Below are 54,132 nucleotides of genomic sequence, written 5' to 3'. Positions count from 1 at the left end.
CAACCCGGTGCGACTGGTCGCCGGCGGCGGGCCGCTGCTGCAGGGCTCGACGATGATGGAACGGCGCGCGCATTTCCTCGCCGAATATGACTGGATCCGCACCGGCCTGATGTTCGAGCCGCGGGGCCATGACGTGATGTCCGGCTCGATCCTCTATCCGCCGACACGCGAGGATTGCGACATCGCCATCCTGTTCATCGAGACGTCCGGTTGCCTGCCCATGTGCGGCCACGGCACCATCGGCACGGTGACGATGGCCATCGAGCACGGCTTGATCAAGCCGAAGACGCCGGGTGTGCTCAGGCTCGACACGCCGGCCGGCCTGGTCATCGCCGAATACAAGCAGGTTGGCGAGTATGTCGAGGAGGTGCGCATCACCAATGTGTCGTCCTTCCTCCATGCCGAAGGGCTGACAGTCGAATGTCCAGGGCTGGGTGAAATAACCGTCGATGTCGCCTATGGCGGCAATTTCTATGCCATCGTCGAACCACAGGCGAACTATCGCGACATGGCCGACTATTCCGCCGGCGACTTCATCGCCTGGAGTCCGGTGGTGCGGCAGCGGCTCAACGAGAAGTATTCCTTCGTGCATCCGGAGAACCCCGGCATCGCCGGGTTGTCGCACATGCTGTGGACCGGCAAGCCGACGGTCGAGGGCGCCGATGCCCGCAATGCCGTTTTCTACGGCGACAAGGCGATCGATCGCTCGCCCTGCGGCACCGGCACATCGGCGCGCATGGCGCAGCTTCATGCCAAGGGCAAGCTCAAGGCCGGCGATGCCTTCGTCCATGAATCGATCATCGGCTCGCTGTTCAAGGGCAAGGTCGAAAAAGAGGTCACCGTGGCTGGCAAGCCGGCGATCATCCCCTCGATCGGCGGCTGGGCGCGCATGACCGGACTGAACACCATCTTCATCGACGACCGCGACCCGTTCGCGCATGGTTTCGTGGTCAAGTAGGAGAATCCTGACCTTGCGGAAAGGAGTGTGACGAAAAACGAACCATGTCAGGAACGCAACGATTCTTCTCATCACCTAATCTTGACGGTGATTTCTTCGAAACGGAGCGCATGATGCGGCGCAATCGTCAAAGACATTGCGTTATGCCAATGATAGGGTCCGCGATAGTCCAGGGGCTGGGTGCGAAAAACGAGCGATCGGGAAGACGTGACTTGGAACCACGCGGAGCGGTCAAAAAAATCACGTTGCAATCCGGGCTCGAAACTTTACGACTAGGGGAAATACGAAAAGGAATGCGTCTGCATGGGCGACATTCCAGGGGAGCCATGTACACATGCAGTATTTTGTCCAGCAGCTTATCAATGGGCTGACGCTGGGATCGATCTATGGGCTGATCGCAATCGGCTACACGATGGTCTACGGCATCATCGGCATGATCAATTTCGCCCATGGCGATATCTTCATGGTGGGCGCCTTCACGGCACTGATCGTCTTCCTCATCCTCGGCGCGCTGTTTTATTCGGTGCCCGTGGTCATCGCGCTGCTGGTCATGATGATCGTGGCGATGCTGCTCACCAGCCTCTACAACTGGACGATCGAGAAGGTGGCCTACCGGCCGCTGCGCGGTTCGTTCCGGCTGGCCCCGCTGATCACCGCCATCGGCATGTCGATCGCGCTGTCGAACTTCGTCCAGGTGACGCAAGGCCCGCGCAACAAGCCGATCCCGCCGATGGTCAGCCAGGTCTACAACATCAACGGCGTCAGCGTGTCGCTGAAGCAGATCATCATCGTCATCGTCACCGCTTTGCTGCTGGCGCTGTTCTGGTACCTGGTCAATAAGACCTCGCTCGGCCGGGCGCAACGCGCCTGCGAGCAGGACCGCAAGATGGCCGCACTGCTCGGCATCGACGTCGATCGCACCATCTCGATCACCTTCATCATGGGCGCAGCCCTTGCCGCCGTCGCCGGCACGCTGTTCCTGATGTATTACGGCGTCATCGCCTTCTCGGACGGCTTTACGCCCGGCGTAAAAGCTTTCACGGCGGCGGTTCTTGGCGGCATCGGCTCATTGCCAGGTGCCGTGCTGGGCGGTCTTCTCATCGGCTTCATCGAGAGCATGTGGTCGGCCTATTTCTCGATCGACTACAAGGACGTCGCCGCCTTCTCGATCCTGGCGATCGTGCTGATCTTCCTGCCTTCCGGCATCTTGGGCCGGCCAGAAGTCGAAAAGGTCTGAGACAATGGCCGTGACCGTATCTCCAGAGCGCGACCTCGTCGCCAGCCCCATGCAGCGCGCGCTGCGCGAGGCCTTCTATGCCGGCGCGATAGCGCTTGGTCTGTTCGTGCTGTTCATCGGCCTCAGGACCGACCAGAACATTTCCAACGAACTGGTCGTGGTGCAGCGCTGGGGCCTGCTTGCCGCGGTGGTGATCGCCACGGCCGTCGGGCGTTTCTTCTATGTCGCCTACGGCCAGCCCTTCATGGCTAACCAGAAGATCGCCGATGTCGCCACCGGGCTCATGCCGGCAAGTGTGGCATCCCGCTTCTTCACCCTGCCGACCTTCATCGGAGCGGTCGTCGCCATGGTGCTGCTGTTCGTGTTCAACAGCTCTCTCGCCGGATGGGTTGGGGCAGAACCGGCCGGCTACCTGCAATTCCTGCGTGCCCTGACGGTCATCTATGTGCTGGCCTGCGTGATCTATTACTTCCGCGCCTTCATCCATGCCAACTTCACCAAATTGGGCATCTCGGCATTGGTGCTGTACCCGATCCTCGTCGTCGCGGTGCTGTCACTCAACGCCTGGTCGGTCGCCACCGGGTTGCAGGGTTCGTTGAAATGGGTCGATAATTTCGGTATCCAGATCTTGATCTATGTGATGCTGGCCTGGGGACTGAACATCGTCGTCGGCCTCGCCGGTCTGCTCGATCTCGGCTACGTCGCTTTTTATGCGCTTGGCGCCTATGCCTATGCGCTTCTCGCCACGCATTTCGGCCTGTCGTTCTGGATACTGTTGCCCGCCGCGGGCGCCATGGCCGCGCTCTGGGGGGTGCTGCTCGGTTTTCCCGTGCTGCGCCTGCGCGGCGACTATCTGGCGATCGTGACGCTCGCCTTCGGCGAGATTATCCGCCTCGTGCTGATCAACTGGCGCGAGGTCACCAATGGGTCGGCAGGCATCTCCGGCATTCCCAAGGTCAGCTTCTTCGGCTTGATGTCGTTCAACGTGTCGGACCCGAATTACATCGCCAAGGTGCTGAACATCGCCACGTCCAGCGCCTACTACAAGATCTTCCTCTACTACCTGATCCTTGGGCTTTGCCTGCTAACCGCCTTCGTCACCATCCGGCTGCGGCGCCTGCCGGTCGGCCGCGCCTGGGAAGCCTTGCGTGAGGACGAGATCGCCTGCCGCTCGCTCGGTATCAACACCACCACCACCAAGCTGACGGCCTTTGCCACCGGCGCCATGTTCGGCGGCTTCGCCGGTTCGTTCTTCGCCGCGCGGCAAGGTTTCGTCAGCCCCGAATCCTTCGTCTTCCTGGAATCGGCCATTATCCTCGCCATCGTCGTGCTCGGCGGCATGGGCTCGCTGGTCGGCATCGCCGTCGCCGCTATGGTGATGATCGGCGGCACCGAGGCGCTGCGCGAACTCGACTTCCTCAAGCAGGTCTTCGGGCCCGATTTCACACCGGAACTCTACCGCATGCTTCTGTTCGGCATGGCCATGGTCATCGTCATGCTGTGGAAGCCCCGCGGCTTCGTCGGCAGCCGTGAACCGACAGCCTTCCTCAAGGAACGAAGAGCTGTCTCAGGCTCCTTCACCAAGGAGGGCCACGGCTGATGAATGCGACCACGCAAATGAACGATGCCATCCTGCAGGTCGATCACCTGTCGATGAAGTTCGGCGGCCTGGTCGCCATCGGCGACCTGTCCTTCACCGCCAGGCGCGGCGAAATCACCGCGCTGATCGGCCCCAACGGCGCCGGCAAGACCACCGTGTTCAACTGCATCACCGGCTTTTACAAACCGTCGGAGGGCATGATCACGCTCAACCGGGCCGATGGTTCCAGCTACTTGCTGGAACGGCTGCCCAACCATGAGATCCCGGCGCGCGCCAAGGTGGCGCGGACCTTCCAGAACATCCGCCTGTTCTCGGGGATGACGCTGCTGGAGAACCTGCTCGTCGCCCAGCATAACAAGCTGATGAAGGCTTCGGGCTACACGATCCTGGGCCTGTTCGGCTTCAGCGGCTACCGCAAGGCCTCGGCCGAATCGGTGGAGCTTGCCAAGCACTGGCTGGAAAAGGCCGATCTCGTCGATCGCGCCGACGATCCGGCCGGCGACTTGCCCTACGGCGCGCAGCGGCGGCTCGAGATCGCGCGCGCCATGTGCACCGGTCCGGAGCTTCTGTGCCTCGACGAACCGGCGGCCGGCCTCAACCCGAAGGAATCGGCGGCGCTGAACGAACTGCTGATGGACATCAAGCACACGAGCGGCACCTCGATCCTGCTGATCGAGCACGACATGTCGGTGGTCATGCAGATTTCCGACCACGTCGTGGTGCTCGAATATGGCCGCAAGATCTCCGACGGCAATCCGCAGTCGGTGCGCACCGACCCGCGTGTCATCGCCGCCTATCTCGGCGTCGACGACGAGGAGGTCGAGACCGCGCTCACCGAAGTCGGTGACGAGGACGTCATCGAACAGCTCGATATCGGTCCCGACTCGGCGCATGGCCCGGGGACGTCGTCGTCGTATCTTGCCGGGCCGGTGAGCGACACCGTCGGCCATAGCGAGGGCGAGCGGGTGACCGTGTCGAAAGGCGCTTCGAAGGCAGCGCAGGTCGACGCCCGCACCGCCACCGTGGCAAGCAGGCCTGTCGCACCGGCGCCAGCCAAGCCCGCGCCGAAGAAAGCGGCACCAAGGAAAACGGCCGCCAAGGCGCCTGCCGCGAAGGCCGAAGGCGTTTCGAACCGCCTCGCTGCCCCCCGTGGCGGCAAGGCCGACAATCTGACGCGCATCAAGGGCATCGGGACGGTCAACGAGAAGAAGCTCAACGAACACGGCATCTTCCACTTCGACCAGATCGGCGCCTGGAAGAAGGCCGATGTCGAGGCAGTCGAGGCCTATCTCGCCTTTGACGGACGCATCGCGCGCGAGGAATGGGTCAAGCAGGCGAAGCTGCTCGGTCAGGGCAAGGATACGCAATTCTCGCGCCGCGTCGATGCGGGCAAGGTGGCGACCAGTCATGCTTCCGGCAAGGCCGCGGGCACAGGCAAGCCCGTTCAGGGCAAGCGTGGAGGGGGCAAGTGATGGCCACGACAATGCTGCTCGATATCAAGGGCGTGGAGACCTATTACGGCAACATCCGCGCGCTGAACGGTGTCAACGTCACCGTCAAGCAGGGTGAAATCGTGGCGCTGATCGGCGCCAACGGCGCCGGCAAGTCGACGCTGATGATGACCATCTTCGGGGCTCCGCGGGCCCGCACGGGCACCATCACCTTCGCCGGAGCCGATATTACCCAGTTGCCGACGCACGAAATCGCACGCATGCGCATCGCACAGTCACCCGAGGGCCGACGCATCTTCCCGCGCATGACGGTGATGGAAAACCTGCAGATGGGCGCCAGCCTCGATAACCTCAAATACTATGGCGAGGACGTCGAGAAGGTGTTCACGCTGTTCCCCAGACTGAAGGAGCGCATCGCCCAGCGTGGCGGGACCTTGTCGGGCGGCGAACAGCAGATGCTGTCAATCGGACGCGCACTGATGGCGCGGCCGAAACTGCTTCTGCTCGACGAGCCGTCGCTGGGTCTGGCGCCGCTGATCGTCAAGCAGATCTTCGATGCCATCCGCGAATTGAACCGCACCCAAGGGCTGACCGTGTTCCTGGTCGAGCAGAACGCGTTCGGCGCGCTCAAGCTCGCCACGCGCGGCTATGTCATGGTCAACGGCAATGTGACGATGAGCGGCACCGGCAAGGAACTGCTCGCCAATCCGGAAGTGCGCGCCGCCTATCTCGAAGGCGGACATCACTGAGTTCAGGAGACTTCCCATGCAAGGCATTCTCTACGAGGAACCGTCGATCTGGCAGTTCTTCTTCGTCACCTGCCTGCTCGGCGGCTGGGCGGCCTGGATGACCGGCAAGGCCAGTGCCCAGACATGGCGCAGCTTCATCCAGCTGTTCGCCTATATGCTCGGCCTCGGCATCGGTATCCGTTTCATCCATCATGCGCTGTTCGACGGCACGATGTTCTCGCTGCATTACTATATCGTCGATACCATCGTGCTGATGATACTGGGCTTCGTCGGCTATCAATACACACGAACCAACCAGATGGTCACACAGTATAATTGGCTCTATGAAAGAGCTTCCATCTTGAGCTGGAAACCGAAAGGTTGACGTCCATCATTAACGCCGCGTCAGGGATGAATCGGCGTGACAAGTGCCTGAAAATCGGCAAACTATGCTTTCTGCGATAAGGGTGGGCATCGCATGAAAGCTTCATCCACGCCCACTCCGTTAATGGGAGCGTTTAAATGAAAAAGTCACTTTTGTCCGCCGTAGCCCTGACCGCGCTCGTCGCGTTCGGCGGCAACGCGTGGGCTGATGTAATGTTCGCGGTCGCCGGGCCGATCACCGGTCCGAACGCGGCCTTCGGCGCACAGCTGCAGAAGGGCGCCGAAGCGGCGGTCGCCGATATCAACGCCAAGGGCGGCATCAATGGCGAGCAGATCAAGCTCGAAGTCGGCGACGACGTCTCCGATCCGAAGCAGGGCATCTCGGTCGCCAACAAGTTCGTCGGCGACGGCGTCAAGTTTGTGATCGGCCACTTCAACTCGGGCGTGTCGATCCCGGCCTCGGAAGTCTACGCTGAAAACAACATCGTCGAAATCACGCCGGCCGCAACCAACCCGAAATTCACCGAGCGCGGCCTGTGGAATGTGTTCCGTACCTGCGGACGCGACGATCAGCAGGGCAGCATCGCCGGCGCCTATATCGCCGCGAACTTCAAGGATGCCAAAGTCGCCGTGATCCATGACAAGACCCCTTACGGCCAGGGCCTCGCGGACGAAACCAAGAAGGCGATGAACGCCGCGGGCGTCAAGGAAGTGATGTATGAAGGCGTCAATGTCGGCGACAAGGACTTCTCGGCGCTGATCGCCAAGATGAAGGAAGCCGGCGTCACCCTGATCTACTGGGGTGGCCTGCACACCGAAGCCGGCCTGATCATCCGTCAGTCCGCGGACCAGGGCCTCAAGGCGCCGATGATGTCGGGTGACGGCATTGTGACGGACGAACTCGCCGCCATCGCGGGCGACGCTGTCGCCGGCACGCTCAACACGTTCGGCCCCGACCCGCGGCTGATCCCGGCCAACAAGGAACTCGTCGAGAAATTCCGCGCGCAGGGTTTCGAGCCGGAAGCCTACACGCTCTACGCCTATGCCGCCGTGCAGGTGGTCGCCGAGGCGGCCGCCGCCGCCAAGACGAACGATCCGCAGGCCGTCGCCAAGGCGATGCATGAAAACGGGCCGTTCCCCTCCGTTCTGGGCGACCTCGCCTATGACGCCAAGGGCGATCCGAAGCTGCCAGGCTACATCATGTACGAATGGAAGAAGAAGGACGACGGGAAGTATTCCTGGTTCCCGAAGTCGTAATTCATTCGGATCCGAAACCAACGATGCCCGGCGCCTCGCGCCGGGCATTTTCTTTGACGCGCCGGCAACGGTGACATCCCCGTCGGTTCTCCTTGGTTGGGAACATCGCATCCAGGATCGAAATTGTCGCCATTGTTCCGTCCGTTCGAACGAATGCGTGCGAGTGTTGGCCGGATAATTGATTTAAATCGGTTTAAACCGGCGTCGATTTTGTTTGCACTGCAGCATTTTCACGTTAATCATTGCCTCGATTTCCCGTCCCTTCCGCTGCTGGAGCCCAGGCCTTGGCCATCACGAAGATCCTCGTCGCCAACCGGTCAGAAATCGCCATCCGCGTCTTTCGCGCGGCCAATGAGTTGGGCCTCAAAACCGTGGCGATCTGGGCCGAGGAGGACAAATATTCGCTGCACCGCTTCAAGGCCGATGAAAGTTACCAGGTCGGGCGCGGACCGCACCTCAGCAAGGACATGGGGCCGATCGAGAGCTATCTGTCGATCGAGGAGGTGATCCGCGTTGCCAGGCTTTCGGGCGCCGATACCATCCACCCCGGCTACGGGCTGCTGTCGGAAAGCCCCGAATTCGCTGAGGCCTGCGCGCAAGCAGGCATCACCTTCATCGGACCGAAGCCCGACACGATGCGCCGGCTGGGCAACAAGGTCGCCGCACGCAATCTCGCCATCGAGGTCGGCGTGCCGGTGGTGCCGGCCACCGATCCGTTGCCGGACGATTTGGAGGCGGTCAAGGAACTCGCCAAGACGGTCGGCTATCCGGTCATGCTGAAGGCTTCGTGGGGTGGCGGTGGCCGTGGCATGCGCGCCATCCGTTCCGAGGCCGATCTCGCTCGCGAGGTCATGGAAGGCAAGCGCGAGGCGAAAGCCGCCTTCGGCAAGGACGAGGTCTATCTCGAAAAGCTGATCGAGCGCGCTCGCCATGTCGAAGTGCAAGTGCTTGGCGACACACACGGCAATGCCGTGCACCTGTTCGAGCGCGACTGCTCGATCCAGCGCCGCAACCAGAAGGTCGTCGAGCGCGCGCCGGCGCCCTATCTCAGCGAGGACCTGCGCCAGGAGCTTTGCGGCTACGCGCTGAAAATCGCGCGCGAGACCAGCTATATCGGCGCCGGCACCGTCGAATTCCTGCAGGACGCCGATACCGGCAAATTCTACTTCATCGAGGTCAATCCGCGCATCCAGGTCGAGCACACCGTCACCGAGATGGTGACCGGCATCGACATCGTGAAGGCGCAGATCCATATCCTCGACGGCTTCGCCATCGGCACGCCGGAATCGGGCGTACCGGCGCAGAGGGACATCCGGCTGAACGGCCATGCCTTGCAGTGCCGCATCACCACCGAAGACCCCGAACACAATTTCATTCCGGACTACGGCCGCATCACCGCCTATCGCGGCGCCACCGGCTTCGGCATCCGCCTCGACGGCGGCACGGCCTATTCCGGCGCGGTCATCACCCGCTTCTACGATCCGCTGCTGGAGAAGGTCACGGCCTGGGCGCCGACGCCGGCAGAGACGATCGCCCGCATGAACCGCGCCTTGCGCGAGTTCCGCATCCGCGGCGTCGCCACCAACCTCACTTTCCTCGAAGCGATCATCAATCATCCGAGCTTCGCCGACAATTCCTATACGACGAGGTTCATCGACACGACGCCGGAGCTGTTCCAGCAGGTCAAGCGCCAGGACCGCGCCACCAAGCTGCTCAACTATCTGGCCGACGTCAGCGTCAACGGTCATCCCGAGACGCGCGGGCGGCCGACGCCAAAGGCCGACGCGGCGCCGCCCGTGGTGCCCTATCTCAACGGCAATGTGCCGAGCGGCAGCAAGCAGAAGCTCGACGTGCTCGGGCCGGAGAAGTTCGCCGCCTGGATGCGTGAGCAGAAGGAAGTGCTGGTCACGGACACGACGATGCGCGACGGCCACCAGTCGCTGCTCGCCACCCGCGTGCGCACGCATGACATTGCCGGGATCGCCGGCACCTATGCGCGCGCCCTGCCGCAGCTTTTGTCGCTCGAATGCTGGGGCGGCGCCACTTTCGACGTCGCCATGCGCTTCCTCACCGAGGATCCGTGGGAGCGGCTGTCGCTGGTGCGGGAAGCAGCCCCCAACCTGTTGCTGCAGATGCTGCTGCGCGGCGCCAACGGCGTCGGCTACACCAATTATCCCGACAATGTCGTGCAGCATTTCGTCAAGCAGGCGGCAAGCGGCGGCATCGACCTCTTCCGCGTCTTCGACTGCTTGAACTGGGTCGAGAACATGCGCGTCGCCATGGACGCCGTGGGCGCCGAGGGCAAGCTGATCGAAGCGGCGATGTGCTATACCGGCGACATCCTCGATCCGGCGCGGGCCAAGTACGATCTCAAATATTATGTTGGGCTCGCCAGCGAATTGCAGGCAGCCGGCGCCCATATCATCGCGGTCAAGGACATGGCCGGCCTGTTGAAGCCGAGTGCCGCCCGCGTGCTGTTCAAGGCGCTGCGCGAGGCGACCGACCTGCCGATCCATTTTCACACCCACGACACATCGGGTCTGTCGGCGGCAACCGTGCTGGCGGCGGTGGAAAGCGGCGTCGACGCTATCGACGCGGCGATGGACGCCTTCTCCGGCAATACGTCGCAGCCATGTCTCGGTTCGATCGTGGAAGCACTGAAGGGCACAGAACGTGATCCGGGCCTCGACCCGCAGTGGATCCGCAAGATCTCGTTCTACTGGGAAGCCGTTCGCAACCAATATGCTGCCTTCGAGAGCGACCTGAAAGGTCCGGCTTCCGAGGTCTACCTGCACGAAATGCCGGGCGGGCAGTTTACCAATTTGAAGGAACAGGCCCGTTCGCTGGGGCTGGAGACACGCTGGCACGAAGTGGCGCAGACCTATCACGACGTCAATCTGATGTTCGGCGACATCGTCAAGGTGACGCCGTCCTCGAAGGTCGTCGGCGACATGGCGCTGATGATGGTGAGCCAGGACCTGACCGTTGCCGATGTCGAGAACCCGGCCCGCGACATCGCCTTCCCGGACTCGGTCGTCTCGATGCTGCGCGGCGACCTCGGCCAGTCCCCGGGCGGTTGGCCGCGGGTGCTGCAGAAGAAGGCACTGAAAGGCGACAAGCCGATCACGGCGCGGCCTGGTTCGTTGCTGAAGCCGGCCGACCTCGAGAAGAGCCGCAAGGAGATCGAGGACAAGCTCGAGCGCAAGCTGTCGGAATACGAGTTCGCCTCGTGGCTGATGTATCCGAAAGTGTTTTCCGACTTCGTCGCCGCGCAGGAAACCTACGGCCCGGTCAGCGTTCTGCCGACGCCGACCTATTTCTATGGCATGAAATCGGAAGACGAGATTTTCGTCGATATCGAAAGGGGCAAGACCTTGGTCGTGCGCTGCCAGGCGTTCGGCGATGTCGATGAGAAGGGCATGGTCACCGTGTTCTTCGAGCTCAACGGCCAGCCGCGGCGTGTGAAGGTGCCCGACCGTGCGCATGGTGCCTCGGCAGCCAAGGCGCGCCGCAAGGCGGAGCCCGGCAACGAGGCGCATGTCGGGGCGCCGATGCCGGGTGTGGTTTCGGCGCTTGCGGTCGCCGCCGGCCAAGCGGTCAAGGCCGGCGACGTTCTGCTCTCCATCGAAGCGATGAAGATGGAGACGGCGTTGCACGCCGAGCGCGACGGTACGGTTGCCGAGGTGCTGGTCAAGGCCGGCGACCAGATCGATGCGAAGGATCTGCTGATCGCGTTCAACTGAGAGCTCGCAAGGAACGAGCAGGCTGTCGGCTTCTGGCGGCAGGCTTGGCGAGCTGTTCGATAACGGCTTGACCCGCCGGCCTGGGTCGGGCATCGAACCGCTGAAATTCGCTGCGGCACGTTCCCCGAGTCGCGGCGCGGAACCGATTTTGGAGAAAACATGGCCGACGATATCACCGAGACCAGCCAGACTGTTGCCGCCGGCCAGCTGCGTGCCTTGATCGAACGCATCGAGCGGCTCGAGGAAGAAAAGAAGACGATTTCCGACGACATCAAGGAAGTTTTCGCCGAGGCCAAGGGGACCGGCTTCGACACCAAGGCAATCCGCACCATCATCCGGTTGCGCAAGAAGGACCAGGCCGAGCGCCAGGAGGAGGATGCCATCCTCGATCTGTACATGGCCGCGCTCGGCATGGTCTAAGAGCCTGTTTGGAAATTCTACTCTGGCGGCCATCTGATGGCGTTTTCTGCGCTTCCGTTGCTCACGGACCAATGTCCGCTGCGCTACGGCTCTCGAAACCACCATCACATGACTCACCAGAGCGAATTTCGAAACAGCCTCTAGCCAAGGCTCAGCAACGGTCTTAACCCGGGTGATGCTGGGGCGGCATCTAACCATGAGCGAATTCGACTTCGGCGGCCGTCGCGCCTCGGAATTCCGCCATCGCGGCTTCTGGTCGCTGTTTGCCGAACGGCATCCGGAAGAAAGGGCCCGGCTGGCGCGGCGCGGACCCTGGTTCTGGCAGCGCGGGCTGCCCGACTTCGCACTGGTCCTTTCCATGTATGTCGCGCCGGCGCAGAACCATGTCGGCGTCTTCTTCGGCCGCAACGAGAAGTTCGGCGCCACGCAAAGCTGGTCGCGGCTGGAGCCGTTCCGGCCGGCGATCGAAGACAGTCTGAAACTCAGGCCGGAACAAAGCTGCGAAGGCCTCGGCATCAATTCGATGTGGCGGGTCAATTGCTTTCCCGAGGACAACTGGCCTGCCATGACCGACTGGCTGGTCACGGAATGCTCACGGGTCGAGCGCGCCGTAACCGAAGTGCTTGGGCAGGGTAAGTGATCGCGGATTTCTTCCGCTCGCGTTGGCTTGGCAAGGTGCCGGTCGACCGGCTGTTCTGGCGTGACATGATGCTTGTCGGGACCGTGATCAATATTGCGTCGTCTGCTGCGGCGCTGATCCTGCTTGGGCTGAGGATGCCGCTCGGTCTTGTTCTGGCGGTACATTTTGCACCGGTGCCCTACAACGTCTTCCTGACTTTGGCGGTCTGGCGCACGGCTGAGAAGGCCGGCGGTGCCAGGGCTTCGCTCTTCATGCTGGGATCAGCGCTCTGGCTGATCGCCACGATCGTCGTCTGACGAGGCGACCCGTACGAAAAGGGCGGCCAGAGCCGCCCTTCGCGAGAAATGATGACGCCTGTTCAGGCCGCGGGCTCGAATTTCAGCGCCACGCCATTGATGCAGTAGCGCAGGCCGGTCGGCGGCGGGCCGTCCTCGAAGACATGGCCGAGATGGCTGCCGCAACGAGAGCAGTGGCATTCGGTACGGACCATGCCGTAGCTGCGGTCGACCGTGTTCTCGACCGAGCCCGGAACGGGATCGTTGAAGCTCGGCCAGCCGGTGCCGCTCTCGAACTTCAGCGTGGATTGGAACAGCGGCTGGTCGCAGCCAACGCAGGAAAAAGTGCCGGCACGCTTCTCATAGAGCAGGGCGCAGCTCCCCGGCCGCTCGGTGCCATGGTTGCGCATGACCGCGTACTGCTCCGGCGTCAGCCGGGCGCGCCATTCGGCGTCGGTGCGGGTTACGGGGTAGGTGTGGGTGTCCATTTGATCTCCTCAGCCTTGGCGGCTCGTTCTTGGTTGCAACCGGATATTCGCAACAAGATAGGCGTTTGTTACGACATTTGCCCGCATTTTCGAGCGGACCACCTGGAATTCCTCAGGCAATCGCCGCGAGATAGCGCGTGACAGAGGCGGCCAGCGCCGTCTTCGCATCGCTGATGATGTTCTGGTTCCACCATGCGCCGTAGATGTCGTCGAAGGCGAACGGCGCAAGGGCTGCCGCGATGCGGTGTATGGCGGCAGCATTGAGCGGGATCTGGTTCGGATAGCTGTACATGAAGCTGACATGGCGGCGTGTCGGCGTCACCTGCAGGATGTCGCCGGTCAGCAGGGCATCGGCACCGTCGCGTTTCCAGTGCAGCACCTGGCCGCCGGCAAAGTGGCCGCCGCAGCGGATGAGTGTCAGCGACGGGTTGATGGCCAGCGTCTCGCCTTGCCAACTGACGATCGAGCGATGCGGCCGCATGATCCATTGCCGGTCGTCGGCATGGAGATAGATCGGCACGCCGCCAAACGCCTCGCTCCATTCGACCATCACCGAATAGTAATGGCAGTGCGAGATGGCGATCGCGGCAAGGCCGCCACGGCGGTTGATCTCCGCCACCGCCTCGTCGCTTACCATCGAGATGCAGTCCCATAGCACATTGCCGTGCAGCGTTTGCGCCAGCAGCGCCCGCTGGCCGATGGCGAAGCGCGGCTCGATGCCAAACGCGAGCACGCCGGCGTCGTCCTTCATCACCAGCCGATGCGCGGCGGCGAGTTGTTGCGGCGTGGTCCAGGCCTGGCCCTCCCAGCGCACATACTGCCGTTCGTCCTCGCAAATCGGGCAGTGTCGCGGTGGCGTTTCCGTCGCCGCGAACTGGACGCCGCACTGCAAGCAGAGGAAGCAGGTCATCTGATCTCCCGTGGTCCTTCAGTACTTTCTTGAAAGCTGCTTCGTAGCACCTTCGAGCCCGGCCAGTGTCAGCGGAAACATGCGGCCGCCGAAGATGTCACGGATCATCGCGATCGAATGGGTAAAGCCCCAGTTATTTTCGCTCTCGGGGTTAAGCCACACCGCGTTCGGCCATTGCTGCAGCAGCCGGCCGAGCCAAACGGTTCCGGCCTCGGGGTTCCAGTGTTCCACCGAGCCGCCGGGGTGGGCGATCTCGTATGGGCTCATCGAGGCATCGCCGACGACGATGACCTTATAGTCCGGACCATATTTGTGGAGGAGGTCAAAGGTCGGAATCACCTCGGCATGGCGGCGGCGATTGTCCTTCCACACGCCTTCGTAGATGCAGTTGTGGAAATAGAAATATTCGAGCTGGCGGAATTCGGCGCGGGCGGCCGAAAACAGTTCCTCGATGCTTTTGATATGGTCGTCCATCGAGCCGCCGACATCGAAGAACATCAGGAGCTTCACGGCATTGCGGCGCTCGGGACGCGTCTTGACGTCGAGATAGCCATGCTCGGCGGTGGCGTGGATGGTGCCGGGCAGGTCGAACTCTTCCTCAGCGCCTTCGCGCACCCAGCGGCGCAGCCGCTTCAGCGCGACCTTGATGTTGCGGGTGCCGAGTTCGATGGCATCGTCGAAATTCCTGAACTCGCGCTTGTCCCAGACCTTCACCGCGCGGCGGTTGCGGCTTTCATGCTGGCCGATGCGGACGCCTTCGGGGTTGTAGCCATAGGCGCCGAAGGGCGAGGTGCCGCCGGTGCCGATCCATTTCGAGCCGCCCTGGTGGCGGCCTTTTTGTTCCTCGAGCCGCTGCTTCAGCGTCTCCATCAGCTTGTCGAAGCCGCCAAGCGCCTCGACCAGCTTTTTCTCCTCTTCGGTCAGGTGTTTCTCGGCGAGCCGGCGCAGCCATTCCTCGGGAATGTCGGCGACATTGACGGCATCCGGGCCACCCAGCGCCTCGATGCCCTTGAAGACATGCGCGAACACCTGGTCGAAGCGGTCGATATGGCGCTCGTCCTTCACCAGGGCGGCGCGAGCAAGATAGTAAAATCCCTCGACATCATAGTCGACCAGTCCGGCTTTCAGCCCTTCCAGCAGAGAGAGGTATTCCCTGAGCGAAACGGGAACACGCGCTGCCTTCAGTTCGAGGAAGAAGGGGATGAACATGGCCGGTTACAGCAAATCATACTCGATAAAGCCGGTGCGGCGCGCGACGCGGTCGTAGAGCTTGCGCGCGGTGGTGTTGGTCTCGTGCGTCATCCAATAGACGTTCTTCACGCCAATCTTGGCTGCCTCATCCTTGACGGCCTTGATCAGGGCGGCACCGATGCCCTTGCCGCGCACTTGCGGGTCGGCGAACAGGTCCTGCAGGTAGCAATTGTTTTTCTCCGACCAGCCGGAGCGGTGGTAGAGATAGTGGGTGAGGCCGACCGCCTTGCCGTCGAGGGTAGCGATAAAACCCTTCGGCTCGAACTCGCCTTCGGTGAACAGCCGCTTCCAGGTGACGGCGTAGACCTCTTCCGGCAGCTTGGTTTCGTAGAAGGTCAGATAGTCGGTCCACAAGCGGCGCCAGTCGGCGTGGTCGGATTGCGCGAGCGGGCGGACAACAATCTCAGACATTTTATCTCCTCCGAAGGGTTCCGGCCGAAGCTGACGTGCTCTTCGGCCGGCGGCAACGGTCCACAGCCGAGGAAAGCGCTATCGCTGCGGTCCTATTGCTGCCGTCTGGCCATGAAGGCCAGCCGCTCGAACAGGTGCACGTCCTGTTCGTTCTTCAGCAGGGCGCCGTGCAGCTTGGGCAGCGCGTTCTTGGCGTCGGCGCGCAAATCCTCTGGCGCGATGTCGTCAGCGACCAGCAGGCGGATCCAGTCCAACGCCTCCGATGTCGACGGCTTTTTCTTCAGCCCCGGCACGTCACGGATTTCGTAGAATTGGGTGAGCGCCGCGCGCACCAGGTTCTGCTTGATGCCGGGGTAGTGGACATCGACGATCCTGTGCAGCGTGTCGACATCGGGAAAGCGGATATAGTGGAAGAAGCAGCGGCGCAGGAAGGCGTCCGGCAGTTCCTTCTCGTTGTTGGAAGTGATGATGACGATCGGCCGCACCGCAGCGCGGATGGTCTCACCGGTCTCGTAGACGAAGAATTCCATCCGGTCGAGTTCCTGCAGCAGGTCGTTGGGGAACTCGATGTCGGCCTTGTCAATCTCGTCGATCAGAAGCACGACCTTCTTGCCGGCCGCGAATGCCTCCCAAAGCTTGCCGCGCTTGATGTAGTTCTTGATGTCGTTGAACCTGAGATCGCCGAGCTGGCTGTCGCGCAGCCGCGACACGGCATCGTACTCGTAAAGACCTTGCTGCGCCCGTGTCGTCGATTTGACATGCCATTCGATGAGGTCGAGGCCGAGTGCCGCCGCCATCTGGCGGGCAAGTTCCGTCTTGCCGGTGCCGGGCTCGCCCTTGACCAGCAACGGCCGCTCCAGCGCGATCGCCGCGTTGACCGCCACCATCAGATCCTTGTCGGCGACATAGGCCGCCGTGCCTTCGAAACGCATTTTTGCTCCTCGGTTCGTTCCGGGGACCGTAAGGAGGCCCTCTGGTCCGCGCAAGGGCGGGTTTGCAACGGCGATGATGCCAAATCGGCGCGGAAAGAGCACCGTCTCTCTGGCGCATGGGCCACCATCGGCCTATATTGGCGGAGGCGGTCTGCGCTTCCCGGCAGGAGACACTTTTCCCCGGGGCCTTAATGATCCTTAGGGAGCTGTCCCTGGGAAGACCCGTGGGTTTTCTCATACGGCGCCCACCTACTTTGTAGGCACCCGGGATCGACCTCTCCACCGGTTGTGTGGATCGCCACTTGTCGCAAGGCGTCCACGCATCGCGGTGGATGATGCGGTGGAAAACGTCGCTCTTGAGACCTCACACAGTTCTGACCTTTTCTACCTTGGCCGCATGACCTCTCCCAAAGACCTTAAAAAACGGCTGCGCCTCGAGGCACTCGCCCGCCGCGACGCGCTTGATGAATTCTGGCGGGTCGAGGCCGCGCTCGAAATGGCGGAGACGGCGCGCGACCGTCTGGAGGTCGGGTCCGGTCAGATCGTCTCCGGTTTCTGGCCAATGCGCTCGGAGGTGGATGTCAGGCCATTGATGTTCGCCTTGCGCGAGAAGGGCGCACGGCTCTGCCTGCCCGCCATTCTCGACAAGACCACCATCGTCTTTCGCGAGCTGGTGCGTGGCGCGCCGATGGTCGACATGGGCTTTGGCACGGTCGGACCGCACGCGGAGGCCGAAGTTCTCGACCCCTCGGTCATGCTGGTGCCGCTCGCCGCCTTCGACGCGCGCGGCCACCGCATCGGTTATGGCGCGGGCTATTACGATCGCGCGATCGCGAAGCTCGTCGACAAGGGGCATGCGCCCCGGCTGGTCGGCATCGCCTTCGACTGCCAAGAAGTTTCGCAAGTTCCGGACGAACCCCATGACGTGGTCATCGCGGAAATACTCACCGAGAGCGGGTTGCGCCGCTTTGCACCAAAATTGTAGATAGTTCTTTGAAACGCATGATCTTTGCCGAAAAGTCATGCAACTTTTCGGGATCAGGCATAGATGAGACTTCTCTTCCTCGGGGACATGGTCGGTAAGACGGGCCGCACCGCGGTGTGGGAACAACTGCCTGGCCTGATCTCCGACTTCAAACTCGATTTCGTCATCGTCAACGGCGAGAACGCCGCCGGCGGCTTCGGCATCACCGAAGAGATTTTTCGCGAGACGATCGCGGCGGGCTGCGATGTCGTGACCACCGGCAACCATGTCTGGGACCAGCGCGACGCGCTGGCCTTCGCGCCGCGCGAGCAGCGTTTCCTGCGGCCCTCCAATTTTCCCAAAGGCACGCCAGGGCGCGGCTCCGGCGTCTATATCGCCAGGAGCGGCGCGCGTGTGCTGGTCGCCAACATCATGGGCCGGGTATTCATGCATCCCGAGCTCGATGATCCGTTCCAGGCCGGCGAACGCGAGCTTGCGGCCTGTCCGCTCGGCGAGCAGGCGGATGCGGTGGTGATCGACTTCCACGCCGAGGCAACCTCGGAAAAAATGTGCTTCGCGCATTTTGTCGACGGCCGTGCCAGCCTGGTCGTCGGCACCCACACGCACCAGCCCACCGCCGATCACCAGATACTCAATGGCGGCACCGGCTACCTGTCGGATGCCGGCATGTGCGGTGACTACGATTCCTCGCTTGGCATGGACAAGGAAGAACCGCTCAACCGGTTCCTGTCGAAGGTGCCGAAAGGCCGTTTCGAAGCGGCGATCGGCCCGGCGACATTGTGCGGGGTCGGCGTGAATATTTCCGACCGCACCGGGCTGACCGAGAAGATCGCGCCGTTTCGTCGCGGCCCCCGGCTGGAGGAAACGGCCCCCTCCTTCTGGTCGTGACATTGATATAAGCGTTCACAATACCCAATTGCCGGCGACACTGCTCTAGATCGTAGGGGACGACCTCCATGCAGCTTATCGAATTCCTGGCGCCGCATTTTCAATTCGTTTCCGACCCGACCGCCTGGGTCGCGTTGCTGACGCTGGTGGTGCTCGAGATCGTGCTCGGCATCGACAATCTGATCTTCATCTCCATCCTGACCAACAAGCTGCCGGTGGAGCAGAGGGCTCGTGCGCGCCGCCTTGGCATCTCGGCCGCGCTGATCATGCGCCTGGTGCTGCTTGCCACCATTTCCATTATCGTCCAGCTGACGACGCCGGTGTTCACGGCCTTAGGCCACGGCTTCTCCTGGCGCGACCTGATCCTGATCGCAGGCGGCCTGTTCCTGGTGTGGAAGGCGACCAAGGAAATCCACCACACGGTCGATCCCGACGACCATCAGGACACGATGCTGGGCGAAACGCTCAAGATCTCGCTTGCCGGCGCGATCTTCCAGATCCTGCTGCTCGACCTCGTCTTCTCTATCGATTCCATCATCACCGCCGTCGGCATGACCGACGAGATCGCCATCATGTACATCGCGGTCATCGTGGCCGTCACGGCGATGATGCTTGCCGCCGGACCGCTGGCGGACTTCATCGCCAAGAACCCGAGCATCGTCATGCTGGCGCTGGGCTTCCTGCTGATGATCGGCATGACACTGATCGCCGACGGCATGGGCTACCATGTGCCCAAGGGCTACATCTACGCCGCGATGGGTTTTTCGGCGCTGGTCGAGGGACTCAACATGCTGGCGCGACGGCGCAAGAACGCGAAATCCGGCGACGGGCACTGAGACCGACCGGATCGGGCGAGCCTCGGCATTTCCGGCGAGAACAGGATCGCCTCCAATGCGCTATCTCTTTGCTTTACGCAATTCCGAACGCAAAAGCGCTTCGCACTTTTGCGTTCGGAATTGATTTAATGCCCCGGAGCGCCCTTCGGGTGGCGGTCGGCGATCAGGCCCAGCGTCAGGCCCTGTTCCAGCCAGGCCTTGGCGCCGGCGAGGACAAGTGCAAAGCCGCCGGTTGAGCCGACCGCTTGTTTCACCTGCTCGTCGCCCTTGCCGGCAAAGCCGAAATTGTGGACTTCGAGGAAGGTCGCCTCCCCAGGCATTTCGGTGAAGGTCCAGACCACTGTGGTCGGCGGATCGCTCCACGTCATGACGATCTTCTTGTCCCTGACGATCTCGCTGACATCGACGGTCGTCGAGACGCCATACATGCGCCACTCCCACTGAACCGGCTTGCCGCCGTCAAGCCGGCCGCTGCCGTGGGTGAACCAGAATTGGGTCGTGATCGCCGGGTCGACGATGGCTTCGAAAACATCAGCGACCGGCCGCCGGATCAGCATGGCGGCTTCGGCGGTCGGTGTTTCACGGATTTCCATGGCGATCTCCTTTTCGAATACGCGCTCACCAGGCGTCGGGTTCGCGTACCATGTGAATGATGTTGGCCGGATTGGTGATCCAGCCACCTCGGAAACCCAAGCCCAATGGCTCAATGGCATCGCAACGCACAACGCCCGCCTTGGCCAGATGATCCGCGGCGCCCGGAAAATCCTGCGTGAAAAGCTCCAGCCAGATTTCGGCTTGGCTCATCATCGGCGCTTTGTCGATCCACAGCCTGACAGGCCCAAGTTCGAAGCTGATGGCCGGCGCCTTGGTGGTGAACGGCTTGAGGCCGACGACGTCGCGGTAGAAGGCGACCGTCGCTTCGTACTGGTGCGATGGCACCTTCATGGCGATGTTGATGCCGCCGGTGATCTTCGCGGTCATGGCTGGGTTCCGTTTTTAAATGTTGTTTTCGCTGGCGGGCTCGCCCTTCATCTCGCTGCGGTAATAACCGTCGCGCAGATTGATGCCGTATTCGACATAGGCCTTCATACAGGCCAGCATCTGCGACCAGCCCTCGCAATTCAGGTAGGACTTCTTCAGGCCGACCGCGCCTTCCTGCCAGCCGCTCTCGGCGATGGTGACGAAGGTGCCGCCATCGTCGAGCGGCTCGAAATTCATCTCGATGCGGGTCTTGTAGGCGGGCTTGCCGTCGGCGTCGGTAGCATCCCAGCGCAACACGATGTGGCTGTCCTTGGCCACTTCGTCGACCTCGACCGGCACCTTGCCCCACCAGACGACACGCGAACCGGCAACCAATGGCGCGCTGGCGCCGCCGATGGTGGTGAAATAACCGCTGAGCTTCTTCGGATTGACGACCGCGTCGAAGACTTCGGCGACCGGTTTACCGATGCGCCCTGAAACCCTGAATCCAAGAGACATATCCACAGCTCCTTGCTTGATCGCAACAACGATATGTTATATAAACATAACATGTCAAGCCAATCGCAGGACGACAATGTTTTCAAGGCGCTGGCGCATCCGCGCCGGCGCGAAATGCTGGACCGGTTGAAAGACGAGCCCAGGACCACCGGCATGCTGTGCGAAGCCTTTCCCGATATCGACCGCTGCACCGTCATGCTCCATCTCAAGGTGCTGGAGGAGGCAGATCTGATCGTTGCGCGTCGTGATGGGCGCGAGCGCTGGAACCATCTCAACGCGCTGCCGATCAAGCAGATCCACGACCGCTGGATCAGCCAGTATGCCGGTCATGCGCTCAGCATCATCGACCGGCTGAAGTCCGATCTAGAAGCATAGGCACGGCCGGGATCGCCGCAGCACGGCGCGGCTGGACGAATTGAGCCGATTTATCTATAAGCCGGCCATTCCGACAAAGAGCGCCGCGCGTCCATTGACGCATCAGGACGTTCTGAAATTTTGAATTCGAGCCTTTTGCAAAGGCGAGGTGACGCACCTCGCGGCAAGACGCTCTAGCCGAACACGACAGGGGTGCCATGGCTGGCCATTCACAGTTCAAGAACATCATGCACCGCAAGGGCCGTCAGGACGCGGTGCGGTCGAAAATGTTTTCCAAGCTGGCGCGCGAAATCACCGTTGCGGCCAAGAGCGGGACGCCCGATCCATCGATGAACCCGCGCCTGCGCCTGGCGATCCAGAACGCCAAGGCGGTGTCGATGCCGAAGGACAACATCCAGCGCGCCATCAACAAGGCGTCGATGGGCGATGCCGAGAATTACGAAGCCGTGCGTTACGAAGGTTATGGGCCGGGTGGCGTCGCCGTGATCGTCGAGGCGCTGACCGACAACCGCAACCGGTCGGCGTCCAATGTCCGTGCCGCCTTCACCAAGGCAGGCGGCGCGCTCGGCGAAACCGGATCGGTATCGTTCATGTGGGACCGCGCCGGCGAAATCTACTATCCGGCCTCGGCAGGCAGTGCCGACAAGATCATGGACGCGGCCATCGAAGCCGGTGCCGACGATGTCGAATCGGACGAGGAAGGCCACACGATCTATTGCGCCTTCGAGACTCTCGGCGAAGTGTCCAAGGCGCTTGAAGCCTCGCTCGGCGAGGCCGAATCGGTCAAGGCGATCTGGAAGCCGCAGAACAATGTCCCGGTCGACGAAGAGCGGGCGCAGTCGCTGATGAAGCTGGTTGCGACGCTCGAGGACGATGACGACGTGCAAAGCGTGTACGCCAACTTCGAAGTCGACGACGAAACCTTGGCCAAGCTCAGCGCGGCGTGAGTGAAGCCCGATCCGACATGAGCAAAGCTCGGTTGCCCGCCATCCGCATCACCTACTGCACGCAATGCCAATGGCTGCTACGTGCCGGCTGGATGGCGCAGGAGCTGCTCTCCACCTTCGGCACCGATCTCGGTGAGGTGACGCTGGTGCCGGGCACCGGCGGCATCTTCACCATCTCGTGCAACGATGTACTGGTCTGGGACCGCAAGCGCGACGGCGGCTTTCCGGACGCGGCGAAACTCAAGCAGTTGGTCCGCGACGTGATCGATCCGGATCGTGATCTCGGTCACGCCGACCGCAAGGCGAAGAGCTGATATCTTCCCGCGCAAGCGGGACGATCACTTGCGCCTCTTTCCGAAAACAGCACCGATACCGGCGCCGATCGCTATGCCCATGCCGATGCCGACGGCGGGGTCATCCATCGCCACGCCGAGGGCAGCGCCGAGGCCGACGCCGATCGAAATGCCGACGGCCATGGTCGAATACGGATCGTTCACGGCTCTTTTCCCGACAATGCTTATGGCCGCCACAACGCCCGGCTGCGGCGGTCCGTCAACATGTCAACGCGCGGCGAACCAGAAGGATGCCATGGCAACGATGGCGGTGACGGTGCGAACGTGGTTCCACATCACCCAGTTCCGGAGAAAGCTGGTCCATACGGCGGCGCCATTGCTGCTGGCCGGATCGACGGTGGCCAGCGCATCGTTGAGAGGCACGTTGAAGACCATGGTCACGATCGGGTTGCCGACGAGATAGATCAGCGCGCCGGCCAGAAGCCAGAACGAACCCGGCTGGTTCCAGCCGATGAGGGCGCCGGCGATGAGCACGATGCAGACCAGCCCGGTGCCGAAGAGTGCCGTCATGAACATCGGCGTGATGACAGTGACGTTGATCGAATTCATGGCGGCGATGCCGCCCGCCGCCGGCAGGCGAGCGAACGCCGGCATGACGAAGTTGGAGAAGGCGAAGAACACGCCGCCGACCACGCCTGCGCCCAGGGCCGCGATGAAAGTGAGGATGGGAAGAAGTTTGACAATCATGTCGGTTGCTCCAAGTGCCGGTTGCGGCGGGTTCCTCTGTTTGCAAATGTGATTAATCCTCACATTTGCAAAATGTGATAAACCCTCGTATTCTGCGAGTCAAGTCATTCGAGGCGATTGCCGGGCGCGTTTGTTGGAGACAGTCATGGAAGGCATGCCGGCCAACGAGCAGATCGCTTCGCCGCGCCGGGCACCAAGCCAGCAGCGCAGCCGCGAGCGGGTCGAGCGCATGCTGGCCGCCGCCTCGGCGCTGATCGCCGAGCAAGGCAGCGATGCCATGCGCATGGGTGAAGTCGCTGAACGGGCAGGGGTGTCGATCGGATCGCTCTACCAGTTCTTTCCGGACAAGCGGGCGATCGTCTGGGCGCTGGCAGAGCGCTACACGGTGGAGAGCCAAGCCTGCATCTCGGCGGCGCTCAAGGATGTTAGGGATGCAGAGGGGCTGGGCCAAGCGTTTTCGGAGCTGGTCGACATCTACTACCGACTGTTCCTCGCCGAACCGGTGATGCGCGACATCTGGTCGGGCACGCAGGCCGACAAGGCGCTGCGCCGCCTCGAGCTCGCCGACAGCCGGGCCAATGCCGAATTCCTCGGTGCGGTGCTGAAGCGGCTACGTCCCGGCGCCGATCCCGTTTCCCTGGAGACCACGGCCTTTCTCGTCTGGCAGATGGGCGAGGCGGCCATGCGGCTGGCGATCTCGGTCGAGCGGCAGGAGGGCGACAGGCTGGTCGCAGCCTATAAGCGTATGGCGCTCAGGGAACTGCTGGCGGAATAGAGAGCCGAAAACTCAGCCTTCGGCCAAGCAACAAAAAACCCGCCACGAGGGCGGGCTTTTGATCTGCGAAAAAGCTCTTGCCTTAGAGGCCGAAACCTTCGAAGCGCTTCTTGAACTTCGACAGGCGGCCGCCGCGGTCGAGCAGAGTCTGCTGGCCGCCGGTCCAGGCCGGGTGGGTGGTCGGGTCGATGTCGAGGTTCATCGTATCGCCTTCCTTGCCCCAGGTCGAACGGGTCGTGTATTCGGTGCCGTCGGTCATGACGACCTTGATGGTGTGGTAGTCGGGATGAATAGCGCTCTTCATGGCTCGGTTCCTGGCTTGCTGGCGCGGCTGACTGGCATAAGCCTGCGTCGATGCGCCCCTTTTTTAAACTCGAAGCCGCAGCTATTGAGGAGCCACGGCTTCTAAAACGGTCGGCGTGGCTATACATCAGCCGAAATTGAATCACAAGGCCGTGGCTCGCGCATATTGAGGCGCATACAACAAGGCGGCTAGAGGAAACACCGGGATGGCGCAATCCAGCAGCGCAGACGAGCGCCGCCGCTCGCTCAAGCCGCTCAGGCGCCTGTTCCCTTACATCGGCCGCTACCGGAAAATGGTGGCGGGCGCCGTCGTCTCGCTGGCAGTCGCGGCGATGACGACGCTGGCGCTGCCGCTGGCGGTGCGGCGCATGATCGATCATGGCTTCACGCCGGCGGGATCCACCATCATCGCTGAATATTTCGCCGCGCTGGTGGCCATGGCGGCGCTTTTGGCGGCCGCCTCGGCCGGCCGCTACTATTTCGTCATCACGCTCGGCGAGCGCGTCGTCGCCGACATCAGGCGCGACGTTTTCGCTCATGTGACGACGCTGTCGCCGGCCTTCTTCGACACTGCCCAGTCGGGCGAGATCGTGTCGCGGCTCGCCGCCGACACCACGCAGGTCAAGTCGGCGGTAGGCGCCACGGCTTCGGTCGCGCTGCGCAACGTCATCCTTGGGCTCGGCGCCGTGGCGATGATGGTTGTCACCAGCCCAAAACTGTCCAGCCTGGTCATAGCGGCCATTCCGATCATCGTGCTGCCGCTGGTCGCCTTCGGCCGCTCCGTGAGGCGCAAATCCCGGCAGGCACAGGACACGCTCGCCGAGGCGACAGCCTATGCCAGCGAGCAGATCGGCGCAGTGCGCACGCTGCAGGCCTTTACCAATGAGAAACTGGTCACCGGTCGTTTTTCGGGCGCGGTGGAAGCCGCCTTCGAGGCGGCACGTGCCTCGATCTTCGCGCGGTCCTTCCTCACCTTCTTCGCCATCTTCACCATTTTCTCGTCGGTCGTTGCGGTGTTGTGGTTCGGCTCGCGCGACGTGCTCGACGGCAATCTGTCACCCGGCACGCTTGGCCAATTCCTGCTCTATTCGGTGTTCGCCGCCGGCGCGCTCGGCGCGCTGTCGGAAGTCTGGGGCGAACTCGCGCAAGCAGCGGGTGCGGCCGAACGGTTGACCGAGATCCTGGCCGAGACGCCGGCGATCCAGGCGCCGGCCGAGCCGAAGCCGATGCCGGCAATCGTGAAGGGCGCGATCATCTTCGACGACGTCTCGTTCTCTTATCCGGCGAGGCCCGACCGCGCCGCCGTCCATGGCTTGAGTTTTTCGGTCAAACCCGGCGAGACGGTGGCGATCGTCGGTCCCTCGGGTGCCGGCAAGAGCACTGTCTTTTCGCTGATCCTGCGCTTCTATGATCCCGAAACCGGCAAGATCCTGATCGACGGCATCGACGTGCGTGAGGCTGACCCCGTCGCGGTCAGGCAGCACATCGCCATCGTGCCGCAAGATGTCACCATCTTCGCGACGAGCGCGCGCGACAATATCGGCTTTGGCCGGCCAGGCGCCAGCGAGGCCGAGATCGAGGCGGCGGCGAAGGATGCGTTGGCCGACGAATTCATCCTCAAGCTTGAGAAAGGTTACGACAGCCAGGTCGGCGAACGCGGCGTGACGCTGTCAGGCGGCCAGCGCCAGCGGGTAGCGATCGCCCGCGCCATCCTGCGCGACGCGCCGGTCCTGTTGCTCGACGAGGCGACCTCGGCCCTCGACGCCGAAAGCGAGACGCTGGTGCAGACGGCGCTCGAGCGGCTGATGCAAGGCCGCACCACCATCGTCATCGCCCACCGGCTGGCGACCGTGCTCAAGGCCGACAGGATCCTGGTCATGGATGGCGGCCGCATCGTCGAGGAAGGCACGCATCAGAGCCTAGTCGTCAAGGGCGGCATCTATGCGCGCCTGGCCAAGCTGCAATTCGAGACCGGCGCCCGCGCCTTCAGGGGCGCGGCGGAATAGCGGGGCTCGATATGGCCGGTCTCATCCACCGTAGCGCTGCTTCAGGTGATTGACGAAATAAACGGCGTTGAGTTTTTCGCCGGTGGCGCGTTCGAGCAGGTCCGGCGTCGTCCAGCGCGATCCCTGCGACCATATCTTCTTGCGGCGCCAGTCGTTGATGGCCGCGAAATTCCCTTTCACCAGGTCGTCGTCGGCGGAAGGATGTTCGCGCATCAGCGCGGCCCATTGCTGCGCCGCCATCATCGCGCCCAGCGTGTAGGAGGGGAAATAGCCGAAGGCGGCACCCGGCCAGTGCACGTCCTGCATCGGCCCATCGGCCGGATTGTCGATGGTGGAGAGGCCGAGATAGTCGCGCATCTTGGCGTCCCAGGCTTCGGGTAGATCAGCCACCTCCAGCCTGCCCGAGACGAGTTCCTGCTCCAGTTCGTAGCGCAGGATGACATGCAGCGGATAGGTTACTTCGTCGGCATCCACGCGGATCAGGCCGCGCTCGACACGATGCACATGCGGCAAGAGATCATCGAGCGACCAGGTTTCGCCGAGATGCTTTTCCACCACCGGCAGCGCCCAGTGCCAGAAAGCAGGATTGCGGCCGATCTGCTTTTCGACGAACAGGCTCTGGCTTTCATGCACGGCCATGCCGCGGGCCTTGCCGAGCGGCCAGTGCGACCATGCCCTCGGCAGGTTCTGCTCATAGAGCGCATGGCCGGTCTCGTGCAGCACGCCCATCAGCGCCGACAGGAAGTCCGATGTCTTGTAGCGGGTGGTGATGCGCACGTCGCTGGGCACGCCGCCGCAGAACGGATGGTGCGACACCGACAGCGAGCCGCGTGTCAGGTCGAAGCCGACCGCCGCCATCATGGCGAGACCGAGTTCGCGTTGCCGGTCGATGGCATAGGTGCCTGAAAGCGGCTTCAGCGGATGCCTGCGCAGCCGCGCTTCCTGGATCGCCAGCGCCTCCGGCACGAAGCCTCTGAGGAAGGCCTTCAGGTCGGCGAAGACGGGAGTGATATCCGCCGTGCGGTTGCCGGGATCGTATTGTTCCATCAGCGCGTCATAGGGCGCGAGGCCGAGCACGTCGGAGCGCAGGGCCGCCTCTTCGCGCACCAGCGCCACCACGCCCTCGAGCGCCGGCTGGAAGCCAGCCCAGTTGTTCTTGGCGCGCAGGTCGCGCCATAGCTGCTCGCAACGCATGCGCGCCGTTGTCTGGCGTTCGACGAATTCGACCGGCAGGCAGGTCAGGTTGGTGTACTGCCGCCGCAGCTCGGTTAGGGCCGCGCGCTGCTCATCGTCCAATGCCTCGGCTTCGGCGGCGGCGATCCAGTCCGATATTTCCGGCGCGGTCGCCCTGGTGTGATACATGCCGGCCAGTGCCGCCATCGCCTCGGCGCGCTTCTCGCCACCGCCAACGGCCATATGGGTCGCTTCATCGGCGCCGAGGATGGCCAGCGCATGCTCAAGCGCTTCGAGCTTGTGGCCGAGGTCGTCGAGTTTGTGAAAGGACATGGCGGCTTCCGTGATTGAGGACGGCGCGAAAAGACACCAATGCAAAAGCCTTGGCAACCCTCAGATCCCATTCAGCAGATGCAGCTTGCGCAGGCGAGGTCGAGCATGAAATGCTGCCGGCGACGCATGCAGGGGGAGCAGAATGATCGGCAACATCCTGGTCGGGCTGGTGGCCTTGATCCATGTCTACATCGTCTATCTCGAGATGGTTCTTTGGGACACGCCGCGCGGGCACAAGACATTCCGCCTGACGCCGGAATTCGCCAGTGCCTCGAAGGTGCTCGCCGCCAATCAGGGCCTCTACAACGGATTTCTCGCCGCCGGCCTGATCTGGGGGCTTTACCTCGGCGCCGGCGGGTTCCAGGTCAAGGTCTTCTTCCTGTTGTGCGTGGCCATTGCCGGTCTCTATGGCGCGGCAACGGTCGGCCGCAAGATCCTTTACATCCAGACCGTGCCGGCGGCGGCCGCCCTGATCGCGGTCTGGCTTGGTTGGTAGGCAGGATGGGCTGGTAAGGAAAAGGACGCCTGCGGGATTGGGTCCCGAAGGCGCCAGTTGATCCCTTCCTCCTGGAACTTTCAGGCAGGATCGCCTCAGCCGTTCGGATAGTTTCCGCCGTCGGCGCCATCGCCCATCAGGAAACCGCTGCCGGTGTTGACCATCAGACGCTGGTCGACAGTGTCGAGCTGGCGCAGCAGGTCATGGTATTGCGCGGCCGGTATCCTGCCGTGATCCGACGCGGCTATCTTCTCGGCGGCCCGACCGATACGGGCGGTGCGCATTTCCAGGCGCTCCGCGACGGCCGGGGTGATGTTGTTAGCTCGCCTGGCGTCGACGATGCCCTGATGGACACCCCGAACCTGCTCAACGAGCGCTGCGACACGCGGGCCTGTCATGGCGGTCGGATCGGTCGCATCGAGTGCGCCCTTGTGGTGGCCCGCGGCATAGGCGCCGGCAAGCGGGGCCGCGATCAGAATCGCGGCAAGGGTTGCAGTCTTGAGAGATGCTGAAGTGCTCATAGGGAGGTTCCTCCTGCCGGGAAGGGAGAGCGGCCGCGCCGCTTCGCCTTCCGACCAGTTTGGGTCGTCCAGTTCCGTCGCGTCGCGATGGGAGGCATCGCCGGCGGTTCTCGACCCTGCGCGGCAAGCTAGGAGCGCTTCCGCGCGAAGTGTAATTAAAAAAAGATAATCTTTTCAGGCCTTGCTGGCCGCCGCTTGCGCCCTAGAGTTGAGTCGGCGAACAAATTCGCGTGAGCTCGCGTGATGATGGATCACCGTTCGGTGAGCTTCAGTTCAATGCGGCGGTTCTTGTTACGCGCTTCGTCGGTGTCGGCGGGGTCGAGCGGCTGGAACTCGCCGAAGCCGGCGGCGACGAGCCGGTTGGCCGGCACGCCGTTCTCGATCAGGAACTTGACCACCGAGGTCGAGCGCGCCGTCGACAACTCCCAATTGTCGCGGTAACGGCCATTGCCGGACAGCGGCTTGTTGTCGGTGTGACCATCGACGCGCAGCACCCAGTTGATCTCCGGCGGGATCTCTTTCTGCAATTCAATGATGGCATCGGCGAGCTTCTTCATCTCGACCTTGCCGGCGTCGTTGATCACTTCGGAGCCGGTCGGGAACAGCACTTCCGACTGGAACACGAAGCGGTCGCCGACGATGCGGATGTTCTCGCGATCGGCGAGGATTTCGCGCAGGCGCCCGAAGAAATCGGAGCGGTAGCGGTTCAATTCCTGCACACGCTGCGCCAGTGCCACGTTCAGGCGACGGCCGAGATCGGCGATCTTGGTGTTGGAATCGCGGTCGCGCGTTTCGGAGACGTTGAGGGCATCCTCGAGCGCGCCGATCTGCTTGCGCAAGGCCGCGATCTGCTGGTTGAGGATCTCTACCTGGCTCAGCGCCTGCTGGCTGATCTGGCGCTGGTTGTCGAGTTCACCACCCAACTGCGCGGCACGCTGGTTGGCGGCGTCGCCGGCGCCGGCACCTTGCGCCAGCAACTGTTCGAGCCGGCTCTTTTCCGCCTGCGCCGCCGACAGGGACGCCTGCAGATTGGCGAGCGAATCCTCCTTGTCCTGCGCCGTCGAGCGCTCCAGCGCCAGAAGCTGGGTCAGTTCGTTGATCTGCGAGTTGAGGCGCGACAGTGCCGTGTCCTTGCCGGAGATTTCGCGGCCGAGCAGGAACTGCGCCAACACGAAAACGGTGAGCAGGAACATGATGGCGAGCAGCAGCGTCGACAACGCGTCGACGAAGCCAGGCCAATAGTCGATACGGCGATCGGTACGCCGGCCCCTGGCAAGCGCCATGCTAGTGCACCCCGGGCTTCTTCAGTGCGTCGGCGATCTTCTCCAGCGTGTTGCGCATCGCCTTCTGCTCGTCGGACTGGGCCTCGACCCAATCGCGCATGATCTGCTGCTCGGAACGCATGTTCTTGACCAGGCCGGAAATGCCGTCGGCGAGATTGGCCATGGCGGTGGCGACGCGCGGATTGGAGCCGCCGCCGTTCTCCTGCATGCTGCGCAGCCGTTCCGACAGGACGCGGATCTCGTCGGAAGATTCGGCCTTGGCCGGGTCGGAAACGACGATATCGGACGACAGATCGGTGACCGAGGACAGCCAGTTCTCGAGCTCGGTGTAGAAGCGCGTCTGGGCGCGGCCGGCCTGCAGGTCGAGGAAGCCGAGCACGAGTGAGCCGGAGAGGCCGAACAGCGAGGACGAGAAGGCGGTGCCCATGCCGGCCAGCGGCGCCGACAGGCCCTGCTTCAGCGAATCGAGCACCGCCGCCGCATCGCCCGTGCCGGGATCGAGCGATTCGATTGTCTCGCGGATCGAGCCGATCGTATTCAACAGGCCCCAGAAAGTGCCAAGCAGGCCGAGGAACACCAGAAGGCCAACCAGGTAGCGCGAGGTGTCGCGGCTTTCGTCGAGGCGCGTGGCGATGGAATCGAGCATTGTGCGCATCGAGGAGGTCGAAAAGGCCATGGACGACGAGCGTCCGATCATCGCCTTCATCGGCGCCAGCAGCACCGGTTCGGTGGTCTCGGAGCCGGCGCGGAAGGAGTTGACCCAGCGCACCTCGCGAAACAGCCGTCCGACCTGCGTGAAGGCCAGCAGGATACCGACGACGAGCACGCCGACGATCAGGCCGTTGAGGCCGGGATTGGTGACGAATGCCGTCGTGACCTGGCGGGTCAGGATGGCGGCGATGAAGGCGACGATGGCCAGGAAGATGACCATGGTCAGCAGAAAGACCTGAGGGCTCGACAATTTGTGCGGATCGTAGATGAGCACGTCAGAGCGCCTGCCCATTCCGAAGGATCTGAGAAAAGCCATCCGTGCCCCGTTTCCGATGCCGCTGCCGCTGCCGCCGATCACGTAGTTGGCGACTCTAAACGGAATTGTGACCAAATTGAATGGTGCTTGGCAATATTGCCACAGGTGGCTTTTGGAGCCGGCGCTTCAAAGGCGGTTGATGACCAGGCAATCGACCATGGCCGCCAGATGAAGGCCGGCGCCGGTGACGACGAAGCCGTGCCACAGGGCGTTGTGGAAGCGCAGCGCCTTCCAGGCGAAGAAAATCACGCCGCAGGAATAGACGACGCCACCGGCGACGATGAGCACGATCGACGTGGTCGGCAGCGTCTCGACAAGCGGTTTGACAAGGACGATGCCGCTCCAGCCGATGGCAAGGTAGAAGACGATCGCCAGCCTGTCGAAGCGGCCGGGGAAAAACACCTTGATAGCAATGCCCGTTGCGGCCGCGGCCCAGACCAGAACGATCATCCAGCGCGCCAGCGGCGAGTTTCCCAACTGAGCGAGAAAGGGTGTGTAGGTGGCGGCGATCAACAGATAGATCGCGGCATGATCGAAACGCCGCAAAATCCATTTCGCGGGCGAGGTCACCGGCCACAGATTATAAGTCAGCGACACAGAAAGCACCGTGAGCAGCGAGACGACATAGAAGGCGGCTGCGATGTATTCGCCGGGCCCGACCCGGGAGGCGGCGAGCGCCAGCAGCGCCGAACCGGCCGCTATCGCCAGCACGATCCCAACAGCATGGACGATCCCGTCGGCGATCGTCTCGGCGCGCGAATAGTGCCAGCGTCCGATGAACGGGATGTCGATCTGTGGCTGGGTGTCGGTCATCTATCGTCCTGCATCACCCTTAATCTGGGCGACCGACGGACAGTATTTCAAGCTTTGTTTGCGGTTTTACGACTGCGGCGGTTCAGCGCGGCGGGAGCGGCTTTTTCACCGTCTTCAGCAATGCGCGCTGGATGATCTCGTTGCCGGCGACGACCGTGCCGGTGTCCAGCATGTCCTGTCCGCCATTCATGTCGGAGGCGAAGCCGCCTGCCTCGCGGATCAAGAGCAGGCCGGCGGCGATGTCCCAGGCCGACAGGCCGACTTCCCAGAACCCGTCCATGCGTCCGGCGGCGACATAGGCAAGATCGAGCGAGGCGGAGCCCATGCGGCGTACGCCGGAGACCTCGGCCATGACATTGCGCAGTTCGACCAGGAAATTGCCGTGATGGCCGCGGCCGAGATGCGGCACGCCGCAGCCGATCACCGTGTCGACAAGCTTGGTGCGGCCGGCGACGCGCAGGCGGCGATCATTCATGAAGGCACCGCCGCCGCGCTCGGTCGTATAGAGCTCGTCCATGGCCGGATTGTAGATGACGCCGGCAACGATCTGACCCTGGCGCTCAAGCGCGATGGAGACGGCGAAAAGCGGAATGCCGTGCAGGAAATTGGTGGTGCCGTCGAGCGGATCGACGATCCAGCGGTGCTGGCTGTCATCGCCAATGACCGTGCCGCGCTCTTCCATCAGGAAACCGTAGCCCGGGCGCGCTTTCGACAATTCGGCAAACACGATGTCCTCGGCCTTGCGGTCGGCCTGGCTGACATAGTCGCCGGGGCCCTTCATCGAGACCTGCAGGTTCTGGACCTCGCCGAAGTCGCGCGACAGCGAGCGGCCGGCCTTCATTGCGGCCTGAACCATGACGTTGAGGAGGGCGGAGCGTGCCATAGTGCTTCTTCCTGGTGCGGCGCTTTAAACTCTGTCTCGATGCATGCCGGTGACCCAAAACCAGGGCCACCTTTGGGCGACATGCATCAGTCGGCGCGGCGCACGTAAGTGATTTCGTTGGTGTCGACGATGATGCGTTCGCCGGCGCCGATGAAGGGCGGGACCAGCACCCGAATGCCGTTTTCCAGCACAGCCGGCTTGTAGGAGGACGCTGCCGTCTGGCCCTTCACCACGGGATCCGCCTCGGTGATGGTCAACGTCACATAGTCGGGCAGCGAAATGCCGATCGGCCGCTCCTCGTAGAGCTGAACCGTCACCATCATGCCGTCCTGCAGGAACGCGGCGCGGTCGCCGACGAAATCCTTGTTCAGTTCGAGCTGCTCGTAGCTTTGAGTATCCATGAATACCAGCGCGTCTTCCTGCTCGTAGAGGAAGGAAAAATCCTTCAGGTCGAGCCGGATCTGCTCGACCGTCTCGGCCGAACGGAAGCGTTCGTTGAGCTTGGTGCCGTTGATGAGGTTCTTCAGTTCGACCTGGTTATACGCGCCGCCCTTGCCGGGCTTTACGGTGTTGGTCCTGACCGCCACCCAGAGGCCGCCATCGTGTTCGATGACATAGCCGGGACGGATTTCGTTGCCATTGATCTTGGCCATGATGATGGGATCCGGGATGCTGCCAACGGCCAGACCGTTGGTTGGGATGTTCGCCGTGACAAGCGATTTAGGGCTCCAAGACCACAAATCGCCCGGAGAGGCAAGGGAGGACGGGTCGGCTCCAGCCGGCAAGGCGGCATCAGGTCTCGATATCGAGGACGTCGCCGACGGTCGTTGCAATGGCCTGCGCGGCCTTCGCCAGGCGGTTGAGGTGAGGAGAGCGCAGTGCCACGACCTGCAATGAAAGGTCCAAATCTCCAGTATCGACAAGCGCGAGGTCGTCGGGAAGTCCGCGCGCGGCGAGCCGCGACGGCATGAGGCCGAGGCCGTGTCCCCGACGTACCCATTCCATCTGCATCGCCGGGTCCTGAATTTCCGCTGCCACAACGAGCCGATGCCGTTCGCCGCCCAAAATGGCGAGGAGTCTCTGACGTGCGTCGCAAGGCTCGGGACTGAGCACCCAAGGCATGGAAGCCCAGGCGGCGTCCGTAAGACGGGATTTGGTAGCGCCGGCCTGCGCTATGACGGCGAGACGTTCGGTGCCGAGCACGTCCGGGCCTTGATGACTGGCGGGTCGTAGAACAATCGCCATGTCGAGCAGGCCGCGCTCGAACTGCTCGATCAGATCCGCGCTCCAACCGGTCTTGAGCCGCAAGGATATTTTTGGAAACGTCGCAGCCGCGCGAGCTATACCGCCCGCAACGCTCCCGTCGGACAAGCCATGTGCCAAGCCGACACGCAGCACGCCTTGCGGTTCGGTGTCGGCGGCGAAGGCTTTCAGAGCCTCGATTGACGCCAGTATGTCTTTCGCGCGCTCCAACACCTCCAGTCCCGCCGTGGTCAGGCGCGGCGGCTTCTGCCGGCGATCAAGAAGCGTTGTCCCGAGCATATCCTCCAGTCGCTGCACCTGACGGGTGACGGCAGGCTGCGTCAAAGGCAGGCGCCGGGCCACATTCTGAATAGAGCCTTCCTCGGCGAACAGAACGAGCGTGCGCAGTTCCTCCAGCATTCTAGCGGTGCTCCAAATGCATAATCATACTGATTATTATGAATTTGAAATCATAAGCAAGGCAAGCGATTTTCCTTTCCAGGACCTCCAAACGGAAAGAAGACAATGAAGGCCATCGAATTGCAGCACCCGGGCGGCATCGACAATCTCAGGCTGGTCGAGCGGCTGATGCCGGAACCGGGCCGCCAGGAGATGATTATCAAGGTCAAGGCCACGGCACTGAATTACCGCGATGTGGAAATCGCCCGTGGCAGTTACCACACTGCCTTTGCGCTGCCATTGGTTCCGCTTTCGGACGGCGTCGGCGAAGTGGTTGCCGTTGGCGCCGAAGTGACCCGCTTCAAGGTCGGCGACCGCGTCTGCGCTACATTCTGGCAGCGTTGGATCGGCGGCAGTTTCGCCATGGCCGAACCCTCCTATCAACGGGGCGGTCCCATCGACGGGTTGCTCAGCGAGTTCGCGAGGCTGGATGAACAGGCGGCCGTCCTTGCGCCAGAGCACCTGAGCGACGTCGAGGCCGCGACCCTGCCTTGCGCCGCCGTGACGGCCTGGCATGCGCTGTTCACCGAAGGCCGGTTGAAACCCGGCGAGACGGTGCTGAGCCTGGGCACAGGCGGTGTCTCGCTGTTTGCGGTGCAGTTTGCCGCCGCCGCCGGCGCACGCGTCATCGTCACGTCAAGCAGCGACGACAAGCTCACGCGCGCAAAAGCGCTTGGCGCCCATGATGGCATCAACTACCGCAGCGACCCGGATTGGGCGTCAGCCGTGCTGGCGCTCACCGGTGGGCTGGGCGCCGATCACATCATCGAAGTCGGCGGGCCGCAAAGCTTCGCCCAGTCGCTGAGGGCTTCGGCGCGGGGTGCCCAGATCAACGTAATTGGCTATCTCGGCGGCAGTGAAGGGGCAGTCAACCCGCTCGACATCTTCCGCCGCCAGGTCCGGGCACGCGGGATACCGGTTGGTTCACGCGAATCCTTCGAGGCGATGAACCGGGCTCTTGCCGTCAACCGGTTGACGCCGGTGATCGACAAGGTCTTGCCGTGGCGTGAGGCAGCCAGCGCCTTCCGCCATCTCGAACACGGCTCGCCCTTCGGCAAAGTCGTCCTGGATCACATTCAATAAGCGTGCGCGCTGTCCTCAGGGCAGGCGGTTCGCCTTCTGCAGGGCCTGCTTGGTCTGGTCGTCGCTCAACCCTTGCAGGAAATCGTCCATCTCCTGATCGATGAGGCCGGCGCGGCGGGCGACGATGTACCAGGCGCCGGCGAGCACGAGGTCCGGATCGGTGCCGATGCCTTGCATATAGAGTTTTGCCAGGCGGTTCTGGGCCGCGACATTGCCGCCTTCGGCGGCCTGCTTCGTCCAGCCGAACGCCGATTTCAGGTCGCGCGCGCCGCCGCGGCCCTCGATCATCCAGGCGGCGAGATCGATCTGCGCGGTGTCATAGTTCTGACGGGCGGCCTGCGCCAGCAGCCGCCGTGCCTGTGCGTCGTCGCGCGGCTTGCCGCCGACGCCATTGGCATAGATCTGAGACATGGCGTATTGCGCATCGGCGAGACCGGTCGCCGCAGCGCGCTCATAATAGGAAACCGCCTTGGCCAGGCCGGCGTCGCCGGGATCCTGCTGGACCAGCATCTGCGCGAAATTGAATTGCGCCAGCTGGTTGCCGGCTTCGGCGGCGGCCTGCATCAGGGCATAGGCCCCCTTCGCGTCCTTCTTGACATAGCGGCCGTCGAGCAGCATCAGCGCATATTGAAACTGCGATTCCGGGACGCCCTGCTCGGCGGCAAGCGCATACCATTTCGCGGCCTCGGCCGAGTTCAACGGGACACCCAACCCGCGCGACAGGATCTCGGCCACCAGCGTCTGCGCGGCCGGGTCGCCATTCTGCGCACGGACCAGCGCCAGATTGTAGGCGGTCTTGTAGAGCCCGCGCTGGAAGGCACCATAGGCGGCGTCGGCCGGCTTGGCGCCGAAACGATCGGGATTGACGGTGTCGACCGAGGGCAGCGGTGCAGGCTCCGCCGTGGTGGCAGGCTGGGGCAACTGGTTTTCGATCGGCTTGTCGGTGTGCACGCCGGTTTCAGGCTTGGGCTGCGGCAAGGGTATGGTTTCGGCGGCGGCGGCCTGGATCATCACCGCCGCAAGCAGGGCCTGAAGGGAAAGCCTTGCCAGGGACACGTCAATCCTCGAAGCGCGGCGCTGTTTCGTCGAGCAGCGCATTGGCGCGAGTGATCGCCGCCTTCGGATCGACGCCGTCGGCGAACACGGCGCTGGACAGCGCGACGAACTCGGCGCCGGTGGCGGCCACCGTCTCGACGGAGGCAAGATCGCAACCGGCCTCGACGATGCAGGGGATCTGGATCATCTGCGCCCACCATTGCCCCAATGACAGGTTGCGCGGATGCGGCTCGGGCTTGTTGTCGTAGCCGAAGCGGCCGAAGAAAATGTAATCGGGCCTGGCTTCGCCAAGCTCCAGCGCGTCGTCGCGGGTCTTGGCACCGCCGGCGCCGACCATCATTTTCGCCTGGAAATGCTCGATCGTCTCCGCGAGTTCGGCCTTGGAGACCTCGACATGGATGCCGTCGGCCTGGACCCGGCCCGCGATGCGGGTGTCGCCAGCGATGATGACGGCCACGCCCGCGGCCTGCGCGGCCGGCACGACCTGTTCGGCAAAGGCCTGGAAGGAGGCCTCGTCCATGCCGTTCTCGGGCAGGATCAGCGAGGCGATGTCGCCGCCGTCGAACGCGGCCGCGATGCGGGTGGCCAGCACGCCGGGCGGCGCGATCAGTACGATGCGGCAGCGGTTGGGGGGCGTTGCGTCATTCATGGTTCTTCGATCCCGGGTTTCGCCTATGCCGGGCGAAGATGGTTGGATTGCGGCATAGAGCAAACTGCCCGCTTTGAACAGGCGGGCAGCCAGGATCGCAATTTTTGACCGGCCGGGTAGCCGGCATGCCGCCTTACTTGATCGGCTGCGGGCTCGCGGCGGACGGTCTGGATTTCCACAATGTCCAGCCGAGGTTCATGCCGGCGGCAGCGGTCAGGATGGCGGCGGCGCCGACGACCTGACTGAGATGCAGCCGATGGCCGAAGGCCGTGACATCGACCAGGATGGCAACGACCGGATAGATGAAGGACAGCGACCCCTGCAGATGCGTCGGCAGCCTCTGGATGGCGCCGTACATCAGGATATACATCAGGCCGGTGTGAACGACGCCGAGCGTCGCCAGCATAGCCCAGCTCCATGGATCGGCGGGAAGATGCGAGAGATTGGCGAAGGGGGCCAGCATGACCACGCCGACGCAAACCTGGATGAGTGCGATCAGATGCGGGGGCGTGCCCTTGAGCTTCTTGGTGACGATGGCCGCGACCGCCCAGAAGAAGGCGGCGGCCAGGGCCATGAGAATGCCGGCGAAATAGTTCGTGCCGACATCGCCGGCGTCAGGGGCGGCCCCGACGATCAGCACCATGCCGGCGAAGGCGATTGCCAGCCAGCTCAGCTTGGTCAATGTCAGCCGCTCGGCGAACAACAGCGCGCCGAAGCCGACCAGCATGAAGGGCTGCGTGTTGTAGACCGCGGTGGCGATCGAGATGGAGGCGCGTGAGAAGGCGCTGAACAGGAGCAGCCAGTTGATGACGATCGCCGCGCCCCCAAGTGCCGCGAGGCCGACGATGCGCAACGACAGTCTCTTGCGCAACAATCCAAGCGAGGCACAGATGACGAGCAGCGTCAGCGCGCCGAACGCGCAGCGCCAGAACACCACATCCATGATCGGCTGGCCGGACATGATGACGAACCATCCGATCGTTCCCAAGATCGCCATTGCGGCCGACATTTCGACCGTGCCACGTACAGTATCGTTCATGATAAGCCTCTGAACCCGTTGAGGCGGCATAATCCCATGCGATGCGGAGGCTTTCCATCTCCATGAAAAGGAGTTATGACGACTTTGCCTAATTATCTTAGGCTGGCAGCTTGGAATCCGCGAGAAAAATAAATGCTGGATGACTTCGACCGAAATCTGCTGGAAATCCTGGTCAGGGATGCGCGGACCTCGCTGAAGGATCTCGCGGCCCAGGTCGGGCTGTCGTCGCCGAGCGTCTCGGAGCGGCTGCGGCGGCTCGAGGAACGGGGCGTCATCCGGGCGTTCACCGTCGAGATCGACCCGCTGGCGCTCGGCTATACGCTCCAGGCGATCGTGCGGATCAAACCTTTGCCGGGCAAGCTGCACATCGTCCAGAAACTGATCGAGGAGATTGCCGAGTTTGGTGAATGCGACAAGGTGACGGGCGATGACTGTTTCGTCGCCCGGCTTTACGTACGCTCGATCGGCGACCTCGATGGTGTTCTCGACCGTATCGCCGACAAGGCCGAGACCAGCACCGCCATCATCAAGGCACAGCCGATCCGGCGGCGGCCGCCGCCCCTGGGGTTGCCGTCGGGCTCACAGGCTTGACACCACATGGCCATGGTGGAAAGGCGCGGCCAATTCACCAAATGTCAGTCTTCCGCCAGATGGCTGTCCTAGGAGCGAGAAAAACATGGCGCAGAACATTTACGATCAGCCGGATTTCTTCGCTGGCTACAGCCAGCTTGGCCGCTCTGTCGAAGGCCTGGACGGCGCTGCCGAGTGGCCGGCGCTGCGTGCGATGCTGCCTGACGTCGCAGGCCTCAGGATCGTCGACCTCGGCTGCGGCTTCGGCTGGTTTTGCCGCTGGGCGCACGAGCAAGGGGCGAGGCAAGTCCTTGGGCTTGACCTGTCGGAGAAGATGCTTGCCCGTGCGAGAGCGGCCGGCCCGGACGCCGGCGTCACCTACGAGAGAGCCGACCTCGACCAGCTAAGCCTGCCGCAAGGCGGCTTCGATCTCGCCTACAGTTCGCTCGTCTTGCACTATATCGAGGATATTGAGCGCCTGTTCAGGACCGTGCACCAGGCCCTGTCGCCCGGCGGCCATTTTGTCTTCTCGACGGAACATCCGATCTACATGGCCCCAACCAAACCGGGCTGGTCGATCGATGGGGAAGGGAAAAGGACCTGGCCCGTCGACCGGTATCTGGTGGAAGGGCCGCGCAAGACCGACTGGCTGGCCAAGGGGGTGGTCAAACATCACCGCACCATCGGCACAACGCTCAACACGCTGATCCGCACGGGTTTCACAATCGAGTATGTCGACGAATTCCGTCCGACGGCCGCGCAGATCGCGGCTAGGCCGGATCTTGCGGAAGAGCTCGAGCGGCCGATGTTCCTGCTGGTTTCGGCGCGCCGATAAGGGTTCGAAGCCCGTTGGCCCGATATGTCGCGGCCAGCCCATATTTGCGGTCGCCGAGCAGGCGATTCCAGGCTATTCAGACGTTGATCCGCTTTCCCTCCAGACCAGCCCCTCCCCATGTCAGGCCTGCTTCTCGATCCGTGGTTCTACGCGGCCGCCGTCCCGGCGGTCATTCTGGTCGGCCTGTCCAAGGGCGGTTTTGGCGGCGCCGTCGGCTTTGTCGGCGTGCCGCTGATGGCGCTGACCATGCCGCCGGTGCAGGCGGCCGCCATCCTGCTGCCGATCCTGTGCCTGATGGACATCGTCTCGGTGTGGACATGGTGGGGCGTCTATAACAGAAAGATGCTGGCCGACATGATGCCGGGCGCCATCATCGGCATCGGGCTTGGCTGGCTGACGGCAGCACTCGTCACCGAGGAAGCGGTGCGGCTCATCGTCGGCGCCGTCGCCATCATCTTCGTCCTGCGCTGGCTTTACCTGCAATTTCGTCATGGTTCCGACCATGCGGCCGCACCCAATCGCGTGGCCGCGGCCATATGGGGCACGGTCGCAGGCTTCACCAGCTTCGTTGCCCATGTCGGCGGCCCGCCCTTCCAAGTCTATGCCTTGCCGATCCGACTCGATCCCAAGGTGCTGTCGGGCACGGCAGCGATCTTCTTTGCCGCCACCAACGCACTGAAGCTCATTCCCTATTTCGCGCTCGGCCAATTCGACACCGCCAATCTGACGGCATCGGCGGTGCTGATGCCGCTGGCGCCGTTGTCGACCATCGCCGGTGCATGGCTGGTGCGGCGGATGCGGCCGGAGGTTTTTTATCCCTTCACCTATGCGACCGTGGCGGTCGTGGCTGTGAAGCTTCTGTGGGACGGGATTGCCGGCTTGATGTAGACCAGCGCCCCTTCAGGCGATCCGCTCTGGTCAGGCGGCGTTGGGCACCATGCGCCGTGTCCGGCCGAGCGCCATTGTGGCGCCGGCGGCAAGAACCACAATCATGCCGGCGAGAATGGCGACGTCGTGCAGGGTCGGCTTCAGCACCATGTCGGTGACGATGACCAGCATCACCGCATAATCGAAGCGCGCCGCCCGCAGGATGCGCTGGCCGTAGGCAAGTGCCGCGGGCGTCACGCCGTCCCTGGCGATCATCGCGGTCATGTGGTCGGCTGTCGGCTTGAAAACGAACATGCCGATGCAGAAGGTCGTGGCGTAGCCGGCAAGGCCGATCAGGATCCAGAGATCGGAAAAGCCGACCCAGAATGAGCACATGATCAAGCCGAAGGCCAATGTCAGCATCGACATCGGCGCGAAGAAGCGGTTGCCCAGCTCGCCGGTGGCGCGCATCGCCTGCAGCGTTCCCTGAATGTTGCCGGCACGATCCGCCAGCGTCGCCAGCACCATCAGCGTGAAGCCGCCACCGACCCAAAGCATCGCCGAAACGATGTGCAGCAATTTGACGATGGAATACCAATCCATGACTTTCTCCCGATGTCCAATGGTTGATGGCGAGGCGGCCATTGCCCGTTCGCCGATCAGATGCCGCAGCGTTTAGCGCCGCGGCTGTTTCGAAACGATGTCGTGGAAAAGCCGGCTGTGTTTCAGACTGCCGGCCAATGAAAGGAGCGACTAATATGATGAACGCACCGCCCGATTTTCTGCTATGTCGGGAGCGTCGGGGGGCGACATCGTCCGGAAACAGTGCCGATGCTAGTGCCGACGCTGGAAGTCCGGCGGCGACAGCGCTCGCGTGGCGATCAACTCATTCCCAGCTTGGGAAAAGGCAATTCGGGGGACTAATATGCAAGGGACAGCACGGAATTTCTTCACGCTGGCGATCATCTATGCGCTGTGCGGCATGGCACTCGGCATCCACATGGCCATCAGCGAAGATCACGGCCAGATGCCGACCCACGCCCACACTATGGTGGCGGGCTGGCTGATGTCGGCGGTCTTCGCGTTCTTTTACCACCTGTTTCCGGCAGCCGGGCAAAAGACGCTGGCCCTGGTCCATTTCTGGCTGACGGCAATCAGCGGCATCGGGCTCATGATCGGCCTTTATATACTGCTTGCCGGAAATCCGGGGATCGAGCCGTTGCTGGGGATATCCTCGATCGGCTTCTACGCAGGCATTCTGCTGTTTGCCTTCATTGCCTTGCCAGTGGTGTGGAAAAAGACCTGAGGGAAGGTTGAAACCGGGCTGTGCGGCTGTGCTGTTACGGCACAGGAGCACGGTGTTGGGTTAAAAAATATCAGGGATGTTAAGGGTTCATTAAGCTTTACGGGCGTTTACTATGTCCATCCAGTGATCTGGATTCTTACCGAGTGGTTGGAGCCACTTTGTTTGACGCCTCCCTGTTAAACTCCTGAGAGCCGCCTTATCCGCGGCTCTTTTTTTGTCCGCATTCCGGCGGCATTCCGCGCAGCGGTTCCCCGTTAACCTTCTGTTAAACATGTGCTTGCCTTCACCCCGGACGAAGCGCATTTTCAAGCTTCAGTTATATAGCGTCCCGGGTGTATCGGCAGAGAGCCGAATCGGCCGGTTGCGAGTGCAGGGGCATTATCAATGAACGAGCCTTCGAAGGGCATTGCGAAAACCGTGAAGCTGGCGGAGCGCCGGGTTTTTTCGCACTCCTTCAAGCCGCTTTACCAGGAAGGCATGGGGCTGGTCGAACAGGCGGCGGAGTATCTCGACGGCAAGGGCCGGGCCGAGGCCAAGAAACTGTCGCGGCTGGCGGCCACGCTCTACGCGGCCGAATCGATGCGACTGACCACGAGGCTGATGCAGGTTGCCTCGTGGCTGCTTTTGCAGCGCGCGGCGAATTCCGGCGAGATGACCCGCGACCAGGTCGCCTCGGAAAAGTCCAAGGTGCGTCTCGATACCGCTTCCGCCCATGACGAAGCGGCCGGCTGGGCCGAACTGCCAAACGATTTCCTCGACCTCGTTAACCGATCGCTGCGCCTGCAGGCATTGGTGCGCCGCATGGATGAAGAGATCTACGGCGCCGGCGCGGTGGTCGACATGCAGCCCGTGGCCCGCCGGCCCAATCCGGTTTCGGACCAGATCAGCCTGCTCAACACGGCGTTCGCCCGCAATTAAGCGATCCCGCAATCGCTCCCCTTGAATTGGCAAGGGTTGTTTCTGGTTTGTTCACATTTCGCTGGCATCGCTGCCCGCCGGGGGTAAAGTCACCGGATGGGGGACGCGATTCGCATCATCGGTATCGATCCGGGGCTCAGGCGCACCGGCTGGGGCATTGTCGAGAGCCTCGGCAATTCCTTGCGTTTTGTCGCTTCGGGTACCGTGCGCTCCGAGGACAAGGCAGCGCTGGCGACGCGGCTCTGTCAACTGCATGATGGGCTTGCCGAAGTCCTGCATCAGGCCATGCCGCATGAGGCCGCCGTCGAACAGACCTTCGTCAACAAGGACGCCGTTGCGACGCTGAAGCTCGGCCAGGCGCGCGGCATCGCCATGCTGGTCCCGGCGCGGGCGGGCCTCGTCGTCGCCGAATATGCGCCCAACGCGGTGAAGAAGGCGGTGATCGGCGTCGGCCACGGTGACAAGAAGCAGATCCACATGATGGTGAAGGTGCTGCTGCCGAAGGCGATCTTCGACACCGAACACGCCGCCGACGCGCTGGCCATCGCGATTTGCCACGCGCATCACCGGCAGAGTGCGGCCTATCGGCTGGCAGTATTGGCATCATGAGAGGCTGTTGGGGATGATCGGCAAGCTCAAGGGCACGCTCGACGAGGTCGACGAAGACCATTGTCTCGTCGATATCCACGGCGTCGGCTACGTCGCCTACTGCTCGACCCGCACGCTGGCGGCACTGCCTTCGCTCGGCGAAGCGGTGGTGCTGTTCATCGAGACCTATGTCCGCGAGGACATGCTGCGGCTCTACGGTTTCCAGTCGCAGCTCGAGCGCGAATGGTTTCGGTTGCTGATGAGCAACGTGCCGGGTGTCGGCGCCAAGGTGGCGCTGGCCATCCTGTCGACGCTGGCGCCGGCCGACCTCGCCAATGCCATTGCACTGCGCGACATCGCCATGGTTTCCCGCGCCCCTGGCGTCGGCAAGAAGGTGGCCGAGCGCATCGTCACCGAATTGAAGGCCAAGGCGCCGGCCTATGCAGGCACAGCCACCGGCACCATCGGGCTCAAGCAGGAACTCGGCGAAGGCGTAGCGCCGGCGCCGATCACCGACGCGGTCTCGGCCCTGGTCAACCTCGGCTATTCGCGTGACACCGCCGCCAATGCGGTGTCGGCGGCGCTGAAGACGGCGGGCGAGGGCGCCGATGCGTCGAAACTCATCCGCTTCGGGCTGAGGGAACTGGCGCGGTGAGCCATCGCTTGTCCGAGGCGCTACCTTGTGCAAGGAAGGCCCCATGAGCCTTTCCCCCCGTCTCATTGCACCGGAAAAGCGTGGCGAGGACGCCGAGCAGACGTTGCGGCCGCAGACGCTCGACGATTTCGTCGGTCAGGCGGCGGTGCGGGCAAACCTCAAAGTCTTCATCGAGGCCGCCAAGGGCCGCAAGGAGGCGCTCGATCATGTGCTGTTCGTGGGACCGCCGGGGCTGGGCAAGACGACGCTGGCGCAGATCATGGCGCGTGAGCTCGGCGTCAATTTCCGCTCGACCTCCGGGCCGGTCATCGCCAAGGCAGGCGATCTCGCGGCACTGCTGACAAATCTCGAAGAAGGCGATGTGCTGTTCATCGACGAGATCCACAGGCTCAACCCGGCGGTGGAGGAAATCCTCTATCCGGCGATGGAGGATTTCCAGCTCGACCTGATCATCGGCGAGGGACCGGCGGCGCGCTCGGTCAAGATCGACCTCGCGCGCTTCACCCTGGTGGCAGCCACCACGCGGCTCGGTCTGCTCACCAATCCGTTGCGCGACCGCTTCGGCATTCCGGTGCGGCTCAATTTCTACACCGTCGAGGAGTTGGAGCAGATCGTGCGGCGCGGCGCTCGCATCCTGCAGATGCCGCTCGGCAATGACGGTGCGCTCGAGATCGCGAGGCGCGCGCGCGGCACGCCGCGCATTGCCGGCCGGCTGTTGCGGCGGGTGCGCGATTTCGCCTCGGTTGCCGGCGACGGCCATGTCGACCGCCTGATCGCCGACGAAGCCTTGACCCGGCTCGAAGTCGACGCGCTCGGCCTGGACGCGCTCGACCGCCGCTATCTCAGCATGATCGCGCGCAATTTCGGCGGCGGGCCGGTGGGTATCGAGACGATCGCGGCGGGCCTGTCCGAGCCCCGCGACGCCATCGAGGACATCATCGAACCCTATCTGATCCAGCAGGGCTTCATCCAGCGCACGCCGCGCGGACGCATGCTGACCGCCAATGCCTGGCGCCATCTCGGCCTCGATGCGCCGAAGGATCTGGCGCAGCAGCAGATCAATTTGTTCCAGGAAGAGTAGCCCGCCGCGGCTTTCACGCCGATCAAGCATCAGTGAACGGACCTGCGCAAATTCTCCTCATCTTCGCCGGCTTGCAGGCGTATTCTTGGATTGTATCGGGCTCGCTGCCTCTTGCACGTCGTCCTCCCAAATTGAGATCGCTTTTGGGGGGACAGGCATCAGCGCATGCCGAAATGAGGTGCCGGAGTCACTCAATGATAACCAGACGCGGGTTCCTGCGCTTCATCGGCGGGTCATTCCTGTCGGTCGCCTCGTTCAGTGCCTACGCCGTCGGCATCGAACCGATGCTGCTGACGCATGTGAAGCGCTATGCGCTCACGCCACCGCATTGGCCCGCCGGATTGAAGCTTCGCGTCGTCGCGCTTGCCGACATCCACGCCTGCCGGCCGTGGATGACGCCGGAGCGGATCGCTTCGCTTGCCGAAGAGGCGAATGCTCTGCAGCCGGACCTGATCGTGCTGCTCGGCGACTACATCGCCGGCGTTCGCCTGTTGTCGCAAAGGGTGACGCCGCCGGAATGGGCTGGCGCCCTATCGGGCCTCAAGGCACCGCTCGGCGTGCTGTCGATCCTCGGCAATCACGACTGGTGGGCCGATGGCTTCGCGCAGCGTGCCGGAGTTGGTCCGACGATCGCGCGCAAGGCATTGGAGAAGGTCGGCATCCCGGTTCTGGAGAACGACGTCGTGCGTCTGGAAAAGGATGGACATGGCGTATGGATCGCCGGCCTCGCCGATCAGTTGGCGCTGTTGCGGAAAAAGAAGCACGAGCGTCCCAGGCGATTGGACGATCTCGACGGCACGCTGGCTAAAATTAGCGACCCCGCGCCTGTCATCCTGCTGGCGCACGAACCAGACATTTTTCCAAAAGTGCCGTCGCGCGTGTCGCTGACGCTAGCGGGACACACCCATGGCGGGCAGGTGCGGCTGTTCGGCTATTCGCCTATCGTGCCGTCGCAGTTCGGCAATCGCTACGCCTATGGCCATGTCATCGAGAACGACCGCAACCTGATCGTCTCGGGCGGGCTCGGCTTCAGCAATTTGCCCATCCGCTTCGGCATGCGTCCGGAAATCCTGCAGATCGACCTCGGCTGACCGGCACTTCAGGGTAGGCTTCGGATTGCGTCCTTCACGTCCGGCTCGGCCTTCTCGCCATTGAACGCTTCGACGACGCCAGCACGGGTCTTGATCCGCGCCGTCAACAGTGCCATCGGGTTCATGCGCCAAAAATACCTGCCGCGTCGGCATCCAAAAGGAAAGCGCAATGGGCGATCATGGTGAATCCGCGGCATTGCTGGCTGGGCTTTCCGGCGCGCTGACCGAGTTCGGCCACCGGCTGATGGCGCGGGTCTATTATGCCGATACCGATTTCTCAGGCGTCGTCTATCACGCGCGCTATCTCGAATTCCTCGAGCGCGGCCGCTCCGATTATCTCAGGCTCACCGGCGTGCATCATACCGAACTCGCCGACGGCAAGCATGGCGAGAAGATCGTGTGGGTGGTACGCCGCATGGAGATCGACTTCCGCATCCCCGCCCGCATCGACGACATACTGACCGTCGACACCCGCACGCGGGACATCTCAGGCGCGCGCATCTTCATGGCGCAGCAGCTCAAGCGCGGCGACGAGGTGCTGGTCGAGGCCAAGGTCGAGGCGGCGATCATCGGCGAGAACGGCCGGCCGAGGCGCTTCCCCAGGGAATGGGTCGCGGCCTTCATGCCTCGGGTACGCTGATATTCAGGTGATGCCGGCCTGCGATGCCCGGGCGCGGCAATGCGCCGCGCCTATGGACTAACCCATCCTTAACCATAACGGTTCATGAAGAGATTGGCGAAGATTGGCGTTATCCAGCGCCTTCCTTTCACCAATATTTGCCCCGAAAAGGCCGCTAACGGCACGGTTTGGGGTGTCCGGTAGCTTCGTGCGAACCGACCACAAGGGATGCCATGGGCCAGCCGCCAGCTTCGCCCGGAAAATCTTAAGGACGTAACGATGGAAAATATCGCACTCGCCGAACCGGGCGCGCAATTGTCGATTTGGGCCTTGTTCATGCAGGCCAGCTGGGTGGTCAAGCTGGTCATGATCGGGCTGCTTTGCGCCTCGGTATGGACCTGGGCGATCATCGTCGACAAACTGGTTGCCTATGGCCGCATGCGGCTGGCGCTGAACCGCTTCGAGCAGGTTTTCTGGTCCGGGCAGTCGCTGGAGGAACTCTACCGCACGCTCGCCGACCGCAAGACGACAGGCATGGGCGCCATTTTCGTCGCCGCCATGCGTGAATGGAAGAAGAGTTTCGAGAAAGGCGCCAAGTCGCCGCTCGGCCTGCAGACCCGCATCGACAAGGCCATGGACCTGGCGCTGACTCGCGAGATGGAGAAGCTGGAGGGACGCCTCGGCTTCCTTGCCACGACCGGATCGGCAGCACCTTTCATCGGCCTGTTCGGCACCGTCATCGGCATCATGACGTCGTTCCAGGCCATCGCCGGCTCCAAGAACACCAGCCTCGCGGTGGTCGCGCCCGGTATCGCCGAAGCGCTGCTGGCGACGGCCATCGGCCTGCTCGCCGCTATTCCGGCGGTCATCGCCTACAACAAGCTGTCATCGGATGCGAGCAAGATCGCTGTGCGCATGGAGGGGTTCTCCGATGAGTTCTCCGCCATACTCTCGCGCCAAATCGATGAAAAAGTCGCGCCTAAGGCCTGAGGAGTAACGAGATGGGTATGTCCGTAGGCATGGGAGGGCGCGGCGGGCGCGGCCACCGGCGGCGCGGCCGCCACCATGCGCTGATGTCGGAGATCAACGTCACGCCGATGGTCGACGTCATGCTCGTGCTTTTGATCATCTTCATGGTCGCCGCGCCGATGCTGACGGTCGGCGTGCCGATCGACCTGCCGGACACGCAGGCCAAGGCGATGAATGCCGACACCCAGCCGATCACCGTCTCGATCGATGCGACCGGCAAGATATTCCTGCAGGAAACCGAGATTCCGATCGAGGAACTGGTGGCCAAACTGCAGGCGATCTCGAAGACCGGTTATGAAGAGCGTATCTTCATTCGTGGCGACAAATCGACCGACTATGGCACGGCCATGAAGGTCATGGCTCGCATCTCGGCCGCTGGTTACAAAAACATCGGCCTGGTTTCACTGCAGGAACAGGATCAATAGACGCACGATGAGGACCGGCCTCACCACATCGGTGATCCTGCACACGGCGGTGCTGGCCTTCGGCTTGTTCACCCTGTCGGCGCCGGCCGCGCTTCCGTCGGCCGACGTGGAGTCGGTTGCGGTCGATATCGTGCCGATGGAAGCCATTGCGCAGACGCTACAGGGCGACAAGAAGGCCGTGATGCATGAAAAGCCGGCGCCGTTGCCGACGCAGCGTCCCGACGTCGTGCCGGATGCGCAGAAGGTGGGCGAAAACAGCGTCGACACCGACAAGCCGATAACGCCGGAAGCCAAGCCGAAACCCGTCGACACGACGTCGGCCCCGGCGCCAGCGCCAACCCCGAAGGAAATCCCGAAGACCGAGGACGTGCCGAAGCCGCAGGAAAAGCCCAAGCCCATTCCGGCGACGGAAGTGGCGCCAGCGCCGACGCCCAAGGAAGAGGTCAAGCCCGAGCCGGTCAAGAAGACGGAGCCCAAGCCGACGCCGGCCAAGCCGGCGCCGACACCGCCGCCGCAGGACAAGACCGCTGCTATCGATCCGACCCCTGAGGTCAAGCCGGATGCCGTCGCCGAGGCCATAGCCAAGGACCCGCCCACAGAAGAGACCCAATTGCCGAATTCGGCGCCCGCGCCGGAAGCGCGGCCAAAGCCGCAGCCGGCACAGGCCGAAAGCGCCAAGGCGCCTGACCGCAAAGATGCCGACAAGCCGGTCAAGGAAGCCTCGTCGAAGCCGAAGTCCGACGACAAGCAGTTCAACGCCAATGAGATTTCGGCCCTGCTCGACAAGCAGAAGCCGTCCGGCGGCGGCGCCAAGCGCTCGACCCAGCAGGCGTCGCTCGGTGGCGACAAGAATCAAGGCCAGAAGCTGTCGAAGTCGGAGCAGGGCGCCCTGGAAAGCCAGTTGGGCGGTTGCTGGACCTTGCCGGCCGGGCTTGAAGGTTCGGAGAATTTCGTCGTCGTCGTCCGTTTCAACCTGAACAACTCAGGCAAGCTCGACGGTCGTCCCTCCGTTGAAACATCGAGCGGCAACAGGCAGTTCGATGAGAGTGCGGTGCGCGCGGTTCAGAAATGCGACATGGCCGGCCTGCAGGTTCCCGCCGGCAAGCAAGATATCTGGAACGACATCCGGGTCACCTTCGATCCAAGGGAGATGCTCGGCCTGTAGGCCCTGACATCCGAAAATCAGTATGAGAAGCGAGAAGACATGAAATCAATCCTCAAGCCGCTCCTGATGATTGCCGCGATGGCGATGGGCATGACCGCTGCCGGCACGCTGCCGGCGCTGGCGCTCGTCGAACTCAACGTCAACAAGGGCAATGTCGAGCCGCTGCCGATCGCCATTACGGATTTCCAGGGCGGTGATGCGCTTGGCGCCCAGATTTCCCAGATTGTCACCGCTGATCTCAAGCGCTCCGGCCTGTTCGCGCCGATCGACAAGAGCGCCTTCATCGAGAAGATCGCCAATCCGGACGCAACCCCCCGCTTCGACGACTGGAAGGTAATCAACGCGCAGGCGCTGGTCACCGGCAGCGTCAGCAAGGAAGCAGACGGCCGTATCCGCGCCCAGTACCGGCTGTGGGACACCTTTGCCGGACAGCAGATGGCCGGCGAGCAGTTCTTCGCCAACGATGCCAATCAGCGCCGCGTCGCCCACATCATCGCCGATGCCATCTATGAGCGGCTGACCGGGGAGAAGGGCTATTTCGACACGCGCGTCGTGTTCATCGACGAGTCCGGCGCCAAGAACGCGCGCAAGAAGCGCCTCGCCATCATGGACCAGGACGGCGCCAACGTCCGCTACCTTTCGGATGGCCGGTCGATCGTGCTGACGCCACGCTTCTCGCCGAACCGGCAGGAAATCACCTACATGTCGTATGAAAGCGGCCAGCCGCGGGTCTATCTCCTGCAGATCGAGACCGGGCAGCGCGAACTGGTCGGCAATTTTCCCGGCATGACGTTCGCGCCGCGCTTCTCGCCCGACGGCCAGAAGGTGATCATGAGCCTGCTGCGCGACGACGGCAATTCCAACATCTTCGCCATGGACCTGCGCAGCCGTTCGACGACGCGGCTGACCAACTCGACCGCCATCGACACCTCCCCCTCCTATTCGCCCGACGGCAGCAAGGTGGTGTTCACCTCCGACCGTGGCGGCCGCGCGCAGATCTACGTCATGGGCGCCGACGGCTCGGGCCAGACCCGCATCTCCTTCGGCGACGGCGTCTATTCGACGCCGGTATGGTCGCCGCGCGGCGACCTCATCGCCTTCACCAAGCAGAGCGGCGGCGAATTCCAGATCGGCGTCATGAAGACCGACGGCTCTGGCGAGCGCATCCTGTCGTCCGGCTTCCAGCAGGAAGGCCCGACCTGGGCCCCGAATGGCCGCGTGCTGATGTTCTTCCGTGACTCCAATGGCGGCCCGAAACTGGTTTCCGTCGATCTCACCGGCCGCAACGAACAGCCGATCCCGACATCGAATTTTGCTTCGGATCCGGCCTGGTCGCCGTTGCTGGAATAGGTTCGACTGAATTGCCACACAAGCTGAAAAGGGGCCGTTTTCGGCCCCTTTTTCCCGCCTTCGTCGCGTTTTGGCCGCATTTCCGCCTAGGGTCCGCGCCAACTGTGGCTCATGACAAAACGGCTGCGGACGGGCAGTTTAAACCAAATTTTAACCGTGTTTCTTGAATGCCGGTTAACCCAAACGTGGTTACTGGGTGATCAACGAAATCACTCGAATACGAAGGAGAGGCGGCATGGGCCGTATCGCAGCACTTACCAGAAACCCGGTCATGATCGCGCTGGTGGCGATGCTCGCCGTCGCCGGTTGCGCCTCGAAGAAGACGCCGAACAGCGCCGCTGACCTTGGCCTCAATGGCGCGGGTGCTGCAACACCCGGCTCTGCGCAGGACTTCACCGTCAACATCGGCGACCGCATCTTCTTCGATACGGACTCGACCTCGATCCGGGCCGACGCGCAGACGACGCTTTCGCGTCAGGCGCAGTGGCTGAACCAGTACAAGCAATATGCCATCGTCGTCGAAGGCCATGCCGACGAACGCGGCACGCGCGAATACAATCTGGCGCTCGGTGCCCGCCGTGCGGCCGCTACTCGCGACTTCCTGGTTTCCAAGGGTGTTTCGGCCAGCCGCCTCAAGACGATTTCCTACGGCAAGGAACGTCCGGTCGCGGTATGCGATGACATCTCCTGCTGGTCGCAGAATCGCCGCGCCGTCACCACGCTCAGCGGCGCTGGATCCTGATCGGCAAAAATACAACACACTTCTGCGAAAGGCGGCCTCCCGGCCGCCTTTTTCATATCCGGAGGCCCGAAACAAAATTTGGCCGAAGTCTCGCGCCCTGCTATGAGCCGAGGGCGCTTGGCTGGTCTCACATCGATTGGAAGGCGCGAACAAGCTAACGATTGGACGGCGAGAGGCACATGCATTTGAGATCGGTTCTGAGCGGCACGCTTGCGCTGCTGCTCCTATCAGGCGTAACCGCTTTAGCGAGCGGTTCGGGGCAATCAACCGAGAGCGGGTTTTCCTTCCATCTGCCGACACTTGAGTTGCCCAGCCTTTTCGGTGAGAAGAAAAAGCAGGATCAGATCCAGCTCGCGCAGTCGAGCGGCGCCGGCGTGACCGGGCTCGAGGACCAGCTGCGGCAGCTGACCGGCAAGGTCGAGGAACTCAATTTCCAGATCCTGCAAATGCAGGAGCAGATCCGCAAACAACAGGAAGACAACGAGTTCCGCTTCCAGCAGCTGGAAGGCGGCTCGCAAGGTGGACAACCGCCGGCGCAGAAGAAATCAGACGCCACCACCGGAACCAACACCGACGTGGCCTCGGCCCCGGCAACCCAGGCGCCGGCTGATGCCGGGGCCGCGCCCGGCGGCGATCAATCCACAAGCGGCAAGACGGTCGAGGACGTCATTGTCGAATCACCCGACGGCGACCCCGGCAAGGTGATCCCCGGCAAGGGAGCGCCCGAAAAGACCTTTGGGTCCATCACCGTCGACAAGAATGGCAATGTGATCGATGCCGGCGGCAATACGCAGGCAACCGCACCGGCACAGGACACGGCACCCGCCAACGGCGCACCCGCCAAGGCCGGCAAGTCCGGCGGCACGGTGGTCGCGGCGCTGCCCGCCACCAACAATCCCGAAGAGCTCTACCGCAACTCCTACCAGTTCATCCTGTCGGGCGACTACGGCACCGCCGAACAGGGTTTCCGCGACCACATCTCCCGCTTCCCCAAGGACGCCAAGACGGCGGACGCACATTACTGGCTGGGCGAATCGCTGCTTGGCCAGCAGAAATACCGCGATGCGGCGGAAGTCTTCCTCGCCGCCAGCAAGGACTATCCCAAAGCCAAGAAAGCGCCCGACATGCTGTTGAAGCTCGGCGTGTCGCTGGTCGGCCTCAAGCAGCATGACGTCGCCTGCGCCACCTTCAGCGAGGTCGGCAAGCGCTATCCCGATATTTCCAGCACACTCAAGGAACGCGTCAAGCAGGAGAAGGCACTGGCTGCGTGCTGATCTTTCCCTGGGATGTCGCAGTCCCAAACCCGGGACCGCTTTTTGGCGACATGCATTGATGCTCGACACCGGGCCTGATTTTTCGACGAGACTTTTTTCGCGTATCGATTTTACCAACGGCGCTGTTGCGGCCGTATCGGGCGGCAGCGACTCGACTGCGCTCCTTCTTCTTCTCAAACAGCATCTCGACCGAACCGCACCGTCCGCCAGGCTGCTGGCTGTAACCGTCGACCACGGCTTGCGGCAGGGTTCGGCTGATGAGGCGCTGGCCGTGGCGAAGCTTTGCGCGGAGCGCGGCATCGCCCACCGTATCCTGGCCTGGTCCGGAGAAAAACCGTCGACCGGCCTCCCGGCGGCAGCGCGCGAGGCGCGCTACCGGCTGCTGGCCAGCGCCGCGCGGGCGGAAGGCATCGGCCTGATCGTGACCGGACATACATCCGACGACCAGGCCGAGACGGTGCTGATGCGGCTCGATCGCAACGATGCGGCCCGCGACGAGGGACGGGGCCTTGCCGGCATGGCACCCGCCACCTTGCATGACTGGCGCGACTGGATCGTGCGACCGCTTCTTGGGGTGCGGCGCCATGCGTTGCGCGATTTCCTGCGCCGCCAACAGGTCGGCTGGGCCGAGGACCCGACCAATGCCGATGAAGCCTTCGAGCGGCCGCGCATGCGCGCAATCCTTGCCGGGGAGGCCGGCGCACAGCGCATGAACGACGCGCTGGCGTTGGCCGCGAAGGAGGCCCGCGCCCGCACGCGTCTTGGCGCGGAGGCCGCCTGCCTGGTCGAGCGCTTTGCCAGCCGGCCGGCAGTGGGCCTCATCCGACTCGATCCGGCCCTGCTCGGCGCCGGCGACGATCGGGCGGCCGTCTACGCGCTGCGCATTCTCCTGGCAACGTCGGGCGGGATTGCCTTCCTGCCGGACCTGGCTCGCAGCGAGGCGTTGTTCGCCCGGCTGAAGACCGGGTTTCTTTGCGCCACATTGTCGCGGACGGTGGTCGACTTCCGGCGCGCCGGCATCTTCCTGCACCGAGAGAGGCGGGGCTTGCCGGCGGCAGCGGCGGCGGTCGACGCGGCCATCTGGGATGACCGCCGCCAAATCACGTTGAACGACGCCAGCGGTGCATTGTTGATCGCGCCATTCGGGGCAGCGGCGGCGAAGCGGCTGGTTGTAGGCCGGGGCGAGACCCCGCCCAGCCTGTTGCGCGCGGCATTGGCGGCTGAACCAGCCCTGCCGGAAG

Annotated in this window: 61 protein-coding genes and 1 other RNA gene (2 of these 62 cut by a window edge); 39 read left to right on the top strand and 23 right to left on the bottom strand. The window is 63.0% G+C overall.

Going from position 1 to position 54,132, the window contains the following annotated elements; genetic code table 11:
• The 11 genes from FJ492_RS08135 to FJ492_RS08085 form a co-directional block, all read left to right on the top strand.
• On the top strand, positions 1-958 hold the 3' portion of the coding sequence (locus FJ492_RS08135; RefSeq protein WP_140769397.1) for a 4-hydroxyproline epimerase. The gene continues 44 nt to the left of window position 1, outside the view; the window shows 958 of its 1,002 coding nt (coding positions 45-1,002); its start codon lies beyond the left edge, outside the window; it ends in the stop codon at positions 956-958.
• A 334-nt stretch (positions 959-1,292) separates the two neighbouring features.
• Positions 1,293-2,195 (top strand): branched-chain amino acid ABC transporter permease, encoded by a 903-nt coding sequence (locus tag FJ492_RS08130; RefSeq protein ID WP_015315217.1) that lies wholly within the window; start codon positions 1,293-1,295, stop codon positions 2,193-2,195.
• Between the two features lie 4 nt (positions 2,196-2,199).
• Positions 2,200-3,795, top strand: coding sequence for a high-affinity branched-chain amino acid ABC transporter permease LivM (gene livM, locus FJ492_RS08125; protein ID WP_140769395.1), 1,596 nt, complete (start codon positions 2,200-2,202; stop codon positions 3,793-3,795).
• Positions 3,795-5,267 (top strand): ATP-binding cassette domain-containing protein, encoded by a 1,473-nt coding sequence (locus FJ492_RS08120; RefSeq protein WP_140769393.1) that lies wholly within the window; start codon positions 3,795-3,797, stop codon positions 5,265-5,267. Before livM ends, FJ492_RS08120 begins: the two co-directional genes overlap by 1 nt.
• Positions 5,267-5,995 (top strand): ABC transporter ATP-binding protein, encoded by a 729-nt coding sequence (locus FJ492_RS08115; protein WP_140769391.1) that lies wholly within the window; start codon positions 5,267-5,269, stop codon positions 5,993-5,995. Before FJ492_RS08120 ends, FJ492_RS08115 begins: the two co-directional genes overlap by 1 nt.
• Before the next feature lie 16 nt (positions 5,996-6,011).
• Complete coding sequence (locus tag FJ492_RS08110) at positions 6,012-6,359, top strand: DUF6867 family protein (protein ID WP_140509916.1); 348 nt, start codon at positions 6,012-6,014, stop codon at positions 6,357-6,359.
• Between the two features lie 137 nt (positions 6,360-6,496).
• Positions 6,497-7,615, top strand: coding sequence for a branched-chain amino acid ABC transporter substrate-binding protein (locus FJ492_RS08105; RefSeq protein WP_027141750.1), 1,119 nt, complete (start codon positions 6,497-6,499; stop codon positions 7,613-7,615).
• A 284-nt stretch (positions 7,616-7,899) separates the two neighbouring features.
• A complete protein-coding gene (gene pyc / locus FJ492_RS08100) occupies positions 7,900-11,358 on the top strand; it encodes a pyruvate carboxylase (RefSeq protein WP_140769389.1) in 3,459 nt (1,152 codons plus the stop codon).
• Between the two features lie 159 nt (positions 11,359-11,517).
• A complete protein-coding gene (locus tag FJ492_RS08095; RefSeq protein ID WP_015315223.1) occupies positions 11,518-11,778 on the top strand; it encodes a DUF2312 domain-containing protein in 261 nt (86 codons plus the stop codon).
• A 196-nt stretch (positions 11,779-11,974) separates the two neighbouring features.
• Entirely contained in the window at positions 11,975-12,418 is a 444-nt protein-coding gene (locus FJ492_RS08090; protein ID WP_140769387.1) for a hypothetical protein, read from the top strand.
• A complete protein-coding gene (locus FJ492_RS08085) occupies positions 12,415-12,714 on the top strand; it encodes a hypothetical protein (RefSeq protein ID WP_140769385.1) in 300 nt (99 codons plus the stop codon). The genes FJ492_RS08090 and FJ492_RS08085 overlap by 4 nt, the downstream gene beginning before the upstream one ends.
• 62 nt (positions 12,715-12,776) lie before the next feature.
• Here FJ492_RS08085 and msrB read toward each other — a convergent pair whose 3' ends face one another.
• The 5 genes from msrB to FJ492_RS08060 form a co-directional block, all read right to left on the bottom strand.
• A complete protein-coding gene (gene msrB / locus FJ492_RS08080) occupies positions 12,777-13,181 on the bottom strand; it encodes a peptide-methionine (R)-S-oxide reductase MsrB (RefSeq protein ID WP_027141754.1) in 405 nt (134 codons plus the stop codon).
• Positions 13,182-13,293: 112 nt separating this feature from the next.
• Positions 13,294-14,091: an MBL fold metallo-hydrolase gene (locus FJ492_RS08075; protein WP_140508900.1), complete on the bottom strand. Its 798-nt coding sequence runs from the start codon at positions 14,089-14,091 to the stop codon at positions 13,294-13,296.
• A gap of 18 nt (positions 14,092-14,109) precedes the next feature.
• On the bottom strand, positions 14,110-15,300 hold the full coding sequence (locus tag FJ492_RS08070) for a VWA domain-containing protein (RefSeq protein ID WP_140769383.1): 1,191 nt from the start codon (positions 15,298-15,300) through the stop codon (positions 14,110-14,112).
• A gap of 6 nt (positions 15,301-15,306) precedes the next feature.
• Positions 15,307-15,753, bottom strand: coding sequence for a GNAT family N-acetyltransferase (locus tag FJ492_RS08065; RefSeq protein WP_140769380.1), 447 nt, complete (start codon positions 15,751-15,753; stop codon positions 15,307-15,309).
• Positions 15,754-15,845: 92 nt separating this feature from the next.
• Positions 15,846-16,685, bottom strand: a complete 840-nt coding sequence (locus FJ492_RS08060) for a MoxR family ATPase (RefSeq protein WP_140769378.1) — start codon at positions 16,683-16,685, stop codon at positions 15,846-15,848.
• 145 nt (positions 16,686-16,830) lie between these two features.
• On the opposite strand from FJ492_RS08060, the gene ssrS reads away from it, so the two are divergent.
• From ssrS to FJ492_RS08040, 4 genes are all read left to right on the top strand, one after another.
• Positions 16,831-16,986, top strand: a non-coding RNA gene (ssrS, locus tag FJ492_RS08055) — 6S RNA.
• Between the two features lie 96 nt (positions 16,987-17,082).
• Positions 17,083-17,670 (top strand): 5-formyltetrahydrofolate cyclo-ligase, encoded by a 588-nt coding sequence (locus FJ492_RS08050; RefSeq protein WP_027141761.1) that lies wholly within the window; start codon positions 17,083-17,085, stop codon positions 17,668-17,670.
• A gap of 63 nt (positions 17,671-17,733) precedes the next feature.
• Positions 17,734-18,558, top strand: a complete 825-nt coding sequence (locus tag FJ492_RS08045; RefSeq protein ID WP_140713096.1) for a YmdB family metallophosphoesterase — start codon at positions 17,734-17,736, stop codon at positions 18,556-18,558.
• Positions 18,559-18,626: 68 nt separating this feature from the next.
• Entirely contained in the window at positions 18,627-19,394 is a 768-nt protein-coding gene (locus FJ492_RS08040; protein WP_140769376.1) for a TerC family protein, read from the top strand.
• 125 nt (positions 19,395-19,519) lie between these two features.
• Here FJ492_RS08040 and FJ492_RS08035 read toward each other — a convergent pair whose 3' ends face one another.
• Genes FJ492_RS08035 through FJ492_RS08025 form a run of 3 tightly spaced genes read right to left on the bottom strand, consistent with a single transcriptional unit; the run spans position 19,520 to position 20,873 of the window.
• Entirely contained in the window at positions 19,520-19,987 is a 468-nt protein-coding gene (locus tag FJ492_RS08035) for an SRPBCC family protein (protein WP_140508910.1), read from the bottom strand.
• A 25-nt stretch (positions 19,988-20,012) separates the two neighbouring features.
• The gene (locus FJ492_RS08030) at positions 20,013-20,375 is read right to left on the bottom strand and encodes a hypothetical protein (RefSeq protein WP_140769373.1); all 363 of its coding nucleotides are present in this window, start codon (positions 20,373-20,375) and stop codon (positions 20,013-20,015) included.
• 15 nt (positions 20,376-20,390) lie between these two features.
• Positions 20,391-20,873, bottom strand: a complete 483-nt coding sequence (locus tag FJ492_RS08025) for an SRPBCC domain-containing protein (protein ID WP_140713094.1) — start codon at positions 20,871-20,873, stop codon at positions 20,391-20,393.
• A gap of 51 nt (positions 20,874-20,924) precedes the next feature.
• Between FJ492_RS08025 and FJ492_RS08020 the strand changes: the two genes are divergently transcribed.
• From FJ492_RS08020 to FJ492_RS08010, 3 genes are all read left to right on the top strand, one after another.
• The gene (locus FJ492_RS08020; RefSeq protein ID WP_140769371.1) at positions 20,925-21,248 is read left to right on the top strand and encodes a helix-turn-helix domain-containing protein; all 324 of its coding nucleotides are present in this window, start codon (positions 20,925-20,927) and stop codon (positions 21,246-21,248) included.
• Positions 21,249-21,445: 197 nt separating this feature from the next.
• Entirely contained in the window at positions 21,446-22,195 is a 750-nt protein-coding gene (locus tag FJ492_RS08015) for a YebC/PmpR family DNA-binding transcriptional regulator (protein WP_140508917.1), read from the top strand.
• A gap of 17 nt (positions 22,196-22,212) precedes the next feature.
• Positions 22,213-22,509 (top strand): SelT/SelW/SelH family protein, encoded by a 297-nt coding sequence (locus FJ492_RS08010; RefSeq protein ID WP_032934919.1) that lies wholly within the window; start codon positions 22,213-22,215, stop codon positions 22,507-22,509.
• A 24-nt stretch (positions 22,510-22,533) separates the two neighbouring features.
• On the opposite strand, the gene FJ492_RS28680 is transcribed toward FJ492_RS08010, so the two are convergent.
• Both FJ492_RS28680 and FJ492_RS08005 read right to left on the bottom strand, forming a co-directional pair.
• Positions 22,534-22,692 (bottom strand): hypothetical protein, encoded by a 159-nt coding sequence (locus FJ492_RS28680; protein ID WP_181166615.1) that lies wholly within the window; start codon positions 22,690-22,692, stop codon positions 22,534-22,536.
• 63 nt (positions 22,693-22,755) lie between these two features.
• The gene (locus FJ492_RS08005; RefSeq protein ID WP_181166604.1) at positions 22,756-23,235 is read right to left on the bottom strand and encodes a DUF1772 domain-containing protein; all 480 of its coding nucleotides are present in this window, start codon (positions 23,233-23,235) and stop codon (positions 22,756-22,758) included.
• A gap of 145 nt (positions 23,236-23,380) precedes the next feature.
• Between FJ492_RS08005 and FJ492_RS08000 the strand changes: the two genes are divergently transcribed.
• The gene (locus FJ492_RS08000; RefSeq protein WP_140769369.1) at positions 23,381-24,010 is read left to right on the top strand and encodes a TetR/AcrR family transcriptional regulator; all 630 of its coding nucleotides are present in this window, start codon (positions 23,381-23,383) and stop codon (positions 24,008-24,010) included.
• A gap of 82 nt (positions 24,011-24,092) precedes the next feature.
• Here FJ492_RS08000 and rpmE read toward each other — a convergent pair whose 3' ends face one another.
• Positions 24,093-24,314 carry a 50S ribosomal protein L31 gene (gene rpmE / locus FJ492_RS07995; RefSeq protein WP_010912060.1) on the bottom strand — a complete coding sequence of 74 codons (222 nt, stop codon included), beginning with the start codon at positions 24,312-24,314 and terminating at the stop codon, positions 24,093-24,095.
• A gap of 205 nt (positions 24,315-24,519) precedes the next feature.
• Here rpmE and FJ492_RS07990 point away from each other — a divergent pair, with 205 nt between their 5' ends.
• Positions 24,520-26,319, top strand: coding sequence for an ABC transporter transmembrane domain-containing protein (locus FJ492_RS07990; protein ID WP_140769367.1), 1,800 nt, complete (start codon positions 24,520-24,522; stop codon positions 26,317-26,319).
• A gap of 21 nt (positions 26,320-26,340) precedes the next feature.
• Here the strand turns inward: FJ492_RS07990 and FJ492_RS07985 are convergent, their stop codons facing one another.
• The gene (locus FJ492_RS07985) at positions 26,341-27,825 is read right to left on the bottom strand and encodes a carboxypeptidase M32 (protein ID WP_140769365.1); all 1,485 of its coding nucleotides are present in this window, start codon (positions 27,823-27,825) and stop codon (positions 26,341-26,343) included.
• A gap of 142 nt (positions 27,826-27,967) precedes the next feature.
• Between FJ492_RS07985 and FJ492_RS07980 the strand changes: the two genes are divergently transcribed.
• Positions 27,968-28,321, top strand: a complete 354-nt coding sequence (locus FJ492_RS07980) for a DUF1304 domain-containing protein (RefSeq protein WP_140752573.1) — start codon at positions 27,968-27,970, stop codon at positions 28,319-28,321.
• 95 nt (positions 28,322-28,416) lie between these two features.
• On the opposite strand, the gene FJ492_RS07975 is transcribed toward FJ492_RS07980, so the two are convergent.
• The 7 genes from FJ492_RS07975 to FJ492_RS07945 all read right to left on the bottom strand — a co-directional run bounded on the left by FJ492_RS07975 (position 28,417) and on the right by FJ492_RS07945 (position 34,510).
• Positions 28,417-28,842, bottom strand: a complete 426-nt coding sequence (locus tag FJ492_RS07975; RefSeq protein WP_140769363.1) for a hypothetical protein — start codon at positions 28,840-28,842, stop codon at positions 28,417-28,419.
• Positions 28,843-29,093: 251 nt separating this feature from the next.
• Entirely contained in the window at positions 29,094-30,125 is a 1,032-nt protein-coding gene (locus FJ492_RS07970) for a peptidoglycan -binding protein (protein ID WP_140508938.1), read from the bottom strand.
• Between the two features lies 1 nt (position 30,126).
• Complete coding sequence (locus FJ492_RS07965; RefSeq protein WP_140508940.1) at positions 30,127-31,152, bottom strand: MotA/TolQ/ExbB proton channel family protein; 1,026 nt, start codon at positions 31,150-31,152, stop codon at positions 30,127-30,129.
• A 126-nt stretch (positions 31,153-31,278) separates the two neighbouring features.
• Entirely contained in the window at positions 31,279-31,965 is a 687-nt protein-coding gene (locus FJ492_RS07960; RefSeq protein WP_140752577.1) for a hemolysin III family protein, read from the bottom strand.
• Between the two features lie 82 nt (positions 31,966-32,047).
• Positions 32,048-32,848 (bottom strand): inositol monophosphatase family protein, encoded by an 801-nt coding sequence (locus FJ492_RS07955; protein WP_140508944.1) that lies wholly within the window; start codon positions 32,846-32,848, stop codon positions 32,048-32,050.
• Positions 32,849-32,934: 86 nt separating this feature from the next.
• Positions 32,935-33,501, bottom strand: a complete 567-nt coding sequence (gene efp / locus FJ492_RS07950) for an elongation factor P (RefSeq protein WP_027141779.1) — start codon at positions 33,499-33,501, stop codon at positions 32,935-32,937.
• A gap of 139 nt (positions 33,502-33,640) precedes the next feature.
• A complete protein-coding gene (locus FJ492_RS07945; RefSeq protein ID WP_140713082.1) occupies positions 33,641-34,510 on the bottom strand; it encodes a LysR family transcriptional regulator in 870 nt (289 codons plus the stop codon).
• 105 nt (positions 34,511-34,615) lie between these two features.
• On the opposite strand from FJ492_RS07945, the gene FJ492_RS07940 reads away from it, so the two are divergent.
• Positions 34,616-35,632, top strand: coding sequence for an NAD(P)-dependent alcohol dehydrogenase (locus FJ492_RS07940; RefSeq protein ID WP_140769361.1), 1,017 nt, complete (start codon positions 34,616-34,618; stop codon positions 35,630-35,632).
• 15 nt (positions 35,633-35,647) lie between these two features.
• Here the strand turns inward: FJ492_RS07940 and FJ492_RS07935 are convergent, their stop codons facing one another.
• The 3 genes from FJ492_RS07935 to FJ492_RS07925 form a co-directional block, all read right to left on the bottom strand.
• Complete coding sequence (locus tag FJ492_RS07935) at positions 35,648-36,688, bottom strand: tetratricopeptide repeat protein (RefSeq protein WP_140508948.1); 1,041 nt, start codon at positions 36,686-36,688, stop codon at positions 35,648-35,650.
• A 1-nt stretch (position 36,689) separates the two neighbouring features.
• A complete protein-coding gene (locus tag FJ492_RS07930; protein WP_140752585.1) occupies positions 36,690-37,337 on the bottom strand; it encodes a thiamine phosphate synthase in 648 nt (215 codons plus the stop codon).
• 133 nt (positions 37,338-37,470) lie between these two features.
• Entirely contained in the window at positions 37,471-38,376 is a 906-nt protein-coding gene (locus FJ492_RS07925) for a DMT family transporter (RefSeq protein WP_140713074.1), read from the bottom strand.
• 132 nt (positions 38,377-38,508) lie between these two features.
• Between FJ492_RS07925 and FJ492_RS07920 the strand changes: the two genes are divergently transcribed.
• The 3 genes from FJ492_RS07920 to FJ492_RS07910 all read left to right on the top strand — a co-directional run bounded on the left by FJ492_RS07920 (position 38,509) and on the right by FJ492_RS07910 (position 40,669).
• Positions 38,509-38,967, top strand: a complete 459-nt coding sequence (locus FJ492_RS07920; RefSeq protein ID WP_140508953.1) for an Lrp/AsnC family transcriptional regulator — start codon at positions 38,509-38,511, stop codon at positions 38,965-38,967.
• Positions 38,968-39,052: 85 nt separating this feature from the next.
• Positions 39,053-39,781: a class I SAM-dependent methyltransferase gene (locus FJ492_RS07915; RefSeq protein ID WP_140769359.1), complete on the top strand. Its 729-nt coding sequence runs from the start codon at positions 39,053-39,055 to the stop codon at positions 39,779-39,781.
• 117 nt (positions 39,782-39,898) lie between these two features.
• Positions 39,899-40,669 (top strand): sulfite exporter TauE/SafE family protein, encoded by a 771-nt coding sequence (locus FJ492_RS07910; protein WP_027141786.1) that lies wholly within the window; start codon positions 39,899-39,901, stop codon positions 40,667-40,669.
• A gap of 30 nt (positions 40,670-40,699) precedes the next feature.
• Here the strand turns inward: FJ492_RS07910 and FJ492_RS07905 are convergent, their stop codons facing one another.
• On the bottom strand, positions 40,700-41,251 hold the full coding sequence (locus FJ492_RS07905) for a DUF2269 family protein (RefSeq protein ID WP_140713068.1): 552 nt from the start codon (positions 41,249-41,251) through the stop codon (positions 40,700-40,702).
• Positions 41,252-41,573: 322 nt separating this feature from the next.
• Between FJ492_RS07905 and FJ492_RS07900 the strand changes: the two genes are divergently transcribed.
• The 14 genes from FJ492_RS07900 to tilS form a co-directional block, all read left to right on the top strand.
• Positions 41,574-41,954, top strand: a complete 381-nt coding sequence (locus FJ492_RS07900; RefSeq protein WP_140752001.1) for a cbb3-type cytochrome c oxidase subunit I — start codon at positions 41,574-41,576, stop codon at positions 41,952-41,954.
• Positions 41,955-42,338: 384 nt separating this feature from the next.
• A complete protein-coding gene (locus FJ492_RS07895; RefSeq protein ID WP_027141789.1) occupies positions 42,339-42,872 on the top strand; it encodes a DUF1465 family protein in 534 nt (177 codons plus the stop codon).
• Between the two features lie 96 nt (positions 42,873-42,968).
• Complete coding sequence (ruvC, locus tag FJ492_RS07890) at positions 42,969-43,481, top strand: crossover junction endodeoxyribonuclease RuvC (RefSeq protein WP_027141790.1); 513 nt, start codon at positions 42,969-42,971, stop codon at positions 43,479-43,481.
• Between the two features lie 13 nt (positions 43,482-43,494).
• A complete protein-coding gene (gene ruvA, locus FJ492_RS07885; protein WP_140769357.1) occupies positions 43,495-44,115 on the top strand; it encodes a Holliday junction branch migration protein RuvA in 621 nt (206 codons plus the stop codon).
• Between the two features lie 43 nt (positions 44,116-44,158).
• Entirely contained in the window at positions 44,159-45,196 is a 1,038-nt protein-coding gene (gene ruvB / locus FJ492_RS07880; RefSeq protein WP_027141794.1) for a Holliday junction branch migration DNA helicase RuvB, read from the top strand.
• A 194-nt stretch (positions 45,197-45,390) separates the two neighbouring features.
• Positions 45,391-46,287 carry a metallophosphoesterase gene (locus FJ492_RS07875; protein WP_140769355.1) on the top strand — a complete coding sequence of 299 codons (897 nt, stop codon included), beginning with the start codon at positions 45,391-45,393 and terminating at the stop codon, positions 46,285-46,287.
• 169 nt (positions 46,288-46,456) lie between these two features.
• Positions 46,457-46,927 (top strand): tol-pal system-associated acyl-CoA thioesterase, encoded by a 471-nt coding sequence (gene ybgC, locus FJ492_RS07870; protein WP_140508965.1) that lies wholly within the window; start codon positions 46,457-46,459, stop codon positions 46,925-46,927.
• A 258-nt stretch (positions 46,928-47,185) separates the two neighbouring features.
• Entirely contained in the window at positions 47,186-47,896 is a 711-nt protein-coding gene (tolQ, locus tag FJ492_RS07865; protein WP_015315267.1) for a protein TolQ, read from the top strand.
• A gap of 11 nt (positions 47,897-47,907) precedes the next feature.
• Positions 47,908-48,360: a protein TolR gene (tolR, locus tag FJ492_RS07860; RefSeq protein WP_027141797.1), complete on the top strand. Its 453-nt coding sequence runs from the start codon at positions 47,908-47,910 to the stop codon at positions 48,358-48,360.
• Between the two features lie 7 nt (positions 48,361-48,367).
• Entirely contained in the window at positions 48,368-49,525 is a 1,158-nt protein-coding gene (locus FJ492_RS07855; protein WP_140769353.1) for a TonB family protein, read from the top strand.
• 39 nt (positions 49,526-49,564) lie between these two features.
• On the top strand, positions 49,565-50,875 hold the full coding sequence (gene tolB, locus FJ492_RS07850) for a Tol-Pal system beta propeller repeat protein TolB (RefSeq protein WP_027141799.1): 1,311 nt from the start codon (positions 49,565-49,567) through the stop codon (positions 50,873-50,875).
• 235 nt (positions 50,876-51,110) lie between these two features.
• Positions 51,111-51,617 (top strand): peptidoglycan-associated lipoprotein Pal, encoded by a 507-nt coding sequence (gene pal / locus FJ492_RS07845; protein ID WP_027141800.1) that lies wholly within the window; start codon positions 51,111-51,113, stop codon positions 51,615-51,617.
• A gap of 179 nt (positions 51,618-51,796) precedes the next feature.
• Positions 51,797-52,891 (top strand): tol-pal system protein YbgF, encoded by a 1,095-nt coding sequence (ybgF, locus tag FJ492_RS07840; protein ID WP_140769351.1) that lies wholly within the window; start codon positions 51,797-51,799, stop codon positions 52,889-52,891.
• Between the two features lie 58 nt (positions 52,892-52,949).
• Positions 52,950-54,132: the 5' portion of a tRNA lysidine(34) synthetase TilS gene (gene tilS / locus FJ492_RS07835; protein ID WP_140769572.1), read on the top strand. Its footprint extends 185 nt past the window's final position; only the first 1,183 of its 1,368 coding nucleotides appear in the window; it begins with the start codon at positions 52,950-52,952; the stop codon falls past the right edge of the window.

The sequence above is a fragment of the Mesorhizobium sp. B2-5-4 genome, from assembly GCF_006441095.1.
Lineage (GTDB): Bacteria > Pseudomonadota > Alphaproteobacteria > Rhizobiales > Rhizobiaceae > Mesorhizobium > Mesorhizobium salmacidum.
The sequence above is the reverse complement of the archived record's forward strand: the minus strand, read 5'-3'. Positions and strand labels throughout refer to the sequence as shown.

Excerpts from the sequence above, each read along its gene's own strand:
- tolQ (WP_015315267.1), top strand. The coding sequence starts at position 47,186 with ATGGAAAATATCGCACTCGCCGAACCGGGCGCGCAATTGTCGATTTGG.
- FJ492_RS08040 (WP_140769376.1), top strand. The coding sequence starts at position 18,627 with ATGCAGCTTATCGAATTCCTGGCGCCGCATTTTCAATTCGTTTCCGAC.
- ruvA (WP_140769357.1), top strand. The coding sequence starts at position 43,495 with ATGATCGGCAAGCTCAAGGGCACGCTCGACGAGGTCGACGAAGACCAT.
- FJ492_RS07990 (WP_140769367.1), top strand. The coding sequence starts at position 24,520 with ATGGCGCAATCCAGCAGCGCAGACGAGCGCCGCCGCTCGCTCAAGCCG.
- FJ492_RS08065 (WP_140769380.1), bottom strand. The coding sequence starts at position 15,753 with ATGTCTGAGATTGTTGTCCGCCCGCTCGCGCAATCCGACCACGCCGAC.
- FJ492_RS08015 (WP_140508917.1), top strand. The coding sequence starts at position 21,446 with ATGGCTGGCCATTCACAGTTCAAGAACATCATGCACCGCAAGGGCCGT.
- FJ492_RS07945 (WP_140713082.1), bottom strand. The coding sequence starts at position 34,510 with ATGCTGGAGGAACTGCGCACGCTCGTTCTGTTCGCCGAGGAAGGCTCT.
- FJ492_RS08070 (WP_140769383.1), bottom strand. The coding sequence starts at position 15,300 with ATGTTCATCCCCTTCTTCCTCGAACTGAAGGCAGCGCGTGTTCCCGTT.
- FJ492_RS08120 (WP_140769393.1), top strand. The coding sequence starts at position 3,795 with ATGAATGCGACCACGCAAATGAACGATGCCATCCTGCAGGTCGATCAC.
- FJ492_RS07980 (WP_140752573.1), top strand. The coding sequence starts at position 27,968 with ATGATCGGCAACATCCTGGTCGGGCTGGTGGCCTTGATCCATGTCTAC.
- msrB (WP_027141754.1), bottom strand. The coding sequence starts at position 13,181 with ATGGACACCCACACCTACCCCGTAACCCGCACCGACGCCGAATGGCGC.
- FJ492_RS07920 (WP_140508953.1), top strand. The coding sequence starts at position 38,509 with ATGCTGGATGACTTCGACCGAAATCTGCTGGAAATCCTGGTCAGGGAT.
- FJ492_RS08130 (WP_015315217.1), top strand. The coding sequence starts at position 1,293 with ATGCAGTATTTTGTCCAGCAGCTTATCAATGGGCTGACGCTGGGATCG.
- FJ492_RS08030 (WP_140769373.1), bottom strand. The coding sequence starts at position 20,375 with ATGACCGCGAAGATCACCGGCGGCATCAACATCGCCATGAAGGTGCCA.
- FJ492_RS08035 (WP_140508910.1), bottom strand. The coding sequence starts at position 19,987 with ATGGAAATCCGTGAAACACCGACCGCCGAAGCCGCCATGCTGATCCGG.
- FJ492_RS07970 (WP_140508938.1), bottom strand. The coding sequence starts at position 30,125 with ATGGCGCTTGCCAGGGGCCGGCGTACCGATCGCCGTATCGACTATTGG.
- FJ492_RS08115 (WP_140769391.1), top strand. The coding sequence starts at position 5,267 with ATGGCCACGACAATGCTGCTCGATATCAAGGGCGTGGAGACCTATTAC.
- ruvC (WP_027141790.1), top strand. The coding sequence starts at position 42,969 with ATGGGGGACGCGATTCGCATCATCGGTATCGATCCGGGGCTCAGGCGC.
- FJ492_RS08110 (WP_140509916.1), top strand. The coding sequence starts at position 6,012 with ATGCAAGGCATTCTCTACGAGGAACCGTCGATCTGGCAGTTCTTCTTC.
- FJ492_RS07875 (WP_140769355.1), top strand. The coding sequence starts at position 45,391 with ATGATAACCAGACGCGGGTTCCTGCGCTTCATCGGCGGGTCATTCCTG.
- efp (WP_027141779.1), bottom strand. The coding sequence starts at position 33,501 with ATGGCCAAGATCAATGGCAACGAAATCCGTCCCGGCTATGTCATCGAA.
- ybgC (WP_140508965.1), top strand. The coding sequence starts at position 46,457 with ATGGGCGATCATGGTGAATCCGCGGCATTGCTGGCTGGGCTTTCCGGC.
- FJ492_RS08020 (WP_140769371.1), top strand. The coding sequence starts at position 20,925 with ATGTCAAGCCAATCGCAGGACGACAATGTTTTCAAGGCGCTGGCGCAT.
- tolR (WP_027141797.1), top strand. The coding sequence starts at position 47,908 with ATGGGTATGTCCGTAGGCATGGGAGGGCGCGGCGGGCGCGGCCACCGG.
- FJ492_RS07900 (WP_140752001.1), top strand. The coding sequence starts at position 41,574 with ATGCAAGGGACAGCACGGAATTTCTTCACGCTGGCGATCATCTATGCG.
- FJ492_RS07975 (WP_140769363.1), bottom strand. The coding sequence starts at position 28,842 with ATGAGCACTTCAGCATCTCTCAAGACTGCAACCCTTGCCGCGATTCTG.
- ybgF (WP_140769351.1), top strand. The coding sequence starts at position 51,797 with ATGCATTTGAGATCGGTTCTGAGCGGCACGCTTGCGCTGCTGCTCCTA.
- FJ492_RS07855 (WP_140769353.1), top strand. The coding sequence starts at position 48,368 with ATGAGGACCGGCCTCACCACATCGGTGATCCTGCACACGGCGGTGCTG.
- FJ492_RS07930 (WP_140752585.1), bottom strand. The coding sequence starts at position 37,337 with ATGAATGACGCAACGCCCCCCAACCGCTGCCGCATCGTACTGATCGCG.
- FJ492_RS08090 (WP_140769387.1), top strand. The coding sequence starts at position 11,975 with ATGAGCGAATTCGACTTCGGCGGCCGTCGCGCCTCGGAATTCCGCCAT.
- FJ492_RS07925 (WP_140713074.1), bottom strand. The coding sequence starts at position 38,376 with ATGAACGATACTGTACGTGGCACGGTCGAAATGTCGGCCGCAATGGCG.
- FJ492_RS08075 (WP_140508900.1), bottom strand. The coding sequence starts at position 14,091 with ATGACCTGCTTCCTCTGCTTGCAGTGCGGCGTCCAGTTCGCGGCGACG.
- pal (WP_027141800.1), top strand. The coding sequence starts at position 51,111 with ATGGGCCGTATCGCAGCACTTACCAGAAACCCGGTCATGATCGCGCTG.
- FJ492_RS08105 (WP_027141750.1), top strand. The coding sequence starts at position 6,497 with ATGAAAAAGTCACTTTTGTCCGCCGTAGCCCTGACCGCGCTCGTCGCG.
- livM (WP_140769395.1), top strand. The coding sequence starts at position 2,200 with ATGGCCGTGACCGTATCTCCAGAGCGCGACCTCGTCGCCAGCCCCATG.
- FJ492_RS07895 (WP_027141789.1), top strand. The coding sequence starts at position 42,339 with ATGAACGAGCCTTCGAAGGGCATTGCGAAAACCGTGAAGCTGGCGGAG.
- FJ492_RS08045 (WP_140713096.1), top strand. The coding sequence starts at position 17,734 with ATGAGACTTCTCTTCCTCGGGGACATGGTCGGTAAGACGGGCCGCACC.
- ruvB (WP_027141794.1), top strand. The coding sequence starts at position 44,159 with ATGAGCCTTTCCCCCCGTCTCATTGCACCGGAAAAGCGTGGCGAGGAC.
- tolB (WP_027141799.1), top strand. The coding sequence starts at position 49,565 with ATGAAATCAATCCTCAAGCCGCTCCTGATGATTGCCGCGATGGCGATG.
- FJ492_RS07905 (WP_140713068.1), bottom strand. The coding sequence starts at position 41,251 with ATGGATTGGTATTCCATCGTCAAATTGCTGCACATCGTTTCGGCGATG.
- FJ492_RS08060 (WP_140769378.1), bottom strand. The coding sequence starts at position 16,685 with ATGCGTTTCGAAGGCACGGCGGCCTATGTCGCCGACAAGGATCTGATG.
- rpmE (WP_010912060.1), bottom strand. The coding sequence starts at position 24,314 with ATGAAGAGCGCTATTCATCCCGACTACCACACCATCAAGGTCGTCATG.
- FJ492_RS08005 (WP_181166604.1), bottom strand. The coding sequence starts at position 23,235 with ATGATTGTCAAACTTCTTCCCATCCTCACTTTCATCGCGGCCCTGGGC.
- FJ492_RS08095 (WP_015315223.1), top strand. The coding sequence starts at position 11,518 with ATGGCCGACGATATCACCGAGACCAGCCAGACTGTTGCCGCCGGCCAG.
- FJ492_RS08000 (WP_140769369.1), top strand. The coding sequence starts at position 23,381 with ATGGAAGGCATGCCGGCCAACGAGCAGATCGCTTCGCCGCGCCGGGCA.
- FJ492_RS07960 (WP_140752577.1), bottom strand. The coding sequence starts at position 31,965 with ATGACCGACACCCAGCCACAGATCGACATCCCGTTCATCGGACGCTGG.
- FJ492_RS07955 (WP_140508944.1), bottom strand. The coding sequence starts at position 32,848 with ATGGCACGCTCCGCCCTCCTCAACGTCATGGTTCAGGCCGCAATGAAG.
- FJ492_RS07910 (WP_027141786.1), top strand. The coding sequence starts at position 39,899 with ATGTCAGGCCTGCTTCTCGATCCGTGGTTCTACGCGGCCGCCGTCCCG.
- FJ492_RS08010 (WP_032934919.1), top strand. The coding sequence starts at position 22,213 with ATGAGCAAAGCTCGGTTGCCCGCCATCCGCATCACCTACTGCACGCAA.
- FJ492_RS08050 (WP_027141761.1), top strand. The coding sequence starts at position 17,083 with ATGACCTCTCCCAAAGACCTTAAAAAACGGCTGCGCCTCGAGGCACTC.
- FJ492_RS07940 (WP_140769361.1), top strand. The coding sequence starts at position 34,616 with ATGAAGGCCATCGAATTGCAGCACCCGGGCGGCATCGACAATCTCAGG.
- FJ492_RS07965 (WP_140508940.1), bottom strand. The coding sequence starts at position 31,152 with ATGGCTTTTCTCAGATCCTTCGGAATGGGCAGGCGCTCTGACGTGCTC.
- FJ492_RS07985 (WP_140769365.1), bottom strand. The coding sequence starts at position 27,825 with ATGTCCTTTCACAAACTCGACGACCTCGGCCACAAGCTCGAAGCGCTT.
- FJ492_RS07915 (WP_140769359.1), top strand. The coding sequence starts at position 39,053 with ATGGCGCAGAACATTTACGATCAGCCGGATTTCTTCGCTGGCTACAGC.
- FJ492_RS08025 (WP_140713094.1), bottom strand. The coding sequence starts at position 20,873 with ATGTCTCTTGGATTCAGGGTTTCAGGGCGCATCGGTAAACCGGTCGCC.